Origin of the sequence: Serratia sp. ME47 (genome assembly GCF_903970925.1) — a bacterium.
In the GTDB taxonomy this organism is placed as follows: domain Bacteria; phylum Pseudomonadota; class Gammaproteobacteria; order Enterobacterales; family Enterobacteriaceae; genus Serratia; species Serratia ureilytica.
The window spans coordinates 170,656-224,532 of the sequence record NZ_CAJCKE010000006.1 but is presented as its reverse complement, the minus strand read 5'-3'; the positions used below and the strand labels follow the sequence as shown (position 1 = coordinate 224,532).

Below are 53,877 nucleotides of genomic sequence, written 5' to 3'. Positions count from 1 at the left end.
GGTTGACCCAGCACATACTGGCCGTTGTCCACGGTCATCATCGGCGGCTGGTGGTTCTTCGCGAAGTAATCATAGCCCGGCTTCAGCTGGCGCCAGAAGGCGATATAGCTGGATGACGCATGGCGCTTCAGGTTCTGTTCGGTCATGCGGAACGGGTAGATGCTGATGTCGACGCGGCTTTGGCCATAGGCGAAGGCGGCTTCGACGTAGCGATAGATCTCATCCATATAGGTGTTGGTCATCGCGTAACAGCCGATCGATTTACATTCGCCGTGGATCATCAGATAAGCGCCGGAATAGCCCTGCGACTTATCGTAATCATTAGGGAAACCGATATTGATCGCCCGATAATACTTGCTGTCGGGTTTCAGATGGCGCGCGTCAACGCTATAAAAGCCTTCCGGACTTTTAAAGTCGCCTTCACGACGTTTAGGACCCAGCCCGCCGGAGAAATTACAGATCGGGAACGTATTGACCAAGCGGAATTCATTGCCCATTTTGGCATACAATTCCAGCTTGCGTTCCTCTTTGAAGATCTGAATATAGACCGGCGACCCCAATAATTGCTGTTTAACTACCGGCGCTTCGGGTACCTGCTCGCTGGCGCTGCAGGCCGTGATCATCGGCATAGAAACAAGCATCGCAAACAACAGCGCGATTTTGCTCATTATTATTCCTGCTTATATTTATCTGCCGGCGCAATGAGATTGGCCAGCGTGCCACTGATTATTGTTTTTACTGCTGCAAAACACCGCCAGATTACCAGCGCGTTTATTTTTAGCAATACGTGATATGTATAAAAAAACGACAAAGCTCGATAAAAGTGAAATGACCGGCAGATTTTAACGATAAGTAGTGAAAAACAGGCGAAATTTAATTGCGTTTGCTTGACACAAGTCACGACGGAACGCAGAACAATGTTGCGAACAATGTTAATATTCTCTCTTCAATTTAACGCGCTGTGGCGATTGAAGCGGCAAGAGTTATGGCATATAACCCGGCCGTTTTGATGGTTATTTGGCTACATGCCGTTAACACATCGACTGTCGCGCAAACAACGGAAGGGGGATTCAAGGGAATGCGCGTTACCCCAGTTTTTCACTGCGAGAAAGTTCATGTTGGGCGTGCCGTTGTGCGCACTGCCCGGCAATCCTGGCATCGTCAGCACCCGCCTCTGGGGCCGGTCAGACGTGTAAACCAAACTACATCGTATAAATCCTATGATTAAGATCAGAAAAGGGTTAGATCTGCCGATAGCCGGAGCCCCGGTTCAGGCGATCCAAGATGGCCCGAACATTCAGCATGTCGCCCTGCTTGGGGAAGAGTATGTCGGAATGCGTCCCTCCATGCTGGTGCAGGAAGGCGATACCGTTAAGAAAGGCCAGGCGTTGTTCGAAGATAAGAAAAACCCCGGGGTTTTCTTCACGGCTCCCGCCAGCGGCCGCATCGTCGCGATTAACCGCGGCGAGCGGCGCGTCTTGCAATCGGTGGTGATTGCGCTGGAAAACGGCGGCGACGATCAGCTCGAGTTTGCGCATTATCCGTTGGGTGAACTCAGCCAACTGCCGCGCGAACAGGTCGAAAGCGAACTGATCGCCAGCGGCCTGTGGACCGCGCTGCGCACCCGCCCGTTCAGCAAAACGCCAAGCCCCGGCAGCGAACCGCGCGCCATTTTCGTCACCGCGATGGATACCCAACCGTTGGCCGCCGATCCGCAGGTGATCATCGCCGAACAGCAGGCGGCGTTTAACGCCGGGCTGGTGGTCTTGGCGCGTCTGACTGCGGGTAAGGTACACGTATGCCACGCCGCCGGCGCCTCGGTTGGCCAGCAGAGCGGCCCGCAGATCGCCTACAGCGAATTTGCCGGCCCGCATCCCGCCGGGCTGGTGGGCACCCACATTCACTTCCTTGAACCGGTCAGCCTGAAGAAAACCGTTTGGCACATCGGTTACCAGGACGCGATCGCCATCGGCACCCTGTTCACCACCGGTAAGCTCGATACCCAACGGGTCGTGGCGCTGGCCGGGCCGCAGGTGGCGCAGCCGACGCTGCTGCGCACCCGCCTGGGAGCCAGCCTCGATGAGCTGACCGCCGGCCGCCTGAAAGAGGGCGAGAACCGGGTGATCTCCGGTTCGGTGCTGAACGGTATGCAGGCCGCCGGGCCGAACGCCTGGCTGGGCCGTTTCCACTCGCAGGTGTCGGTGCTGGAAGAAGGGCGCGACAAAGAGCTGTTCGGCTGGATCGTGCCGTCGCCGAACAAGTTCTCCATTACCCGCACCACGCTGGGCCACTTCCTGAAAAACAAACTGTTCGCCTTCTCGACCACCACTAACGGCGGCGAACGCGCCATGGTGCCGATCGGCAACTATGAGCGGGTGATGCCGCTGGATATTTTGCCGACGCTGCTGCTGCGCGATTTGCTGGCGGGCGACAGCGACAGTGCGCAGGCGCTGGGCTGCCTGGAGCTGGACGAGGAAGATCTGGCGTTGTGCACCTTCGTTTGCCCCGGCAAGTATGAGTACGCGCCGGTGCTGCGCGAGGTGCTGACCAAGATTGAGCAGGAAGGATAACCGATGGGCCTGAAGAATTATTTTGAGAAGATAGAGCATCACTTCACGCCGGGCGGCAAACTGGAAAAGTGGTACCCGCTGTATGAAGCGACCACCACGGTGTTTTATACCCCCGGCACGGTGACGCGCGGCGCTTCGCACGTGCGCGACGCCATCGATTTGAAACGCATGATGATCCTGGTGTGGCTGGCGGTGTTCCCGGCGATGTTCTGGGGCATGTACAACGTCGGCCAGCAGGCGATCCCGGCGCTGCACCATCTGTACAGCGGCGACGCGCTGCAACAGGTGCTGGCGGGCGACTGGCATTATCGCCTGGCGCAGTGGCTCGGCGCCTCGCTGGCGGCCGACGCCGGCTGGGTCAGCAAGATGGTGCTGGGCGCCTGTTACTTCCTGCCGATCTACGCCGTGGTGTTCGTCGTCGGCGGCTTCTGGGAAGTGCTGTTCGCCATTATCCGCAAGCATGAGGTCAACGAAGGCTTCTTCGTCACTTCTATTCTGTTCGCGCTGATCGTGCCGCCGACCCTGCCGCTGTGGCAGGCCGCGCTGGGCATCACCTTCGGCGTGGTGGTGGCCAAAGAGATCTTCGGCGGCACCGGGCGCAACTTCCTCAACCCGGCGCTGGCCGGCCGCGCCTTCCTGTTCTTCGCCTATCCGGCGCAGATCTCCGGTGACTTGGTGTGGACCTCCGCGGACGGTTTCTCCGGCGCGACGCCGCTGGCGCAGTGGAGCGCTGGCGGGGCGCACAGCCTGAGCAACGTGGCCACCGGCCAGTCCATCAGTTGGCTGGACGCCTTCCTCGGCAACATTCCCGGCTCCATCGGTGAAGTCTCCACGCTGATGATCCTGATCGGCGGGGCGATTATCCTGTTCGGCCGCGTGGCCTCCTGGCGCATCGTCGCCGGCGTGATGCTCGGCATGGTGGCTTCCGCCCTGTTGTTCAACGCCATCGGTTCGGACACCAACCCGATGTTTGCCATGCCGTGGTACTGGCATCTGGTGCTGGGCGGCTTCGCCTTCGGCATGATCTTTATGGCGACCGACCCGGTTTCCGCCTCCTTCACCAACAAGGGGAAATGGTGGTACGGCATTCTGATCGGCGTGATGTGCGTGCTGATCCGGGTGGTCAACCCCGCCTATCCGGAAGGCATGATGCTGGCGATCCTGTTCGCCAACCTGTTCGCGCCGCTGTTCGATTATCTGGTGGTGCAGGCCAACATCAAGCGGAGAAAAGCCCGTGGCGAATGAAGCGAAAAACGACGGCATCGGTAAAACGCTGCTGGTAGTGCTGCTGCTGTGTCTGGTGTGTTCAGTGGTGGTGGCGGGCTCCGCCGTCGGCCTGAAGTCCAAACAGCAGGAGCAAAAGCTGCTCGACAAGCAGCGCAATATTCTCGACGTAGCCGGCCTGTTGCAGCCGAAAATGGAGAGCGAGCAGGTCAAGCGCCTGTACAGCGAGCGCATCGAACCGCGCCTGGTGGATCTGAACAGCGGCGAATTTGTCGCCGGCAAGGCGGCGGCGTTCGATCTGGGCGCCGCGCTGCGCGACGACGCCAAAAGCGTGGCGTTGCCCGCGGGCGACGATCCGGCCGGCATCAAGCGCCGCAGCAACCAGGCGGAAATCTACCTGGTGCGCGATGAAAGCGGCCAGGTGAACAAGATTGTGTTGCCGGTATACGGCACCGGTCTGTGGTCGATGATGTACGCCTTCGTGGCATTGGATAACGACGGCAACACGGTCAAGGGCATCACCTACTACGACCAGGGGGAAACGCCGGGGCTGGGCGGTGAGGTCGAGAACCCGTCCTGGCGCCAGCAGTGGGTCGGCAAGCAGCTGTTCGATGACAACGGCCAGCCGGCGATCCGCGTGGTGAAAGGCGGCGCGCGTCAGGGGGACGTACACGGGGTGGACGGCCTGTCCGGCGCCACGCTGACCTCCAACGGCGTACAGCATACGTTTGATTTCTGGTTGGGCGAGCACGGCTTCGGCCCGTTCCTGAAAAAAGTTCGTGAAGGAGCGCTGAAAAATGGCTGATTCCAAAGAGATAAAGCGGGTCCTGCTGGGGCCGCTGTTCGACAATAACCCGATCGCCCTGCAGGTGCTGGGCGTCTGTTCGGCGCTGGCGGTGACCACCAAGCTGGAAACGGCGGTGGTGATGACCATTGCGGTGACGCTGGTGACCGCGTTCTCCAGCTTCTTCATCTCGCTGATCCGTCATCATATTCCCAACAGCGTGCGCATCATCGTGCAAATGGCGATCATCGCCTCGCTGGTGATCGTGGTCGATCAGCTGTTGCGCGCCTATGCGTTCGAGATCTCCAAGCAGCTGTCGGTGTTCGTCGGCCTTATCATCACCAACTGCATCGTGATGGGGCGCGCCGAGGCCTACGCCATGAAGTCGCCGCCGATCGAGAGCTTTATGGACGGCATCGGCAACGGGCTGGGTTACGGGGTGATCCTGGTGCTGGTCGGTTTCCTGCGCGAGCTGATCGGCTCCGGCAAGCTGTTCGGCGTGCCGGTGCTGGAAACGGTGCAGAACGGCGGCTGGTATCAGCCGAACGGCCTGTTCCTGCTGGCGCCGAGCGCGTTCTTCATCATCGGCCTGCTGATCTGGGTGCTGCGCACCCTGAAGCCGGCGCAGATCGAAAAGGAGTAAAGGCCGATGGAACACTATATCAGCCTGTTTGTGCGCGCGGTGTTCGTTGAGAACATGGCGCTGGCGTTCTTCCTCGGGATGTGCACCTTCCTGGCGGTGTCGAAGAAGGTCTCGACCGCCTTTGGCCTGGGCATCGCGGTGACCATCGTGCTCGGCATTTCGGTGCCGGTGAACAACCTGGTCTACAACCTGATCCTGCGCGACGGCGCGCTGGTGGAAGGCGTCGATCTGAGCTTCCTCAACTTCATCACCTTCATCGGCGTGATTGCGGCGCTGGTGCAGATTCTGGAGATGATCCTCGATCGTTTCTTCCCGTCGCTGTATAACGCGCTCGGCATCTTCCTGCCGCTCATCACCGTGAACTGCGCCATCTTCGGTGGCGTGTCCTTCATGGTGCAGCGCGACTACAACTTCGCCGAATCGGTGGTGTACGGCTTTGGTTCCGGCACCGGCTGGATGCTGGCGATCGTCGCCATGGCGGGGATCCGCGAAAAACTCAAGTATGCCAACGTGCCGGCAGGGCTGCGCGGTCTGGGCATTACCTTTATCACCACCGGACTGATGGCGCTGGGCTTCATGTCCTTCTCCGGTGTTCAGTTGTAAAGGCGGGAAGAATTTATGGAAATTATTTTAGGCGTAGCGATGTTCACCGCCATCGTGATGGTGCTGGTGTTGCTGATCCTGTTCGCCAAATCGAAGCTGGTGAACACCGGCGACATCGCGGTGGAAATCAACGGCGATCTGGATAAGAGCTTCCATGCGCCGGCGGGCGACAAGCTGCTCAACGTGCTCTCCAGCCAGGGGATCTTCGTCTCCTCGGCCTGCGGCGGCGGCGGCTCCTGCGGCCAGTGCCGGGTGGTGATCAAAGAGGGCGGCGGCGATATCCTGCCGACCGAGCTCTCGCACATCAACAAGCGCGAAGCGAAAGAAGGGTGCCGCCTGGCGTGCCAGGTGAACGTGAAGCAGAACCTGAAGATCGAGCTGCCGGAAGAGATCTTCGGCGTGAAGAAATGGGAGTGCGAGGTTATCTCCAACGATAACAAAGCCACCTTTATCAAAGAGCTGAAGCTGAAGATCCCCGATGGCGAAGACGTGCCGTTCCGCGCGGGCGGTTTCATCCAGATCGAAGCGCCGGCGCACGACATCAGTTACGCCGACTTCGACGTGCCGCAGGAGTATCGCGGCGACTGGGACAAGTTCAACCTGTTCCGCTACCGTTCGACGGTGAACGACACCACGGTGCGCGCCTACTCGATGGCCAACTACCCGGAAGAGAAGGGCATCATCATGCTCAACGTGCGTATCGCCACGCCGCCGCCGAACAATCCGGACGTGCCGCCGGGCATCATGTCTTCCTATATCTGGTCGCTGAAGCCGGGCGACAAGGTGACCATCTCCGGGCCGTTCGGCGAGTTCTTCGCCAAGGACACCGACGCCGAAATGATCTTTATCGGCGGCGGCGCGGGCATGGCGCCGATGCGTTCGCACATCTTCGATCAGCTCAAGCGTTTGAACTCGAAACGCAAGATCACCTTCTGGTACGGCGCGCGTTCGCTGCGCGAGATGTTCTATGAAGACGACTTCAACCAGCTGCAGGCGGAGAACGAAAACTTCACCTGGCACGTGGCGCTGTCGGATCCGCAGCCGGAAGATAACTGGACCGGCTACACCGGCTTTATCCATAATGTTCTGCTGGAGAACTACCTGAAGAACCATCCGGCGCCGGAGGACTGCGAGTTTTACATGTGCGGGCCGCCGATGATGAACGCCGCGGTGATCAAGATGCTCAAAGATCTGGGCGTCGAAGACGAAAACATCATGCTGGATGACTTTGGTGGCTAAATGCGCGCATTGGCGATGAAGAACTGGCTGACGGGCGTGGCGCTGAGCGCCACCCTGCTGCTGACCGGCTGCGGGCCGGAACAGGTGGACCTGACGGGTAAAACCATGGGCACCTCGTATTCGATCCGTTACGTGACCGGCGAAGATACGCCGTCGGCGCGCGAGATGCAGGCGGAGATCGACAAACGGCTGGAGCAGGTGAACGATCAGATGTCCACCTACCGGCCGGATTCCGAGCTGAGCCGCTTCAACGCCAGCCGCGACATTGACCGGCCGTTCCCGGTTTCGCCGGCCACCGCCGAAGTGGTGCGCGAAGCGCTGCGCATCAACCGCGTCACCGATGGCGCGCTGGACGTGACCGTCGGGCCGCTGGTCAACCTGTGGGGCTTCGGCCCGGAAGGGCGGCCGGACAAAGTGCCGAGCGAGGCGGAGCTGGAGCATCGCCGCGCCTGGACCGGCGCCGACAAACTGTCGGTGCAGGGCAGCGCGCTGGTGAAAAGCATCCCTGAGCTGTACGTCGATCTGTCGTCGATCGCCAAAGGGTATGGCGTGGACGTGGTGGCGGAATATCTGCAGTCCCGGCATGTGAAGAACTACATGGTGGATATCGGCGGCGAGGTGCGCACGCGCGGGCATAACGGCGAACAAAAGCCGTGGCGCATCGCCATCGAGCGCCCGACCGCCGGTACGCAGCAGCAGGCGCAGCTGGTGATCCAACCCGGGGAGATGTCGATCGCCACCTCGGGTGACTATCGCAACTACTTCGAGCAAGACGGGGTGCGCTATTCGCACACCATCGATCCGATCACCGGGCGCCCAATCCATCATCGGTTGGTGTCGATCACCGTGCTGAGCCCGACCTGCATGACCGCCGACGGCCTATCCACCGGCCTGAACGTGATGGGGCCGGAGCGCGGCATGGCGCTGGCCAACCTGCTCGGCATCCCGGTGTTCATGATCGTGAAAACCGCCGACGGCTTTGAGGAGCGTTATTCAGACGCGTTCAAGCCCTATCTGAAAAAGCGTTCGTGAGGTTGCTATGTTGACGGTATTCGCCGCTACCTTCGTGTTGTTTCTGCTGATCGTCGGCGGCATGTCGCTGGGCTATGTGTTCAAACGCAAAAGCCTGCAGGGCAGCTGCGGCGGCATCACCGCGCTGGGCATGGAGAAAGTCTGCGACTGCCCGGAGCCGTGCGATGCGCGCAAAAAACGCGAAGCCAAAGCGGCGCAGCGGCGCGAGCAGTTGGAAAAGCACCGCATTCTGTAGCTGTAGCGAAAACCCGGCCTTGGCCGGGTTTTTTATTTGAGGCCTTGCCGAAAGGCGCATGAACGTTTGGCTGGGCGCGATTAACAATGGCGTGAATTTTCAGGGCGTAACGGATAAAACGATCGCCAGAAAATACGAATATACGCTTTCTCAGTTTCTTAAGCAGAGGTAACAGGATGAACCGCATTATTTTGGTTGGAACACTGGCTTTGCTGCTCGCCGGCTGCATGCACATGAACGATCCGAGGCCAAAAAACTACGCGGCCAACGTCACTGTCGTTGATAACCACGTTTGTGTGCGGGTTCAACCTGAAGGGGACGAGCGCTTGGCCGGCGTCATTATCGAAGAAATCGGCAACGCCAACGCTATCTTAGGCAAGCACTTCACGGATAACGAGATGCCTGCGGTCACCGCGGCTACGTGCATTCCCGACGATAATTATAAATTCGAAGACGGGAAGTCTTACGGGGTATCGGTGACGCTGTTGTCGCCGGATAAACGAAATAAAGGCCTTGAGCCTGCCGCCCGGCTATTCGGCGTTGGGTTTAGTGTTCGCAATGAAAATGGCATCATCCAGGTAGTTCCTGCTCGCTAACGGATGTTGAAAGCCATACGGGCATAAGGTGGGATGTCGAACCGCCTTATGCCGTAGCCGGTTATTTATTTCGCCTTGCGGAAGCTTTTCGCCTCGGCCGGGGAGTTAACCATCACGCCGTCGGCGCCCAGCGCCAGCGCCTGCTGATATTCCTGCGGCGAGTTGACCCCGAACAGGATGATGTGCGCCGGGCCCTGCGAGCGGAAACAGTCCATCGACTCTTTATCCCAGGTCAGAAATGCCTTCGAACGCCCTTCGCCGAGGGTATATTTCTCTACCACCTCCACCTCGCGTTTCAGCTCCAGCCCGTACCAGCGCGGCTGCCGGTTGTCCGGTTTGACGTCGCACTGGTGCGCCATGGTGACGTTGGCCAGCAGCGTGCGGGTCTCGTCGCGGCTTTCAAAGCGCGGGATGGCCGGCGGCAGCGCCTGCAGGTATTTGGCGTCGGTAGAGTAGACGCGGGTGCGGTTCAGGCTGTTGGTGCTTTGCAACGTCGCCAGCAGCGCCTGGCCAAACTGCGCCGGATCGGCGTCCGGGGATTTGATGTCCAGATAAAAGGTGACGTGCGGAAACGCCTTCAGCACGTCGTCGAGCCGCGGAATGCCGATGCCCTGGCCGCGGAACGGGTGGGCGTCACCCTTGGCGAAGGCCCAGCCGGCGTCGGTCTCGGCCAGCTGCGCGGCGGTATAGGCAGAGACCGGGCCCTGCCGGTTGGTCAACGCTTTCAGATCCGAGGGGCGGTACAGCACGATGACGCCGTCTTTGGATTCTTGCAGGGTGATCCAAATGGCGTCGGCGCCGTTTTTCAATGCCGTTTCGATAGCGATGCGGGTGTTTTCCGGCGCATCGGCGGTGCCGCCGCGGTGGGCGACGATCGCCGGCGCATGACCGGCGGCGGCGCTGGCCGCCAGCGCGCTCAGCGACAGCGCGGAAGCCAGCAGCAAATGAGAAAATCTGATCATGTAGGATACCTTGTCGTTATCGTTGTGGAGAGCCGAACGGGATGGCGGAAATCATACTATTGAAAAATTAAGCTTTTTTAACAACGCGGAAATATCTGGCGGAAACGCCGCTTTCCTCGAGCTCCGCGGCCTTGAGCTTTCGGTATCTGACTGTATACTTATACAGTGTTACTGGAGGGTGCGATGCGTAAAATCATTCATGTCGATATGGACTGCTTCTTCGCGGCGGTGGAAATGCGCGACGATCCCAGCCTGCGCGATATTCCGCTGGCGATTGGCGGCAGCGCCGATCGGCGCGGGGTGATCAGCACCGCCAACTACCCGGCGCGGCGCTATGGCGTACACAGCGCCATGTCCACGGCGATGGCGCTCAAGCTGTGCCCGCATCTCACCCTGCTGCCGGGGCGCATGGCAGCCTACAAAGAGGCCTCGCTGCACATCCGCGAAATCTTCGCCCGCTATACCCCGTTGATCGAGCCGCTGTCGCTCGATGAAGCCTATCTCGACGTGACAGACAGCCCGCAATGCAATGGTTCGGCGACGCTGATCGCCCAGGAGATCCGCCAGGCGATCGCCGACGAACTGAACCTCACCGCGTCGGCCGGCGTCGCGCCGATCAAGTTTCTCGCCAAAATCGCCTCTGAGATGAACAAGCCGAACGGGCAATACGTGATCACGCCAGCGCAGGTGCCGGCGTTTTTGCAGCAGCTGCCGCTCAGCAAGATCCCCGGCGTCGGCAAGGTGACTGCCAAGCGGCTGGAAGAGGTGGGGCTTATCACCTGCGCCGACGTGCAGCAATACGATTTGGCGCAGCTGCTCAAGCGCTTCGGCAAGTTTGGCCGGGTGTTGTGGGAGCGGTGTCAGGGCATCGATCGGCGCGAAATCTTAGCGGAGCGGCTGCGCAAATCGGTGGGGGTGGAGCGCACGCTGGCGGAAGACATTCACGACTGGGAAGACTGCGAAACGCTGATTATCGACAAACTCTATCCCGAGCTGGAGATGCGGCTGCGCAAGGTAAAGCCGGATCTGCACATCGCCCGGCAGGGCGTGAAGCTGAAGTTTCAGGATTTTCAGCAAACCACCCAGGAGCACGTCTTCCCGGTGTTGAACCGGCAGGATTTGCTGGAGGTGGCGCGGCAGGCGTGGCGCGAGCGGCGTGAAGGGCGCGGCGTGCGGCTGGTGGGGTTGCATGTGACGCTGCTCGATCCGCAGCTGGAGCGGCAGCTGGCGCTGCCTTGGGAATAAAAAAGCCGGCGAGTCGCCGGCTTTTTGCGTTAAGCGCGCAGATTACGCGCGCTCAGGGATCGCTTTCAGCAGCGAGGTCAGCAGCTTCCAGTACAGACCGACGCTTTCGATATGCACTTGCTCATCCGGCGAGTGCGGGCCGGTGATGGTTGGCCCGATCGATACCATATCCATGTTTGGATACGGCTTTTTGAACAGACCGCATTCCAGACCGGCGTGGATCACCATGATGTTCGGCGTCTTGTTGAACAGCTCCTGATACAGCTCGCGCACCAGGTGCATCACCGGTGAGTCGGCGTCCGGCTGCCAGCCCGGGTAGCCCCCCTTCGGCGCCACGTTGGCGCCGGCCAGTTGGCCCAGCGCGGTCAGCATCTCGACAACGTAATCTTTGCCGCTGTCGATCAGGGAGCGGATCAGGCAGATGATTTCCGCTTCGTTTTCGCTGGTGGTGACTACGCCGACGTTCAGAGAGGTTTCCACCACGCCTTTGACCGCGTCGCTCATGCGGATCACGCCGTTCGGCGTGCCGTTCAGCAGCGCCAGGAAGCGTTGCTGGCTGTCGGCGCTCAGCGCCTGCGAAGCGCTGGTGGTCGGCTCCAGCAGCACGGTGATGTTCTTCTCTTTGGCGGAGAGTTCGTTCTGTAGCACGGCCAGGAACTCTTGGCTCAGCGCTTTCAGCGCGTCGGCTTTTTCTGCCGGCACCGCTACCACCGCGGAGGCTTCACGCGGGATGGCGTTGCGCAGGGTGCCGCCGTTCAGGTCCAGCACGCGCAGGTTCAGCGCCTCCGCATGGGCGAACAGGAAGCGCGCCAGCAGTTTGTTGGCGTTGCCCAGCCCGACGTGGATCTCGGCGCCGGAATGGCCGCCTTTCAGGCCCTTGAGGGTCAGCTTCAGGGTTTGGTAACCGGCCGGCACCGCTTCGCGCTGCAGCGGCAGGGTAGTGATGAAGTCGATACCGCCGGCGCAACCCATGTAGATTTCGCCTTCTTCTTCGGAATCGGTATTGATCAGGATGTCCGCCTGCAGCCAGTTCGGCTGCAGCCCGAAGGCGCCGTCCATCCCCGCTTCTTCGGTCATGGTCAGCAGGACTTCCAGCGGGCCGTGCTCAACGCTGTCGTCGGCCAGCACCGCCAGGGCGGAGGCCATGCCGATGCCGTTGTCGGCGCCCAGCGTGGTGCCGCGCGCTTTCACCCACTCGCCGGCGATATAAGGCTGGATCGGATCCTTGGCGAAGTCGTGCACGGTGTCGTTATTCTTTTGCGGCACCATGTCCAGGTGCGCTTGCAGCGCCACCGGCTTGCGATTTTCCATGCCTTTGGTGGCCGGTTTGCGCAGCAGGATATTGCCGACCTGATCGCGCTCGGCGTGCAGGTTCTTTTCTTTGGCCCAGGTGAGGATGTGCTGCGCCAGCGCTTCTTCATGATAAGAAGGGTGCGGGATAGAACAGATCTTGGCGAAAATATCCCACAGCGGCTGTGGCGAAAGCTGAGACAATTCAGACACTATAAGTCTCCTGTGACGGCAAGCTCCGACAGGACGGGCGTGCCGCGCGGTTAAGGTGAGCGGGTATCTGTGCGTCGTGGCACGATCGTCAGAGAATATCACTTTATTTCCGGCGGTGCGCGCCCCGTATTGTGCGGTTTAAGCGCTTGATCACACGGCTTCGCTGCGGGAACGCTCGTTTTTTCAGCATCAATCACCGAAAAGCCGCCCGGCGGAAATCGCGAGGTTTTCCTCGGTACAGCTGGAATTCAACGCGGCCAGTCTCTATAATCTCGCGCAACCTTTTTTCCCCTGAACTATAAAGTAAGCCGCTTCACCAGCCGGCTGGGACACGATTCTATGAGCGAAAAATACGTTGTTACCTGGGATATGCTGCAAATACACGCACGCAAGCTGGCGCACCGCCTGCTGCCTGCCGACAAATGGACGGGCATCATTGCCGTCAGCCGCGGCGGCCTGGTGCCGGCGGGTCTGCTGGCGCGCGAGCTGGGCATCCGCTATGTGGATACCGTCTGCATTTCCAGCTATGACCATGACAACCAGCGCGAAATGAAAGTGCTCAAGCGCGCCGAAGGCGACGGTGAAGGCTTCATCGTGGTGGACGATCTGGTGGATACCGGCGGCACCGCGAAAGCGATCCGCGACATGTATCCGAAAGCGCATTTCGTCACCATCTTCGCCAAGCCGGCGGGCCGTCCGCTGGTGGACGACTACGAAGTCGACATCCCGCAGGATACCTGGATCGAACAGCCGTGGGACATGGGCGTCAGCTTCGTTCCCCCTATCGGCGGTCGCTAAGTCCAGCCAGTTCCAGCCCAACGCCCGGTTATGCCGGGCGTTTGCGTTATCTTGGTTTATCCCGCCAGAGTTAGGTACACTACCTCCAGTTAAGTAGGCCTTTTGCGGCCTATCGCCAGATTTACGGAGGCTGTTGTTACCATGGCACAGGCCAACCTTTCTGAAATTCTTTTCAAGCCCAAATTCAAACACCCTGAAACCTCGACGCTGGTGCTGCGCGCGCGCAACAAAGTGAGCGCCGCCATGCATTCCGCATTGGAAGGCGACACTACCGGCAGCTGGTATCGCATGCTGAACCCGCTGCTGTGGGCCTGGCGCGGCGTCAGCCCGATCGAAATCCACGAAGTGCTGGCGCGTATCGCCGCCTCGGACGCCGAGCGCAGCAATCCGCAGCGGCTGGATACCGTGGTGGGCTACCGCAATGGCAACTGGATCTACGAGTGGATCCATCAGGGCATGCAGTGGCAGCAGCGGGCGATGGAGCAGCAGGATCCGCTGGTCGGCGGCGAGTACTGGCTGAAGGCCGCGAGCCTGTACAGCATCGCCGGTTACCCGCACCTGAAGGGCGACGAGCTGGCTGAACAGGCGGAGATGCTCGCCAACCGCGCTTACGAAGAGGCGGCGCTGCTGTTGCCGTATCAGCTGAAAGAGCTGGAGTTCCGCATCGAAGGCGGCGGCTGCGTCACCGGTTTCCTGCACATGCCCGAGAAGGGCGAAGCGCCGTTCCCGACGGTGCTGATGTGCGGCAGCCTCGACACGTTGCAGACCGACTACCACCGCCTGTTCCGCGACTACCTGGCGCCGCACGGCATCGCCATGCTGACGCTCGATATGCCGTCGATCGGCTCCTCCTGCAAATGGAAGCTGACGCAGGACTCCAGCTACCTGCACCAGCAGGTGCTGATCCAGTTGGCCTCGGTGCCGTGGGTGGATCATCAGCGGGTGAGCGCCTTCGGCTTCCGTTTCGGCGCCAACGTGGCGGTGCGATTGGCCTACCTGGAGCCGCAGCGGCTGCGCGGCGTGGCCTGCCTGGGGCCGGTGGTGCATCGCCTGCTGTGTGACAGCAGCACCCAGCTGAACGTGCCGGACATGTATATGGACGTGCTGGCCAGCCGCATGGGCATGGCTAACGCCTCGGACAACGTGCTGAAGGTGGAACTGAACAGCTACTCGCTGAAAATGCAGGGGCTGCTGGGGCGCCGCTGCCCGACGCCGATGATCTCCGGCTACTGGGAGCGCGATACGCTCAGCCCGAAAGAGGAGTCGCAGCTGATCGTCACCTCTTCGGTGAGCGGCAAGCTGATCGCCATCCCGCGCACCCCGGTTTACGACAGCTTCCATCGGGCGTTGCTGCAGATGTCCGGTTGGCTGAAGGATAAAATGCGTTAATTAGTTGCTAAATTTTAACAGTTTGTTAAAAAGAGTGGTCTACATTGAGGAGGTTAGAGAATGACGTTACCGAGTGGTCACCCTAAAAGCCGACTAATGAAACGTTTTGCCAGCTTGGGGCCGTACCTGCGTGAAGGGCAATGTGAGAACGACCGGTTTTTCTTTGATTGTTTGGCCGTCTGCGTCAATGTAAAGCCCGCTCCGGAGAAGCGTGAGTTCTGGGGCTGGTGGATGGAGCTGCAGGCGGAAGAGGCGCGCTTCACCTATTCGTACCAATTCGGCCTGTTCGACAAAGAAGGCGACTGGACGGCGCAAAACATTAAGGATGATGAAGTGAGCGCCAAACTGGAAGACACCCTGCGCGACTTCCATCGCCGCCTGGGCGAGCTGCTGGCGACCATGGAACTGGGGCTGGAACCCGCCGACGATTTCAAAGAAAAACTGATCAAACTCTCCGCCTGACCCCGTTTGACCACGTATTGTGCTGATTTCGCGTTGTGCCTGTTGGCATAACGCGTCTCTCCTGTTACAAAGACCTTTGCACTCTTCTTCTCATCATTACACACGGCAGAAATACTATGAACGGCAGCCAGACATTGGTTGTGAAATTGGGCACCAGCGTGTTGACCGGCGGCTCGCTGCGTCTTAACCGCGCCCACATCGTCGAATTGGTGCGCCAGTGCGCGCAGCAACACGCCGCGGGCCACCGCATTGTCATCGTCACCTCCGGCGCCATCGCCGCCGGGCGCGAGCACCTGGGTTATCCCGAGCTGCCCGCCACCATCGCCTCCAAGCAGCTGCTGGCGGCGGTGGGGCAGAGCCGGCTGATCCAGCTGTGGGAACAGCTGTTCTCCATTTACGGCATTCACGTCGGGCAGATGCTGCTGACGCGCGCCGATCTGGAAGACCGCGAGCGCTTCCTCAACGCGCGCGACACCATGACGGCGCTGCTGGACAACCGCATCGTGCCGGTAATCAATGAGAACGACGCCGTCGCCACCGCCGAAATCAAGGTGGGCGACAACGATAACCTGTCGGCGCTGGCGGCCATTCTGGCCGGGGCCGACAAACTGCTGCTGCTGACCGATCAGCAGGGCCTCTACACCGCCGATCCGCGCAACAACCCGCAGGCCGAACTGATCCGTGAAGTGCACGGCATTGACGACGCGCTGCGCGCCATCGCCGGCGACAGCGTCTCCGGTCTGGGCACCGGCGGCATGGGCACCAAGCTGCAGGCGGCCGATGTGGCCTGCCGCGCCGGCATCGACGTGGTGATCGCCGCGGGCAGCAAGCCGGGCGTGGTGGCGGACGTGATTGAAGGCAAACCGGTGGGCACCCGTTTCCACGCGCTGGAAACCCCGCTGGAAAACCGCAAGCGCTGGATCTTCGGCGCGCCGCCGGCCGGTGAGATCACCGTCGACGACGGTGCGGTGGAAGCGATGATGGCGCGCGGCAGCTCGCTGCTGCCGAAAGGCATCCGCGAAGTGAAGGGCGACTTCTCGCGCGGCGAAGTGATCCGCATCCGCAACCAGGCGGGGCGCGATCTGGCGCACGGCGTCAGCCGCTACAACAGCGACGCGATGCGCATGATCGCCGGGCACCACTCGCAGGAAATCAGCGAAATCCTCGGTTATGAATACGGTCCGGTGGCAGTGCACCGCGACGATATGATTGTCAGTTAAGGAGTGAGCATGCTGGAGCAGATGGGGAAGGCCGCCAAGCAGGCCTCCTGGCAGCTGGCGGTGCTGAGCACGGCGAAGAAGAATCAGGTGCTGTCGGTGATGGCCGACAGGTTGGAAGCCAACAGTGAAGCGATCCTGCTGGCGAACGAACAAGACATGGCGCAGGCGCGCGCCACCGGTATGAGCGAAGCGCTGCTCGATCGCCTGTTGCTGACCCCGGCGCGGCTGGCGGCGATCGCCAACGACGTGCGCCAGGTGTGCCGCCTGAACGATCCGGTCGGCCACGTGCTGGACGGCAACCTGCTGGACAGCGGGCTGAAGCTGGAGCGCCGGCGGGTGCCGCTCGGCGTGATCGGCGTGATTTACGAGGCGCGGCCGAACGTCACCATCGACGTCGCCAGCCTGTGCCTGAAGACCGGCAACGCAGTGATCCTGCGCGGCGGTAAAGAGACACACAACACCAACCAGGCGACGGTGAAAGTGATCCAGCAGGCGTTGGAACAGTGTGGCCTGCCGGCGGCGGCGGTGCAGGCGATCGACAGCCCGGATCGCGCGCTGGTGAACGAACTGCTGCGCCTGGATCGCTACGTCGACATGCTGATCCCGCGCGGCGGCGCCGGCCTGCACAAGCTGTGCCGCGAGCAATCGACCATCCCGGTGATCACCGGCGGCATCGGCGTGTGCCACACCTACGTGGATGCCGACGTTGATTTCGACAAGGCGCTGACGGTGATTGAAAACGCCAAGATCCAGCGCCCGAGCGCCTGTAACTCGCTGGAGACGCTGCTGGTGAACCGCAGCATTGCCGGCGAGTTCCTGCCGGCGCTGAGCGCCAAAATGGCGGCGGCGGGCGTGACGCTGCACGCGGCGGAAAACGCGTTGCCGCTGCTGCAGGGCGGCCCGGCGACGGTGGTGCCGGTGAATGCGGAGGATTACGACGACGAATGGCTGTCTCTGGATCTGAACGTGTTGCTGGTGGACGATATCGATCAGGCCATCGACCACATCCGCACCCACGGCACCAACCACTCCGACGCGATCCTCACCCGCTCGCTGAGCAGCGCCGAGCACTTCGTGCGTGCGGTGGACTCCTCGGCGGTGTACGTCAACGCCAGCACCCGCTTCACCGACGGCGGCCAGTTCGGCCTGGGCGCGGAAGTGGCGGTGAGCACCCAGAAACTGCACGCCCGCGGCCCGATGGGCTTGGACGCGCTGACCACCTACAAGTGGATTGGCTACGGCGACGATCTGGTGCGCAGCTAAGGCCGCATTGCGGTCATAAAGAGGTCAGGGCGCACCATGCTGCGCCCTGATTGTTTTTGGAAAAGGGGGACTGCACGACAGTCTGGTTGCTTGCAAAACAACCAAACGCCCCGGCGGCTATTGACTCATTTCGCGCGCAGGTCTACCTTGTTCAACGCACTTCCGGCTTGCCCCGCAGGCCCGGCTCGATGCCGATATAGCTCAGTTGGTAGAGCAGCGCATTCGTAATGCGAAGGTCGTAGGTTCGACTCCTATTATCGGCACCATCCTCTCCATACTCCCTCTGCTTATCCTTTCGCTGGTTAAACAACCGTTTAATTAATCACTGTTATAATTACCCCTGTTGAGCCTTGATGGATGAATGTTTTCCTCCTCAAGCATTGCGATGCGGCGCTCTGTGGAGCGGCATCCGTTTTTATGCATGCCGGTGGTTCGGTGAGAAGTTAGGAGAAGTGAACTATGAGCAGAAAAGACAAGCTCGCGGCGGCCCTGTTGGCCATCTTCCTGGGCGGACTGGGCATTCACAAGTTTTACCTGGGGATGAAGTGGTGGGGGCTGTTCTACCTGCTGTTCTGCTGGACGGGGATCCCATCGATTGTCGGCTTTATCGAAGGCATTATTTATCTGTTCCAATCGGAAGAGAAGTTCAACCAGAAATACAATCCTGGTCTGATTTAAGGCTTTGCTGACGGCGCTTCCTGTTGCGGGAAGCGCCGTTTTTCATTCCGTTACTGTTTCTTCATCATCATCTTGCCGCGCATCTCTTTGCTCATCATTTTATTCGAGCTGGAGATCACGCAGTTATATTGCTTGCCTTGGTTAATGATCATAAAGGTGCTGACCGGATTTTTAAAATCCTTGTCGATGGTGAAATAAATATAGGCCTGCGGCAATGCGGCCGGTTTAAAGGCGCCGAAGGCATACACATCCGCCAGGCCCAGCGCGGAGAGATCGACCGTCAGCTCCATGGGTTTCATGGAATCCGGCGATGGGAACATCGACTTGGCCGACATCATCATGGTGCTGCTGTTGATGGTGTAATCGGTTTTGACCTTCATGCCGATATATTTCGATTCCGGCATGGAAAGTTCTTTTTGGCAGGCGGCGTCGTGCTGCGGCGCCGGGCTGCCGTTTTCCATCACGGCGTGCACGTGTTCCAGCATCACTTCCGCGTTGCCGGTGGTAGGTTGTGCATCGGCCGCGTAAGCCGCGCCGCTGAAGGCGGCTACAGAGGTAAGGATAATGCCCGTAACGATTTTCATTGTCGGTCTCCGGAATGCTAATAATGATATTAATTGCGGTGTGTAGCCTATTGGCCTGATAAAACGCAAAGTTACCCGTTCCGTGGAGATAAAATATCCTCGGAATATTGCTGGAAAAGAGTTTTTCTTCCTCGCGGTAAGCAAGGTTGTGTTAATTTTTTAAGCGCCTTTCTGATTTTTTATTCGGTATTTTTTCCTGCATATAAATAGTATGTCTAAACATAGTCAATGTTTAGAATATGTACAAATTATTGCGATTTTTTCTCTTTACGCTTTCTGTTTTTTTAATCGAGCAATAAATATTTATTGAGATACAGAGAGTTATGTTTTTACGCTGGGACCACTCGGTGAAGCGTTATTTATGTGATCTTCATAGTCACAGAAATAACGCTGAAATTATTACCTTTCTATTTAACGGCTAATTATTCATGGCATAGGCTTCAACCCCACTAACCGCCTGAGCTAGAATCAGGCGGTTTTCTCTTCGAAAAGGATATCGCCATGGCCGCCTGGGCGCTTTTGATCGTCGGTTGGTTATTGATTTGGCAGGATCACCCGGTTTGGGGTGTGCTGTGCATCGCGCTGTTTGCCGTGCTGCAATGGGCGAAGCACGCCGCTAAAAGCGGGCAAGAACCCGAAGAGGCGACAGAGTGGCGCAAGACCGACTGGCGTTCGCAGCCGATTGAGATGGCGCACGCCGGCGACAGCGACCGGCAGATTGGCGGCGTGGGGGAACTGGGCATGGGCGGCCCCAGCTTTTGGACGCTGCTGCTGCGCGACGGGGCGATTGTGCATGGCGCCTGTGCCGCGCCGCAGGACGTGGACGATGGCAAGCTGCGCCTGATACCGACCCGCAGCCGCGAGGGAGAGGAGCTGACGGTATACGAGCCCGCCGCCCGGGCGATGTATGCGCTGCCTGCGTTGACCGATCGCGAGCTGGGAGCCTTGGCCGCCGGTTCCGTTGAGGCGTTGGTGCGGCTGCGGGCGACGTGTCGGCAGGTGGAAGCCACGCCGTTGCACCTTGTGCGCGGTCTGTGGGTGCCGCAGTGGGTAGCGGATCCGGCGGATCGGCTGGAGATCACGTTGCCCAGCGGCCGCGTGCTGGCGGCGCGCTCGATGTTGCCGGCGGATCTGCGCCAGGCGGACGATCCTGCCGCGCTGCTGCACACGCCGCCTTATGAACTGTTGTTGGATAACAGGCCGACCGATCGCTTCGTGCGCGATCTCGAACGCGTGGCGGAATCCCCGTCGGGTGACGGTTTGAGCGTCGGCGGCTGCCAGTTCCGCGGCGAGCATATCGTCGATGGCCTATACCATCTCTACTTCGCCGGCGAGTGGTTCAGCCTGCTCTCTTATGCGCATAAACCGGCGGGCGGGCGCGGTTCGGACACCACCTTTTTCGTCGAGCGGGTCGAGCCGCAAGACGGCGGGGTGTTTGTGATTGAATGGGATGCCTACAGCGTGGGGCCAGGCGGGCGTGAGCCGCGCGTGCCGGCCCCGCCGGTATTGGTTATCGCGGTAAGTTGGCAGGAAACGCCGCTGCAGTTGCCAACGGCCAACAACCGCGTGACCGTGCGTTTGCCCAACGCCACGGCGTAAGGCTTAAGGCAGCACTCTGACTTCGCCGTTGTGCATGGTCAGCACCGCGATCGGGCTGCCGGAGAAGCACTCCCTAAAGATCCAGTCGCTGGGCCGAAACGCCGCCGCAGGCAGCCCGGCCTGCCACTCCTCCCACTGCGGGGTCGGCTTATCCGGCGGTAAAGAGAAAGAGACCAGCCAACCGGCTTCGCAGTGCACCGTTTGGCCGGTTGGACGGGTGAAGGTATGCGCACCTGCCAGCTCCATCACCGGCGGTAAAACCTCGAAGGCGATGATCGGCACGCCGGCCACGCTCTGCGGCTGAGGAAAGCGCACGGCGGTCACACCGTTCATCGTGATGGGGCTGTCTTCGGTGCCGGGCTGGCGCGGCTCCTGCCGGTTTACCCAGCTGCCTTTCGGCAGCGTGATTTCACCGAACGATTTTGCCTCGTCGAGCGTCAGGTAGCTGCGCCGATTCCAGTGTTCTTCCGCCCGCTGGCTCTTGATATCCTGGATGGCGATGCCGATAAGCATCAGTACGCACGCCACCGGATAGACCGCCAGCGCCGAGGCCAGCAGAAAGCCGAGCCAGGAGAGCGGCGGCCGCGGGCGGCCGCAGCGGGCGGCGGCGTAGCGCCAGCCCCACCAGGCGAGCAAGATGCCGGTGGGCAGCAGCGCCAACAACAGCGCCAGCAGGCCGGCGGCGCCGGCGCCATAGCCTAACAGCATGGCAGGTTCCTCATGTTCATGGCGTGGTGGATCGATAGCGAACGAAGTAGGGCAGCGCCGGGGTCTCCCCGTCATCGCCATAGTGGCTTTCCGGTTCGATCACGGTTTGGCGTGCGTCGTCCAACCCTTTGTACACATAGTCCAGCGGCTGCCGGTAGCGCACTTCGGATGAGCGCAGATCGAAAATCAGCGAGAGATGACCGTCGCCGTTATCCGTTTGGGCGACCAGCTTGTCGTTGCCCGCCCACAGCCGATACAGCGACTTGTAACCGGTCTCCAGCATCACTTTCAGCTGCCCGTCGGGTTGATGGCGCAGGATCTGATACAGCCCTCTGTCCAGCGTTTGGGCGATCAGGTAGATGCCGCCGTCCGGAGATTGCGCGCTTTCCTTCACGCGCACCGCCAGCCAATGCTGGCTCGTCACTTCACCGGTTTTGCCGTTAACGACGATGTGCAAAGCGCCGGAACCGGCGACAGGGTTCATCCAGAACAGCACGCGGTCGCCATCGACGGCGGTGAAAGTTTCGGGCATCGCCGCACGTGCGCTGGCGTAAGCGAGCGTTGAGGCATCACTCTCTTCGCGATCCTGTCCCAGCAGTTGCCGTTCTTCCAGCAGCGCCGGCAGATCCAGCGTCTGGTGCCAATGGGCGCCGAAGTCCGGGCTGTAGAAGATGCCCTCGGCGCCGACGAAATATAATCCGTCGCTGGAGCGCAGCGCCGCCAGCTTGCCGCTGACCAGAGTGGGGCGACTGTCGTTGTCAGCCTCTTGCCAGGGCAGCAGTTTACCGACGGAGCCCCGCTGCAAGTCGACCAGCCGCCGTCCTTCGGTGAGAAACAACACACAGCGTTGGCCGCTGCAGACCGCATCGTTCACCGATTCTTGCAGGCGGCCCAACATCCGCAGCCCCCGCGGGCCGGCGAACAGCAGTTGGCTGACATAGTCTCCTGACCAGTTGAAATAGCCGAGTCTGTTGTAGACCTCGACCCTTTTATTGGTCACCAACAACGCGCCGTCACCCGCCTGATAATTCTTGATGAAGTCATAATCGGCCACCGGCGGCAACGCTGCGTCGCCGCTGTTCCATTGCCAAGGCGCATAGCGCTGTTCGGGGCTGAGAAAATAGAAGCCCAGCGCGCTGAAAAGAAACAGCATCAGAATGATCAGGGGCCTTTTATAGAGCGGCAGCATCATGATTTCAGCTCCGTCACCTGAGCCTGCTGATACCGCCTGTGGCGCAGGTTTTTCAGATATCGATAAACCTGAAAAGCGCGGCGTTGGCCGGGGAGGAAGCGGCGGCAGCCCTGTCCGAACGCTTCAATCATCAATGCCAGCCCGCTGACCGACATCAGCAACAAGAACAGCAGCGGCGGCAGTTCACTGCCGATCTGTGCCAGGGCCCAGTGGTCCCAATAAAAGCCCTGTTGCTCGAGGTTGTCCCACAGAAACATGCCGAGCATGAAAGCGATCATGATCGCGCCACACGAGAAGATCACACGTGCGGACAGCGTGAGATCCGCTTCACTGCAGTAGCCGCTGCCGGCGACCAGGTAGGCCTGACGATCGCGGTGATTGATGATCCCTTGCACCAGACGCAGGGCCGGCAAGGCGTCATCCTGGCGGTACAAAATCTGCAGCGGGTCGCCCTGGGCGATAAAGAGCGGGTGCCGGCGGCGAAAAACGGGATGCAGCTTGGTGCTCCAGACGTTGACCGAACGAACGGCCAGCGCATAGTGCTCCCCCTGCAGTTGCAGCGCGTAGGTATCCACGGAATAAGTGCGTTGCCGATACTCTGTCTGGTAAAGCTCATAGTGCAGGGCGTTGACCGTCTCGATGCCGGAGGCCTCGATGCCGTCCGGAAGGGGAAGTGCGGTCTGCAGCGGTGCGGTCGTCGGCACGGCGTCTTTGCGGACGGCCCGGTATCTGATGCCGGGGATTTTCAGGCTGAGCGAATCGGGGGGCGTGACGTCTTGCCCCAGCAGCACGCGATCCAGTGCCCTGAGCAGACGCCTGCGGCCGCGATGCCCGATCAGCAAGAGCTCTGAACCGACGAACAGCACCATGCCGATGCCGATGAGGCCAGCGATGATGGCGATAAAGAACAGGACAATGGTCAGCCAGGAATCTTCCTGGTCCATGATGAAAAAGGCGGCCGGGAAGCCACCGGCCAGCGCCGCGCCCAGCACCAGCAGGGCGAAATATTTCAGCTTGTATTTAAGCGTTCTGTCGGGTTCCAGCCGGCCTTTCGTGCCGTGCAGCAGCCAGTGCAGCCAGTAGCTGCCGTCACGCAGGCGGTGAGCGCCAATCTTCACCCGATCGCCGGCGGCGAGCGTGGCCAGCAGATTTTCGCTGTCGCTGAAGTCATCACGGTAAAAAAAGAACGTCTGGCCGGAGGCGATGATCCTCACCAGGTTGTCGGGCGCCGTCTGCTGGCAGGCGCATTGTTCGACGGTCACATTAAAAAATTGGGTTTGCATGTCATTCCCTGTCGGCGGGCGTGGCCCGAAAATTCATCCCTGGCGCCGGGTAATCAGCGCTTTTTCAGCAACGGCAGCATGCGCACCAGCGCATTGTCCTTGACGATGTAGTGATGGAACAGCGCGGCGGCGGCATGCAGGCCGATCAGCCAGTAGCCGAATAAGGCCAGCGTTTTATGCCAGCCGATAATCATCCGCGCCTGCGGCCGATCGGCCACGTCGGTGAACGGCATCGACAGGCCGAACAGATACCACTCCTTGCCGCCCAGATAGCGCGAATACACCCCCAGCACTGGCAGCGTCAGCAGCAGCAGATAAATCAGGGTATGCGTCAGGTGCGCCATGCCGGTTTGCCACTTCGGCGGTTTGGGCACGATGGCGGGCGAGGCGTGGCGCCGACGCAGGAGCAGGCGGGCCAGCATCAGCACAAACACCGTCACGCCGCTGCTGAAGTGGGTGACAACCAGCGCGTACCACGGTGCGCTGCCCGGTTCGGCAAAGCCCCGCAGCTCGATGGTGACGCAGGTGATGACCAGCAGGATCGCCACCAGCCAGTGCAGGCGAATTTGCCACGGCATATAGGTGTTCTGCACCGGGTTACCTTTTGATGTTAAAGGGTCTGTGCGCCGATGGTAACGAAATGTTACATCGGAGGAAAGCGCGTGCGCGCAATTTAGGCAAAACGCCAGGCTCAACTCATTTATTAAGCGATTGGTTTAGTGGGTTATGCGCCTGACGGCAGGGGAGGCCGTGAGCGTCGTAAGGTATGAAGTTAACAGGCGGTAGATTCCGAGGCTGGCAGCTTATTAAGTGATGAAGCGGGTTGCGCCGCAGCCCTCGCTGCGGCGCCTGGGATCAGTTCAATTTGGCCTTGGCGAAATCGCTGCCGTTCACGTCCACCACGTAGCCGCTCAGGTTGCTGCGGGTGGCGTAGAACACTTTGCCGGTGGCCAGCGGTAGCCACGGCGCCTGTTTGGCGAAGATCACCTGCGCCTGTTGGTACAGCTTGGCGCGCGCCTGCGGCTGGTTCTCCTGGATCGCCTGCTGGATCAGCCGGTCGTAATCCTTATCGCACCAGCGCGCCACGTTGGCGCCGCTCTGCACCCCGGCGCAGCCGAGCAGGGTGGCGAAGTTGTCCGGATCGCCGTTGTCCGATACCCAGCCGTACAGCGCGCTCTGCTGCTCGCCTTTGCGCAGCCCGGCCAGATACTGGCCCCACTCCCAGGTGACGATCTTGGCCTTCACGCCCACCTTCGCCCAGTCGCTCTGGATCATCTCGGCGATGCGCTTCGAGTTCGGGTTGTAAGGGCGCTGTACCGGCATCGACCAGATGTCGGTTTCAAAGCCCTGCTCCAGCCCGGCCTGCTTCAGCAGCTCGCGCGCCTTCTGCGGATCGTAGGCGTATTCCGGCAGTTTGTCGTTGTAGCCCAGCATGCCCGGCGGCAGCAGCGAATTGGCCGGTGTGCCGCTGTCTTTGAACACCGCGGCGACGATCGCTTTCTTGTCTACCGCGTAGCTCAGCGCCTGACGCACCAGCAGGTTGTCGAACGGTTTTTTCTGGGTGTTGAACGCCAGATAGCCGACGTTCAGCCCGGTAATGTCGTGCAACTGCAGGTTGCCGTCGGCCTTGATGGCGGCGAACTGTTCCGGCAGCGGCGCGGGGATGATCTGGCATTCGTTGGTTTTCAGCTTGGCCAGCCGGGTCTGCGGATCCGGCGTGATGGAGAAGATGAGGTGCTTGCTGGCCACTTCGCCCTGCCAGTAGTGCGGGTTGGCGATGTAGCGGATCAGCGAATCCTGCTTGTACTGCTGCAGCGCAAACGGCCCGGTGCCGATCGGCCAGTTGTCGACGTATTCCGGCGTGCCCTTTTTCAGCATCGCGTCGGCGTACTCGGCGGACAGGATCGAGGCGAAATCCATCGCCCAGTCGGCGACGAACGCGGCGTTGGGCTGGCTCAGCGTGAAGCGCACGTGGTGTTCGTCCACCGCTTCCACCTTGGTGATCAGCTTATCCAGACCCATGTCGGTGAAGTATTCATAGTTGCCGCCGGAGACCTTGTGATACGGGTTGGCGGGATCCTTCTGCCGCATCACGGTGAACACCACGTCTTCGGCGTTAAAGTCGCGCGTTGGGGTGAAGTATTTGTTGCTGTTGAATTTCACGCCCTGGCGCAGGGTAAAGGTGTAGGTCTTGCCGTCCGGGCTGACGCTCCACTCGGTGGCCAGCGACGGGGCGGGCGTTTTATCGCTTTCGCGCAGCGTCACCAAGCGGTTGTACAGCACCTGCGAGGTGGCGATAAAGGTTGGCCCGGAGCTGGAGAGCTGCGGGTTGAACGATTCCGGCGAGGCAACGGTGCAGTACACCAGCGCATCGGAAGCGGCCAGCGCGCCGCCCGCCGACAGCAGGCCGCAGCCGGCCAGCACCAGCGCGGCGATTGGGTGTTTTAAAAACGTCAAGGCAAGATCCTCAGGTGGAGTGGGCCGTTACCGGCGAATTGAATTAACTATAGATAACGGATGGCGAGACCGGGAACAAGCGTCTCACCTGCGCATTCTGTGCGCCGCGCGTTGCTTGCCAAACCGCTTTACTGGGTCTCGCGCTTGCGCTCGGCATCATAGCGCTCGCGGGCGGCGTCCAGCTCGGGGAAATGGTATTCCGCCCACTTATCCAGCGCCGTCAGCGTCTCGACCAGCGAGCAGGCGACGGCGCTGAGCCGGTATTCCACATGCGCCTGATTCTTTTCACTTAAATCCAGCCGTTCGAGCAGCCCGTTGCGTTCCAGCTGGCGCAGCGTTTGCGTCAGCACCTTCTGCGAAATGCCGTCGATGCGGCGCAGCAGTTCGCCGTTGCGCATTGGCCGCTGCGCCAGCGCAGGCAGGATCAACATCACCCACTTGCCGGAAATCAGCGCCAGCGCATCGCGCGCGGAGCACTTGCTCGAATAGACGTCGCCGGGATAAGCCATTGGGGGTTACCTTCAGGTGCGTAATTGCCAAGGGTGCGATAAAGCCACAGCATAGCAGCACCACCTTACAACGGGAGAAACAGGATGAACGTGCTGATTGTGCTGGCTCACCCCGAGCCGCATTCCTTCAATGCCCATTTGGCCGAACAGGCGCGGCAGGCCTGCCTGGCGCAGGGGCATCAGGTGAAAACGGTCGATTTGTATCAGGAGGGATTTGATCCGCGCGAGAGCGCCGGCCATTACCCCAGCAGAAAGCAGGCGGACAGATTTGATGCGATGCAGGAGCAGCGCCATCACTGGACGACTCAGGCGCTGCCGGCGGAGATCCGGCGGCATATCGAGCTGCTGCACTGGGCGGATACGCTGGTGTTGCAGTTTCCTTTCTGGTGGTTCGGCGCGCCGGCCATCATCAAAGGCTGGATGGATCGGGTGTTCGTTTACGGCGGGATCTACGACAGCCGCCACCGCCATGAGAACGGCCTAATGCGCGGCAAACGGGCGCTGCTGACCGTCACCGCCGGCGCTTCCGCACAGGCCTGCGCGCCGAACGGGCGTGACGGCGATATGCGGCTGATGCTGTGGCCCATCATGCATGCGTTGCACTATATTGGCTTTAGCGTGCTGGAGCCGTTCCTGGTCTATGGCGTGCGCGGCGGGTTGGCGGGCGAGGCTCTGCAGGCGCAAAATGCCGCGTTGGCGAAGGTGACGCAGGCGTACCGGGACGGTTTGAACGCGTTTTCCGCCTGGCCGGTGGTGCCGTTCAACCGCAATGAAGATTTTGACGCCGATCTGGCGCTGAAGCCCGGCGCGCCGGTGTACAGCCCGTTCGTGCGGCACTGCGATCCGGCTTAGAACCCGGCCTTCAGCAGTTCCTCGCGCAAATCGTCGATAATCGCCGGTTCGATGTCGGGGAACTGCTGCTGAATATCGGCGATGGCTTCGGCCACGCTCGGGCCGGCGAAGGTGCCGGAGAAGGGCAGCAGCGGCAGGTTGGCGTCGCTGTCCGGCAGTTCGCCGCGGATGGTGCCGGTGATCATGCCCGCTTTTTTTTCCGCCGTGAGGTCGTACTCTCCCACGCTTTTGTCGATCGGTTTCATTGGCCGCCTCGCTGTCGGTGAGTGTTTATCCTGTCTGTTAAAGCATAGTGTTTCAGGCAATGAATACCAATCAATGTATATAATATTAATATAAAACAAGGTGATGCGCGTTTTGTCGTTTGACGTTCGCCGGGGGCCGGCGCTATGCTCTAGGCGCTAAAGGAACCTTCCTCACTGACAGGGACAGACGACATGAAAAGACTGAAAAGCGCGGCGCTGTTGTTGCCGCTGTTGGCGCTCAGCGCCTGCACCCATCACCTCAGCAGCGCCGAGCTGCATGCCAAGCACTACATTTATCAAACCCGCGACGATTTCGATCCGCAATTCCGCACCGATGTGAACGGCAGTATTAAGAACGCCGTGCCGATGTTCGAACAGTTCTACCAGCTGGGGAAAAAGGATCGCGCGGCAGGCGTGGCGCGCAGCGAGGCGCAGAAAAAGGCTGACTATCTGGCCAGCCCGGAATTCCAGCAGAACATGGAACACAAAACCATTTTCATCAACCGCACTTACAGCGGCTCCGACAACCCTAAACGCCGCCAGGTGTTCTCGCAGGAAGCGGTGGGCGCGTACTGGGACGGTTACGAAGGGCGCTGAACATAATCCCTCACAAATATACCCGTCATACTTGAAGCTGCATCTGTGTTGACTGCGAGCGCTCACCCCAGTCACTTACTTGAGTAAGTGACTGGGGATTCCCGCTCTTGCCGCCGTGATGCAACTCCAATTATTTAGGGTATAGAAGGTAATAAAAACTGGTCTTCTGGCGGTTATTTGATTATAAAAACCGCCGCTAAGGACGATGTTCATAGATGAAACCAGGAGTGTTTATGTTGGCAAAAGTTAAGCGTTCGTTCGCCGTCGCCGTCGTATTGATGTTGGCGCTGCCCGCGGTTCAGGCCGCGGATTACCGCGCGGGCGAGCAATACACCCGGCTGGATAAGCCGGTGGCCGCCGCGCCGGCGGTGGTGGAGTTCTTCTCCTTCTACTGCGGCCCTTGTTATCAGTTCGCCGAAACTTACCGTGTGGGCAGCACCGTGGCGCAGGCGCTGCCCGCGGGCGAGAAGGTCACCAAATATCACGTCAGCCTGATGGGAAAACTGGGCAATGCGCTGACCGAAGCCTGGGCGGTGGCGACGGTGCTGGGCGTGGAAGACAAGATTGAAGGGGCGATGTTCGACGCGGTGCAGAAACAGCGCGCCGTCAACAGCGCCGACGATATACAGCGGGTGTTCACGGCGGCCGGCATCGATGCCGCCACCTATGAAAACGCGCGCCACAGCCTGCTGGTCAAAGGGTTGATCGCCAAGCAGAATGAAGCGGTGAAAGCGTTTGACGTGCGCGGCACCCCGTCGTTCTACGTGGCCGGCCAATACAAGATAGACAATGCCGGCATGGCTGCCACCAGTGTTGAAGGTTACGCCAAAGAGTACGCGGCGGTGGTGCGTTACCTGTTGGACAAACAGCCTTAAGGTGGTTCTCCCTTCGGCACCCGATGATCTGTGATCGCGGCGCCAAATCCCCCGCTCGCCATTGATTGTGTGTTAACGGATTGTTATGGTGATTTTCTGTTCAACGGCGCAGCGCCGCCGGTGTTTGAAGGGAGAGATCATGACGGCATTGGCAACGCTCCGCGACGCCGGCTTCGAAGAGTGGCTGGGCAAAATCAACACCGCCTGCGGCAGGTTCTGCGCGAAAACGCTGGGGCCGGGTTTCAGCGGGGCGATGCAGGAGTTCCGCGCCCATGCGCTGCGTCTGAGCGTGGTCGACGTGGCCCAGGCCCGGCTGTATCGCACGCCGCGTGAAATCGCCCGCAGCGACGGCGCGCACTTTTTTACCGTCTTCCAGCTGCGCGGCAGCGCGTTGATGGAGCAGGGCGATCGCCAAACGATGCTCTCTCCCGGCGACATGACGCTGATCGATGCCTCACAGCCCAGCAGCTTCACCTTCCAGCGCGATTCGCGCCAAATCTCTTTGCTACTGCCGCGCGGCTGCCTGCCGCTGCCGCCGCCTTGCGCGCAGCGTCTGGGGGCGGAGCTGAGCGCGGTGCGCCTCAGCCGCCAGCTGGTGCTGAGCAGCATGCAGGATCCTCAGCTCGCCGCGGCGGAAAGCGAGGCGGTGCTGAATGCGCTGGCGGCGCTGCTGCGCCCGGCTCTGGCGCTCGAACAGGCGCGGCCGGAGGGGCAACACCCGGTCTTTGACAAGGCGCTGGCGCTGATCGACAGGCATATTCAGTCGGCGCAGCTGCGTCCTGAGTGGGTAGCGGCCGAGCTGGGGGTATCGTTACGCAGCCTGTATCGGCTGTTCGCCCGTCAGGGGCTGGTGGTGGCGCAGTACATCAGGAACCGCAGGCTGGATCTGTGCGCGCAGGCGCTGCGCAGCGCCGCCGGGCAGGAAAAGCTGGCCGGCATTGGCCTTGACTGGGGCTTCGCCGATCACAGCCATTTCTCGACCGCTTTCAAGCAGCGTTTCGGCATGTCGCCGAGCGAGTACCGTCGACAGTATCAATAAGTCAGGGCGCGGGCTAGGCCCGCGCCGCTGCACTCAATAGCGGATGCAGACCGATTTCGACTCGGTGTAGGCATCCAGCCAATCCGGGCCGAAATCACGGCCGCTGCCCGACTGTTTGAACCCGCCGAACGGCATGTTCGGGTCGATCAGCGTATGGGTGTTGACCCACACGGTGCCGGCCTGAATGCGCGGCGTCAGCGCCATCGCCTGCTGCAGGCTGGTGGTCCACAGGCTGGCGGTCAGCCCGAAGTCGGTGTCATTGGCCTTGCTCAGCGCCTCTTCGGCGCTCGCCACCCGGATCAGGTTGACCACCGGGCCGAACACTTCCTCGCGCGTCAGGTTCAGCCGATCGTCCGGGTTGATCACCAGCGTCGGCGGAATGTAGAAGCCGTTGGCGTCCGGCCCGGCCGCGCCGCCGATAAGCTCGGCGTTTTTCGCCCGGGCGTCGTCCAGGTAGGCCGCCACCTTGTTGCGGTGCGCGAGCGACACCAGCGGGTTGATTTGCGCGCCGGTATCCATCCCCGGCCCGACCGACAGCGATTTCACCGCCTGTTCGAATCCGGCCACCAGCCGATCATAAATCGGTGCTTCAATATAAATTCGCGAGCTGGCGGCGCACACCTGCCCTTGGTTGAGGAAACTGCCGAGCATCAGGCCTTCGATCACCTGCTGCGGATCGGCATCTTTCAGCACGATGGCCGGGTTTTTGCCGCCCAGCTCCAGCGTCACGCGGGTCAGGCGATCCGCCGCCGCGCGCGCGATGCTTTTGCCCACCGGCGTGGAGCCGGTAAAGCTGACTTTGGCGATCAGCGGATGTTCGGTCAGCGCCTTGCCGCACACGGTGCCGCGGCCGGTGACCACGTTGAACACGCCCGGCGGCACGCCGGCTTCGCTCGCCAGTTCGGCGATGCGCAGCAGGGTGAGCGGGGTGGTTTCCGACGGCTTGATGACGATGGAGCAGCCCGCCGCCAGCGCCGGCATCACTTTCCACATGCCGATCATCAGCGGGAAGTTCCAGGGCACGATGCCGGCGACCACGCCGATCGGCTCTTTGCGGGTATAAACCTGATATTTGGCGCCCGGCGGCATCGGAATGGAGACGTCCAGCGTCTGGCCGGTGATTTTGGTCGCCAGCCCGGCGGTGTAACGCATCCAGTTCAGGGTGCTGCCGACTTCGAAAGCGCGGGCGATGTTGATGGATTTGCCCTGCTCCAGGGTTTCGAGCTGCGCCAGCTCTTCGGCGTGCTGTTCCACCAGATCGGCGAAGCGCAGCAGGATGCGTTCGCGCTCTACCGGCAGACGCTGCGCCCAGACGCCTTCGCTGAAGGCTTTGTGGGCGGACTGCACCGCCAGCGCGACATCGTGTTCATTGGCGTCGGCGGTGGTGGCGATCTGCTGCCCATTGGCGGGATTATACACCGCCAGGCGGCCTTCCGCGGCGGACGCGCGCCACTGGCCGTCGATATACAGCCCATGCTGACGATCGAGAAAACGCGATACGCTATCCAGCACGGCTACGGTATTGTCAGACATACATCCTCCGATCAGGCTCATCAGGTTATCGTTAACCCTGAGAGTCTAGATCAGCGGTAAAGCGGCGGCTTTGCTCTGCCTGACATTCGATTTGTCCTGCGTGTCATTTTGCCGTGACGGAACAGTAAACTGCGGCCGGCGGGCGCCGGCCGGGAAGGATTACGAACTCAGGGTCGCCAGACGGGTGGCGAAACCGAGGAACAGCAGGCCGATCAGGCCGTTGCCGAGCTTCGCCAGGCCTTTCTTGTGGTTGAAGAAATGCGCCAGCATCGCGCCGGAGAAGATCAGCGTGCTCATGTAGATAAAGCTGACGGCTTCGAGGATCAGCGCCAGAATGGTGAACGACAGCCCGGTGTGCGCGTAGTTGAAATCGATGAACTGCACGAAGAACGACACATAAAACAGAATAGCTTTCGGGTTGGTCAGGCTCAGCGTCAGCGATTTGCGCAGAATGCTGTGGCCGCCTTCAATCTGTTGCTGTTGCGCCTGCGCCTTCTGCACGAAGGTGGCGTAGAGGATTTTTGCGCCAAGGAACAGCAGGTAAATCGCGCCGAGAAAACGCACCAGGGTAAACAGGAACGGCGTGGTGCGGATCAGCGAAGCCACGCCGATATAGGCGCAAAAGATCAGGATCGCATCGCCGATAAACACGCCCAGCGCCGCGGTATAGCCGGCGCGCACGCCGCGCGATATGCCGGTTTTCAGCACGTACAGCGTATTCGGCCCCGGCAGAATGATGATGAAGACCACCCCGGCCAAATAGGTCCATAAATTCAGGACGCCAAAACTCTCTAACACAATAACCTCTCCATGCGCGCAACTAACAGGCAGAAACACTGGCCACGCCCGTGGCCGGCCGCGATCCTAACGCCGTGCAACCGGGTTGGCAACGTAATAAACTTCATGTTGTTGGTTAAAAATTGTCGAAAGATTGTTGAAAACGTCGGCGCCGAATTAAAAAGCAAGAGTCGGCGTGTTTCGCCAACGGCCCGTCACTATGCTGGTTAACATCGAAACCGCAGTGAGGAACGGATGATGAAAAACGTAATCGACAGCGCCGATCCGCGCTGGCTGGCGATTGTCAGCCGCGACAAGCACGCCGACGGCCGCTTTATCTACGCGGTGAAAACCACCGGCGTGTATTGCTCGCCTTCCTGCCCGTCACGCCAACCGAATCGGCAAAACGTGGAGCTGTTTGACGACGCGGAGCAGGCGGAGGCGGCCGGCTATCGGCCCTGTAAACGCTGCCGGCAGGGGCTGACGCCGCTGACGGAACAGCATGCGCGGCAGATAGCTGAGGCCTGCCGCTATATCGAGCAGGCGGAAAAAGCGCCGTCGCTGCAGACGCTGGCGCGCCACGTCGGGTTGAGCCAATACCATTTCCACCGGCTGTTCAAAGCGATCACCGGCCTGACGCCGAAAGGCTACGCCGACGCGCAGCGCAGCCAACGCTTACGCGCCGGTCTTACGCAGCGGGAAACGGTGACCGACGCGATCTTCGACGCCGGTTATGGCGCCAACGGCCGCTTCTACCAGCAGGCCAACGCCGCGTTGGGCATGACGCCGAAGGCCTATCGGGCGGGCGGCAAAGGCATGCGCATCCATTTCGCCGTCGGGCGCTGTTCGCTGGGCGAGATCCTGGCGGCCCAGAGCGAGGTGGGCATCTGCGCCATTCTGCTGGGGGACGATGCGCAGCAGCTGGTGCAGGATCTGCAGGACAAATTCCCCAACGCCGAGCTGATCGGCGGCGACGCGCAGTATGAAGCGCTGATGGCGCAGGTGGTGGGCCTGATTGAAGCGCCGGAGAACGGGTTGGCGCTGCCGCTGGATATTCGCGGCACCGCGTTTCAACAGCGGGTTTGGCGGGCGCTGCAGGCGATACCGGTCGGCGAAACCGTCAGCTATGCCGATATCGCTCGGCGCATTGGGGCGCCCAAAGCGGTGCGCGCGGTAGCCGGCGCCTGCGCCGCCAACATGCTGGCGGTGGCGATCCCCTGCCACCGGGTGGTGCGCAACGACGGCACGTTGTCCGGCTACCGCTGGGGCGTCGATCGCAAGAAAGCGTTGCTGGAAAAAGAGGCGCAGCGATGAGCGGCGCGCTGGCGACCCGGCTGGCCGAATTGGACTGGGCGGCAATTGAACGTGAACTCGATGCGCAGGGCTGCGCGCGTCTGCCGGGCGTGCTCAGCCAAGAGCTGTGCCGCGAGCTTTCGGCGCTTTATCCGCAGGATGCGCATTTTCGCAGCCGCATCGTGATGGCGAAGCACGGTTTTGGCCGCGGCGAGTACCGCTATTTCGCCTATCCGCTGCCGCCGCCGGTGGCCGAAGCGCGCAGCCTGATGTATGCGCGGCTGGCGCCGGTGGCCAACCGTTGGAACGCCTTGTTGGGGCTGGAGAGGCGTTATCCCGTCGCACATGAAACCTACCTGGCGGAATGCCACCGGGCCGGCCAGCGGCGGCCGACGCCGCTGCTGTTGCGTTACGAAACGGGGGATTACAACTGTCTGCATCAGGACCTGTACGGCGAGCGAGTGTTTCCGCTGCAGGTGGCGTTTCTGCTCTCCGCCCCCGAGCAGGACTTCACCGGCGGCGAGTTCGTGCTGACCGAACAGCGGCCGCGGATGCAGAGCCGGGCGGAGGTGGTGCCGCTGCAACAGGGCGACGCGGTGGTGTTCGCCGTGCATCACCGGCCGGTGGCGGGGGCGAAAGGCTGTTATCGGGTCAATCTGCGCCACGGCGTCAGCCGAATACGCGCCGGCCAACGCCACTCGCTGGGGATTATCTTTCACGACGCGCTATAGCTTGCGCGCCAGCAGGGTGGCGAAGCGCAGCGAGATGCGGTTGCCGGCGGCGTCGGTCTTGTGCAGTTGCCCGACGTCTTCGTTGTATTTGAGGATCTCCCAGTCGCGATAATAATGCTTCAGCTCACCCGGCCGGAAGGTAAACGGGAACGGCAGCGGGCAGGGATAATCCTCGGTATCCATCGCCGCCACGATCAGGTTATGGCCGCCGCGCACGGTGCTGTCCTGCATGTCTTGCACGATATGCGGGATCTGTTGCCGCTCGAGGAACATCAAGACCACGGTGGACAGGATAAAGTCGTATTCGCCGCTGAAGCGGTGGGTGTTGAGATCCTGCACCCTGGCGCTCAGGCGGGTTAATTGCTCGGCGTCGACGATCTGATTGAGGCGGGCTATCGACGGCGCATGCTTGTCCCAGGCGGTGACATCGAAACCTTTCAGATTGAGATAGAGCGAATTGCGCCCGCCGCCGCAGCCCAGATCCAGCGCTTTGCCCGGCGCGATGCGCGCCGCCGCCTCGATCACTTCCGAGTGAGTGCGCGTCAGGTCGTATTTCTTGTGGTAGTAATCTTCCGGCGTGCAGTAAAACGCCAGCCGGCAGGTCATGTCGTCCGAAAAGGAAACGATGCGATGCCACTGTTGGGGGGCGATAAACGGCGGCTGGCTTTCAGGGCTGAACTGCCAGGTCTCGGTGGTGGCGCCGTCTTCGGTCATCATGGCGAACGTCAGGCTGCCGCTCAGCACGGTGAGCTTCGCCCAGGTGCCGCTCTGGGTGTTGTGGCGCTGACGAAAGGCTTCCGGCAGCGTGTCGCTGTTCCATTCCGGCAGGGTTTTATAGCAAAGCAACTGCTGCTCCATAGGGGGCTCCTCTGGCTGGGCAAGCAAAGTGATTTATATGATGCATATAAAATACATCTTTATAGTTCGTTTGAACATAGCAGCCTGAAGGAAAGGCGCGGCGAGATCTTTATACTGGATTGTGCGCGGCGGCTGGGCTAATTTCAGTGCTGTTCATGTCATCACGTTCAGGGAAAAGATGTCGATACGCCGTTTATGCCACCCGAAGCCCCTCCGTTTGCTGAGCCTGGCCGCGCTGCTGGCGCTGGCGGGCTGTACCAGCAAAACCACCACCACCTCGCCGGCGGCGCGCCCCGCCGACGTCAAAGCGCGACTGATGACGCTGATCCCGGCCAATGCCGGCGATCGTCAGGGTTGGGCCACCGATATCACCGCCGCGTTCGCCGCGCAGGGCATCGAGCCGAGCGATGAGAACCTGTGCTCGGTGCTGGCGGTCACCGAACAGGAGTCGACGTTCCAGGCTAACCCGCAGGTGCCGGGGCTGCCGAAGATCGCCTGGAAAGAGATCGACCGCCGCGCCGATCAGATGCATATCCCGAACTTTTTGGTGCATACCGCGTTGAAGATCTCGTCGTCGAACGGCCAGAGCTACAGCGAGCGCCTGGATAAGGTGCGCACCGAAAAGGATCTGAGCGATATCTTCGATGACATGATCGACCGCGTGCCGATGGGGCAGAAGCTGTTCGGCCATTTGAACCCGGTTCATACCGGCGGCCCGATGCAGGTGAGCGTCGCCTTCGCTGAGGCGCATGCCAAAGGGTATCCTTATCCGGTTGACGGTTCGATTCGGCGCGAAGTCTTCAGCCGACGCGGCGGCATGTACTTCGGCATTATGCATTTGCTGGGGTACCCGGCCGACTATAGCCGGCCAATTTACCGCTTTGCTGACTTCAACGCCGGCTGGTACGCCAGCCGCAACGCGGCGTTCCAAAACGCGGTCAGCCGGGCGAGCGCCATTCCGCTGGCGCTGGACGGCGATCTGATCGACTTTGGCAGCGACAAGCCCGGCTCCACCGAGCTGGCGGTGCGCACGCTCGGCAAGCGCCTGAACATGAGCGACAACGCCATTCGCCGGGCGCTGGAGAAAGGCGACACGGCCGACTTTGCCGATACCGACCTGTATAAGAAGGTCTATGCGCTGGCGGGCGGCAAGCTGCCGCGCGAGATGCTGCCGGGCATCCAACTGGAAAGCCCGAAAATCACCCGTAAGTTGACTACCGCCTGGTTCGCCAAGCGGGTGGATGAACGCCGCCAGCGCTGCATGGCGCGCGCCGGCGGTTAACCCTAAAGAAAACGCCGCAGGTGGCCTGAGTCACCGGCGGCGCGATCGCGCATCAGGCGCTGCGGCGCGGGTTGGTCAGGCCGAAGTTAAAGCTGTTGCAACGGTTGCAGAACTCTTTCATCACCGGCGGCGTGTCCATCATCGGCACTTTCACCTCGATAAACGCCAGCCGATCCTGCCGCGAGGCGTGTTCCAGGGCCATTTCCAGCTGTTGCGTGGTTTCCACCGCCACGCTGAACGGCTGCGATCGAGTATTCAGCACCGCCGGCAGTTTGGCGTAGTCCCACGGGCTGATGTCGTTGTAGGACGAGCTTTCGCCGAGGATATAGCGTTCGATGGTGTAGCCGTCGTTATTGATCAGGAAGATGATCGGCTTTTGCTCGCAGCGCAGCAGGGTGGACACTTCCTGCGCAGTCAACTGGAAAGAGCCGTCGCCGATGAACAGCAGGTGGCGGCGTTCAGGGGCCGCCATCAGGGTGCCGAGCAGCGCCGGCAGGGTATAGCCGATCGAGCCCCAAATCGGTTGGTTGACCACCTTGACGCCGTCCGGCATGCGCATGCCGCCGATGGCCGCGCCGGAGGTGCCGTTTTCCACCACCACCACGTCATCCGCCCGGATGAAGCGTTGGATGCGCCGCCACAGATAGGCCTGGTCGATAGGCGCGTCGCTCGGCGTCGCCAGCTTCTCATGCGGGCTGGCCAACGGCGCCAGGGGCTGCGCCGGCGCGTCTTCGCTCAGATCCAACAGCGCCTGCAGCAGATCCGCCGTCGACACCGCCGGGTAGGAGGTGTTGTCCAGCTTCATTGAGAACGGTTGGATGTCCACCTGAGCGGCGGCGGGAATGTGCTGGGAGAAATAGCCGGTGGTGGAATCCACCAAACGCACGCCGAAGCTCAGCACGCAGTCCGAGTGGGCCATGTGTTCATACAGTTCGGGGCGCGACAGATTGCCGCTGTAGCCGCCCATCCAACCGGCGGTGTTTTCCGGGATAATGCATTTGGCGGTGGGCATATTGGTCAGCGGAATGGCGAAGCGGTGAGCGACCGCGATGACCAACTGCTGCAACTGGTAGCGATCCACCATTTGATCGACCAACATGATTGGGCGCTGGGCGCGTTTGATTTTGGTTAACAGCGCCATCGCCGCTAATTGCACATTGTATTTATCGCTGGCCGGTAATTGCGGTGCCGTCGCCGCCGCGGCGATTTCAATTTCCACATCGCAAATATCCGACGGCAGCTGTAAATACACCGGCTTCTTCTCTATCCAGGCGCGGGAAATAACGCGTGGGATTTCTTGTGCGGCATTTTCCGGCGTAATCAAGGCTTGTGCAACGGTGAATTGTTTAAAGCAGTTCATGACGTTGTCGAAATTGCCATCGCCCAGGGTATGGTGCAAGAGCTGGTGATTTTTCATCGCATGCAGCGGCGGCGTGCCGGCGATGCAGATAACCGGCGAGGATTCGGCATAGGCCCCGGCGATGCCGGACAGCGCGGCCAGATCGCCGACGCCGTAGGTGACGATCAGCGCGCCGGCGCCTTTCATGCGGGCGTAACCGTCGGCGGCGTAGGAGGCGTTCAATTCATTGCAGTTGCCGACAAACGCCAGCCGCTCGTCGTTTTCCAGCAGCTCCAGCAGGCTGAGATTATAGTCGCCGGGCACGCCGTAAATACGATCGACGTTCAGGGCGTGAAGCTGTTGCAGAATGAATGACCCGATAGTTATTTTCATTGATTGCTCCGAATTATTTATCTTTATTTTGTCAGGCGAAAATCAGCAAAAATAAATTGCTGGCGATGTTGTGTCGTTAGCATTAACAGTTATTTAAAGTGTCGGCTTGTTCAAGACAGGCGTGGCAGCCGATGAATCGGCGGTTTGTATTCGGCGCTTTACGCGATTGAATAATGTATAAATAGTGTGGTTATTATGCAGGAGGACGGTGCGGTATTTTTCCCTGGCGGTATATCGACAGAAAAATGGCGGCGTATTGGCATTTATCATGATGCAGGGCGAATCATCCGGTACTTTTGACGCCGCGTTAAATCCCATCGGGTGGCGTAACGCTCTTTTGCTGGTAAATAAAGGCAGAAGCCGGCGCAAAGAGGCATTTTGGTGATCCGCCGCACGCTTATTTCATGAAACCATCGCGCAACCAATCAAAAACAAAAAATTAACAATGTCGCTTTTTTATTCGCGTCGTGTTGTCAGTTTTACTTTACGGGGCTGCAATGCGCGCCGCCTCGGGCCGGCGTAAAAAAGCGTCATTACGGGCGCTAATATAACGTGGCGACCATCACATTCCGTGGGGCCTATACGTAAACTTTTCTCTACGTGCGCCTGGATGGCGTATACCTACCAAAGGGCCTGCGTCCCAGCGGGGGTCGTCTGAGGGGGAAATAGCCATGAAAAGCTATCGACATGTGCTGGTGCTGATCCACGACGAGCGTGATGGGTTGCCGTTGCTGCGCGTCACCCTTCGGCGTTTTAAAATCGACTGTTCGGCCTTATTCTCTGGCGTTCGTGAACCGCCTCGATGTCGATGTGTTGGTCAAGCACCTGGCCCGCGAGTAGCGAACGACAAAGCGGACTTTTCCCACGGTTTTGCCGTCCGAAAGGCGCTAACATGCAGATGTCGGTGCAACCCGTTATAAACCAATGCGAATTTTCCGATGCTAAGCTTAACCAAGGCGAAACGGGCGTTGGATAAATTGGATACAGCTTGATCTTGCCTGGGCTATCGGTAAAAATCTTCGGCCGTATTTTTACAGGAGCTTTACCATGTTTCTCAAACGGACTCTGTTGGCATGTTCTCTGGCGTTGATATTTCCTGCACTGCCTTCTTACGCTGAGGTTAGTACAGAAAGTGGCAATACCGCGCAGGCCGAAAAACCGGGTCTATGGCAGCGCTTTACCCATAACGTGTCGGAGACCTGGAACAATTCGCCGAACCACGATCTCTATATTCCGGCCATCACCTGGCATAACCGTTGGACTTACGATGACGAACATATCGATAAGTACAACGAGCGCCCGTGGGGCGCCGGTTACGGCATCTCCCGCTACGACAGCGACGGTGACTGGCACGGCATCTACATCATGGCGTTCAAGGACTCCTTCAACAAGTGGGAGCCGATCGGCGGCTACGCCTACGAGAAGATCTGGCGTCCGTTGGATGACAAGGATTTCCGCCTGGGGCTGGGTTTCACCGCCAGCGTCACCGCGCGCGATAACTGGAAATATATCCCTATCCCGGCGCCGCTGCCGCTGGCTTCTATCGGCTATCAGCGGCTGACGTTCCAGGCGACCTATATTCCCGGCACCTATAACAACGGCAACGTGTTCTTCGCCTGGCTGCGCTGGCAGTTCTAAACTTCCTGAATTCCGAAAAACGGCGCGGCGGTGAGATAAAAGGAACTTGTCGCCGCAGGCGGCGTCGGAGAGGTATCCCGGCGCGCTGCGCCGATTGCATGCCGTTCTTACAGGAGTTTTATCACTATGATCACCAAACATCGTTTACTGCTGGCTTTGGCGCTGTCCGCGACCCTGGCCAGCGGCGCCACCCAGGCCGCCGGTCTGATGGATTCTCTCAACAGCGCGGCGGGCGAACTGAGCAAGTCTGGCGGCGAAAGCGGCGGCGGCATGTCGCTCTCCTCGTTGACCGGCCTGCTGAACGGCGGCGACAAGGCGTTAAGCTCCAGCAGCATGACCAACGCCGCCGGCATCCTGCAATACTGTGTGAAAAACAACGTGCTGTCGGCTAACGGCGCCGAAGGGGTGAAAGATCAGTTGCTCAGCAAACTGGGCATCACCAGCACTGAAAACGCCAAGAGCCAGGATTATCAGCAGGGCCTGGGCGGCTTGCTGCAGACCGGTGAAGGCAAGAGCCTGGATCTCAACAGCCTGGGCACCTCGCAGATCACCGAGAAGGTGAAACAAAAAGCCTGCGATCTGGTGCTGAAACAGGGCAAATCCTTTATTTCATGATCAACCCACGGCGGAGCGTTCCGCCGTGGGTATTTTGCATAAGCTGGAAAAATGAAAAAAACGTTGATGCTTTCCCTGCTGGCAGGGATGACGATGTTGCAGGGGTGTTCCGTGAAATCCAACGATGCGCCGCCACCGCCGCAGGTGAAACCGATCGGCATGGCGAACCCGGCCGACGTGTATTGCACCAAAATCGGCGGCAAGCTGAACGCCAAAGAAAACGCGGCGGGCCAGTATTCGACCTGTACGCTGCCGAATGGGCAGGAAATTGAAAGTTGGGAGCTGTTCCGCCGCGATCACCCGGTGAAAAAGTAACCTCTGCGGCGCCGGCGACTCTGCCCGGCGCCCGATCAGAATTGCCGATCGCCTATCGACTGCAGCTGCAGGCTGCCGTCCTTTTGCAGCGATAACGGTATGCGCCAATCGGTCCGTTTATCCAGGTTGAACGGCCGGGAGCGGAACATGCAGCCGGTCTTGATGTTCTTGATTTTCATCACGTGTTCCGCATCCGCATTCATTTTAACCTCGAAGCTGCCGGCGGCCGGAATAAAGACTTCCGCCAGCTGCTGCGGCGCGGCGGGCGTTTCCATTTTGACCAACACCGCGAAATCGTTGCCTTGATTGTCCAGCGTCAGCCGATGCAGGCCGGTTGCGGGCAGGCCGGTCGGCTGATGCAGATAGCCGGCTGACGCGGGCCAGGGTTGCCCGGCATTATCGTGCAGCGGCCCGCCGCATTGCTCACGCGCTTCGCGCTGCGGCATTTCGCGCTTGATGGCGCGGTTGTAATCGGTGGGGGCGGCGAGGCTGAATTCGTCGTCATACTGGTGGGTGAGCAGATAGCGCTTGACGCCGAGCACCCCGAGGGCGACCAGCATGAAGAACAGAAATACCCTCAGGCGATTTTTAAAAATCAGCCCAAACAGCTTCCCGGGTAATTGAAACAGCCACCTTGCGATCGTCAATAACATCGTTTTCCCTTTACGCCCAAGCTGTTACGTCTGCGGTAACTTCGCTTGCCTCAGTATAGCCAAAGCGTTGCCACCGGGCGGCATGCGCCATGAAATTCCTGTTTTTTTTATCCTAAACCTTCTTCCAACAGCAACAGCAGCAGGAAGCCGGCAAAGAACATCGCGGCGGCGAACGGGGTTTCCTTTCCGCCTTCATGCGCTTCGACCAGCAGCTCTTCGGTCACCAGGTAGAGCAGGGCGATCAGGCCAAAGGCCAGAAAGGCGGTCAGCCAAAATGCGCCCAGCATGGCCACCGGCGCCCCCAGCAGGCCGCCGATGGGCAACAGCAGCGCCAGGCCAACTATCGCCGCCATGACGCGCAGCCGCCTGCCGAGAAAGTCTTGCAAATCGCCGACGATCGACAATCCCAGGAACAGCACTTCCAGCGTTAACGCCAGCGTCAACAGCAGGCCGGCTTTGGCGCCGGCCGCGAAGGCAATGCCCAGCACCAGCCCATCGATAAAGATATCGACGCCGACCGCGGCGATAAAACCGACCGGCCCCTGCGCTTTTTCGCCCAGCCGCCGAACCAGCAACATTAACAGCACCCCCACAGCGCCGCCCAGCAACACCGCCAAAGGCGACTGCTGTTTGAGATCGGGCAAGATTTCGGTGGCGGCGGCGGCGAACACGATGCCGGCGGTAAAGTGATGGATGACGCGCATCGCGGCGTCGCCGGGGCGGCGATAGAGCGCCATCGCTGCGCCGACGACGGTGGCTGCGGCGGGAAACAGCGTATAAAGCACGGCGGAGGTCATCGCGTCATAATCCCTTATCTGTGATGTCACTTTCAGTCTAGACGAGCGCCGCCGCTTGAGTGTTGCCAAAAAAGTGTTTGTTCGATTGTGTGCGTTTGTGTACATTCATGATCACTTTAGCATCACCGGATTGATATGATGTCCAAACTGTTACCGAATGAGCGCCATCAGGCCATTCTCGACACGCTCCGCCAACAGGGGCGAGTGCTGGCTCTGGAGATGGCGCAGCGGCTGAATACCACCGAAGCGACCATCCGCCGCGACCTGCGTCAGCTGGCGGCACAGAATCTGTGCAAACGCATCTATGGCGGTGCGCTGGCGCCGACGCCGGCCGAAGGCCCCGTTGCGGCACGCATTGCCCTCAGCGGTGATGAGAAGCTGGCGCTGGCACAGACCGCGCTGGGGGTGATCGGCGAAGAACAGCTGATCTTCCTTGATGCCGGCAGCACCCACCTGTATTTGGCGGATCTGTTGCCGCGCGATCGGCGTTTGACGGTGGTAACCAATGCGTTGAGCATCGCCGGCAAAATGCTGGAACGGCCGGGGATCCGCACCATCCTGATCGGCGGCGAACTGGATGCGCAGGTCGGCGGCTGCGTGGACGCCAAGGCGGCGGAAGAGATCGACGGATTTCATTTCGATCTGGTGTTCACCGGCATTTGCGCCTACGACCCGGCCGGCGGCTTCTCCGCGTTGAGTTACCAGGACGCCACGTTCAAAAAGCGGTTGCTGACGCGCGCCGGCAGCGTGGCGGTGCTGTGCACCCGCGACAAACTCAATACCTACGCCCCTTACCCCTTCCTGCCCGCCGGGCGGGTGGATCATCTGGTGACGGCGCGCGGCGCGCACCCGCAGCTTGAGCAGCAGGTGGCGCAGGGCGGCGGCCAGATCTGGCACAGCGATTTATCGACCGGAGAATGATGATGAAAATAGCCCATGTTGCCCTGTGGACCCGTGACATCGACGCGCAGCTGGCGTTCTGGCAGCGCTATTTCAACGGTGAAGCGGGAGAGGAGTACGTCAGCCGCAATCGGCCGGGGTTCGTTTCCCGCTTCGTCAGCCTGGCGGCCGGGCCGACGCTGGAGATCATGCGCGTGCCGACGTTGCTGCCGGCGCAGGCGCAGGAGGAGCGGGTGGGCTGGGCGCACATCGCGCTGTCGCTGGGGGATGAGCGGCAGGTCGATCGGTTGGCGCAGCGCGCACGGCAGGAGGGCATCTTGCTGTCCGCGCCGCGCTGGACCGGCGACGGCTTCTACGAGGCCGTCATTCGCGATCCGGACGGCAACGCGATCGAAATCACCGCCTGATTACTCTTCTTCAATGCTGGCGAACTGCTCACCCAGATAGTCGAGCAGCAGCCGCACCGCCGGCAGCAGGCCGCGGCGCGACGGGTAGACCGCGTGCACCACGCCGCCCTGCGGCTGCCAGCCAGGCAACAGTTGCACCAGCTCGCCGCGCAGCATGTCGTCGCGCATCATCATCGCCGGCAGTTGTACGATGCCGGCGCCGGCGATGGCGGCGGTGCGCAGCATCAGCATGTCGTCGGTGACCAGCCGCGGCGTGTGCTCCCACTCCACCCGTTCACCCTGTGGGCCGGTCAGCCGCCATTGGTGCTGAGCGCGCGCCGGGCCGAGATCGAGCGTCGGGTATTTACGCAGGTCTTCCGGCGTTTGCGCCGGCCCGAGGGTGCGCACCAGCGCCGGGCTGGCGGCGACGCACCAGGTGCGCTGCGCCAGGATCTTCAGCACCAGATCGCTGTCCTCCAGCGGCGGCGGCCGCACGCGGATCGCCAGATCCAACCCTTCCCCCACCACGTCCACCCGGCGGTTGGTGGCCTCCAGATGCACCGTCACCTTGGGATAATCGGCCATAAAGGCTGCCACCATGCTGCCGACGCGAGTGTGCAGGATCGCCACCGGGCAGGACATGCGCACCGTGCCGCAGGGCTCGGCGCGCGTCTGTTCGATCGCCTGCTGCGCGGCTTCCGCTTCCACCAGCATCGCCTTGCAGTGCGCGTAATAGGTTTGGCCGACCTCGGTCACCGAGAAGCGCCGTGTCGAGCGCTGGATCAGGCGCACGCCCAGCCGCTCTTCCAGCAGCGCTACGCGGCGGCTGAGTTTGGATTTGGGAATGCCCAGCGCCCGGCCGGCGGGGGCGAATCCCTGGTGATCGACCACGCTGGCGAAGAAAAACAGGTCGTTCAGATCGGTCAGCATCGCATCCCTTATCGTTCTACCAGTAGAACGCTGAGTGTACATCTTGCCTACTACTGCAGCAAACCCCGGCGGATTAAACTTCTGACATCAACTTAAGGCCGTGAGGTCTGAAACCGGAGTTCAAGATGAAAAAAATCCTCGGTATTCACAACAGCCCGGAAGCACATTGGGTCGGTAACGGTTTCCTAGTGAATTCGCTGTTCTCTTATAACGATTTGGGGGCGGAAATGAGCCCGTTCCTGCTGCTGGATCACGCAGCGCCAACCAAATTCCGCTCCGCCTCCGGCACCCGTGGCGTGGGTCAGCACCCGCATCGCGGGTTTGAAACGGTGACCATCGTCTATCAGGGCGAAGTGGAACACCGCGACTCGACCGGCAGCGGCGGGGTGATTGGCCCCGGCGACGTCCAGTGGATGACCGCCGCCTCCGGCATTCTGCACGAAGAGTTCCATTCGCGGGACTTCTCGCGCAAGGGCGGCACCATGGAAATGGTACAGCTGTGGGTCAACCTGCCGGCCAAGGACAAAATGGCCGAGCCGGGCTATCAGACGCTGCTGAACGCCGATATTCCGGTGGTTCCTCTGGCGGACGGCGCAGGGCAGGTGCGGGTGATCGCCGGTGACTTTGGCGGCCACGCCGGCCCGGCGCGCACCTTCAGCCCGCTTAACGTGTGGGATATGAAGCTGAATGCCGGCCATACCACCACACTGACGGTGAAAGAAGGCCATACGCTGGCGCTGGTGATGCTGCACGGCGCGATCCTGGTTAACGGTGAAGACGTGGTGCGCGAAACCCAAATGGTGCGTTTCGACCGGGCGGGGGATTCGATCACCATCGAAGCCAACAACGACGTCGCGCTGTTGGTGCTGAGCGGCGAACCGATCGATGAGCCTATCGTCGGCTACGGCCCGTTCGTCATGAACAGCGACGCGGAAATCCAGCAGGCGTTCCGCGATTTCAACAGCGGCAAGTTCGGCAGCATGAACGCCGAAGCGAGCGCCGGTTGAACCTTGGCGCCTGGGGCGGACAGTGTTCCCCGGCTCAGGCGCTACACTTAAACCTCAACGCCCCGCCCTGCGGCGGGGCGTTTCATCCGCAACATCAACCCCACAGGAGTAAAACCATGACTGCAAATTACAAGCGCCTCGACAAAGACCAGGCCGCCGTATTGCTGGTGGATCATCAGGCAGGGCTGCTTTCGCTGGTGCGTGATATCGATCCCGATCGGTTTAAAAACAACGTGCTGGCGCTGGGTGATTTAGCGAAGTACTTCAACCTGCCGACCATTCTTACCACCAGTTTCGAAAACGGCCCCAACGGCCCGCTGGTGCCCGAACTGAAAGCCCAATTCCCCGATGCTCCCTTCATTCCTCGCCCTGGCCAGATCAACGCCTGGGACAACGACGACTTCGTCAAGGCGGTGAAAGCCACCGGCCGCAAGCAGCTGATCATCGCCGGCGTAGTGACCGAAGTGTGCGTGGCATTCCCGGCGCTGTCGGCGCTCAATGAAGGGTTCGAGGTCTTTGTGGTGACCGACGCCTCCGGCACCTTCAATGAGCTGACGCGTCAGTCAGCCTGGAGCCGCATGGAGGCCGCCGGCGCGCAGCTGATGACCTGGTTCGGCGTCGCCTGCGAGCTGCACCGCGACTGGCGCAACGACATCGAAGGCCTGGGCACGCTGTTCTCCAACCATATCCCGGACTACCGCAATCTGATGACCAGCTACAACACGCTGACGAACGGCAAGTAACGCGACGGCCCTTTACCCAACCTTTTGCCTCTCATCACGTTAAGCGCGTGTAAGCAAAGCGCAGCGGGGCGAAAAGGTAGCGAAAAGCGGCTTTCTCATGGGCCGGGGACGGGGTAGCGTAATCCCGAACCCGGCAAATGAGGCTAATTCAATGAAACAAGCAATCAAGATCCTGGCGCTGCCCTGCATGGGCATGGCGCTGTTGTTCAGTGCGAGCGCGATGTCTGCCCCCGAGGCGCCTGCGGCCAAAGCGTTGCCGCCTGTGGCGGATGAACCGATGCGCATGCCGCCTTTCCCGGGCGGGCACCCGCCCAAGCCGGGGTTCTGCCGCGGCGGTGAGCTGTTCTGCGCCACCTCGGCCAGCGACAATCCGGTGGAAACCATCAACAAACTGACGGCGGTGATCCCGGCGGGCAGCGCCAAACATTACGAAGTGCGCGTCGCGGTGGTGGCGGTGCCTGACGCACCGCCCGCGCCTTAACACGCCCCGTCATCCCGCTCTGGCCTGGGCGCACCAGGCGCGTTAGGCTAAGGCGAGCATTTTTCGGGAGGCGGGATGACCCCTTTATCACAGCTGCCTTATCTGCAGCCCGGCGATCGCGCGTTGTTGTTCGACGGCGAATGCAACCTGTGTCATGGGCTGGTGAGATACCTTGTTCGCGCCGATCGGCAGCGGCGCATTCTGTTGGCGACGGTGCAATCCGTCGAAGGGCAGGCAATCCTGCAGGCGCTGGGATTGCCGACCGATCGTTTCGATTCCGTGGTCTATGTGGAACAGGGGCGCTGTTGGCTGCGTTCGGCGGCGTTGTTTCGGGCGCTGCGCCAAGTGGGATGGCCGTACCGCGCGCTGGCGTTGGCGCGTTTCCTGCCGCCGCGACTGGCGGACAAGATCTACGATGCGGTCGCCGGCAATCGCTACCGGCTGTTTGGCCGCAACGACGGCAGCGGCCTGCCGGGTGCCGACCAGCCCGGGCGCTATCTGCCTCGGCGGCGGGAGCCGCCGGCCTGAGCTTTACGCTTCTTTACCATCCAACCGCTTGAAATATCAGCACTCCAGCTCCATATAATGGGTCATTCAGCCAACAAGGAGCGCGTATGGGAATCAGTGAAGAAGAGCACATCCGCCGTTTGACCCAAGAGAAAAACGACATGGGCAATACGGCGAAATGGGTGGCGATCGTTTCCGCCGTCTACTTTGCCTTGATGGTGTTTTATGGCCATCCAACCGGCGTATTGGCGATGTCGGGCGCGGTATTCATCGTCTCTACCGCCACCTGGTTGAAAAAGCGCCAGAAGGTCAAATCTTACCGCATGGCGTTGGCCAAAATCAGCGACGATCAGCCCTGATAGTCGCAGCGCTTTAGCGTATACACCAGGCTCGGCGCCGCGCCGGGCACGTCATCCAGCGTATCCACCCGCTGCATGCCGATCTTTTCCAGCACTCGCCACGAAGCCTGATTCTCCGCACGCACAATGGCGGAAATCTCCTCCAGCGCCAATCCGGCAAAACCGTATTGCAGCGACGCCCGCGCCATCTCGGTGGCCAATCCCATGCCCCAGACGCGAGTATCGAAGCGATAGCCGAGGTTCACGGTGCGCTGCGCCCCGAGCGGTTTCCGGGACAATCCGCCAAAGCCGATAATCCAATCCGGCCGTTCGCGCAGAGCGATCGCCCAGGAACCGTAACCGTGTTGTTGCCACCCGGAAATTCTCTCTTGCAGCGCCGATGCGGCCTGCGCTTCGCTGGTGAGTGGGCCGGCGGGATTGAAACGCTGCGTTTGCGGATCGCCGAAGATGGCGTAGAAACGCGCGAGATCCCCCATCACCGGTGGGCGCATCTGCAGGCGTTCGCTGAAGAAAGGAGTGGAAGGATTAAAGCTTGTCATCGTTTCTCTCTGCTGGATGAATGAACAGTGTTCACTGTAGACCAGAATGGCGAAACGGGAAATCCCCCTCTGCGGGTGAGAGGGGGCGAAGGGAATTACAGGAAGGAGTCGTCGTCGCTGTAATCGTCGTCGGCGTAGTCCGTGTCGTCCTGATAGTTGGCGTTCTGGAAGCCGTTGTCCTGGTTGAGGAAGCTGCCGCCATCGCCGTTGTTGAAGGTATCCAGGTTGTTGGAGGCGTCGAAATTGCGCATTGCGCTGTCGTCCAGCGGCGCCGGGGTTTCCTCGATAATATTTACGATTTCCTGTGGTTGCGAATGGCGGAACATGCCGGTCAGCATGTCGGCCAATACCACGCCGCCGGCGACGCCCGCCGCCGTTTGCAAGGCGCCTCCCAGGAAGCCGCCGGCGCGTGAAGGCGCCGCCTGCTGCGGTGGGGCATAGGCCGGTTGCTGCGGCTGCTGCTGCGCGTTGTTCCAGGCCGCCGTATTTTGCTGCTGCGCCTGATACTGTTCGCGCGGGCTTGGCGTACTGCGGCTGCCGCCGCCAAACAGGCCGGCCAGGAAGCCGCCGCTGCTCTGCTGGCCGTTGGCGGTTTGCTGCAGCTGCGCCACCTGGGCCTCCAGCTCTTTGACACGCTGATCCATCTGCTTGAGCGCCGCTTCCTGAATAATCATCGCCTGCGCCATGTAATAAGGGGCGGAAGGCTGCTCGCGAATATGCTGGTTGATTTGCTGCTCTGCCTGGAGATCCCGTGGGCCCGTCTTGGTCTCGGCTTCTTTCAGGCGGCCAAACAGACCATCGATAAGGCGTTGTTCTTCGGATTGCATAGGAGTACCTCAGGAGATAAATAACGGTGCTGGATGATCACTATCATCGGTATCAATTACCCTAGCGCGTTTACATGAACCAATAAATAAATGGCGGGTAAACCTGCCTATGAATTTGTTACCAATTGCGGCAGCGGGATCAGCATCACCAGCTTCAGACCGGCGTGCTCCACCGGATGGAAGGTGAGTTGGCGATAGCGCAGCGCGCCTTGCTGAGGATGCTCGAACGCTCTTTCGCCGCCTTCGCGCGCCATGACGTCATGTTGCTTCCACCAGTGATTAAAGTCCGCGCTGTTGTGCGTCATGTTGCGCACGAAGGCGCGCATCTCTTCGGTATTTTGATGATGGCTGGTCTCGGCGCGAAATTCGGCCACCACGCGGCGCGCGCGCTTTTCCCAATCGCTGACCAGCGTTTTCGCCAACGGGTGGAAGAACATGAAGTGCAGCAGGTTGGGGCTGTTGGCCACATCCAGCCAGCCGCTGAACAGCGCCGCCGCCTGCGGGTTCCAGGCGACGACGTTCCAGCTCACGTCCAGCAGATAGCAGGGCACCGTCATCTGATGTACGCTTTGCAGCACCGCGTCATTGGCGGTTTCGCGGTGCGCTTCCTGCTCGGGGTCGGCGATACGCGCCAGGGTAAACAGGTAGTGGCGTTCGGCCGGGCCGAGCCGCAGCGCTTTGGCGATGCGCGCCAGCGTGAAAGGGGAAATGGACACCTCGCGGCCCTGTTCGATCCAGGTATACCAGGTGGCGCTGATGCCGCTGATTTGCGCCAGCTCTTCGCGGCGCAGGCCGCTGGTGCGGCGGCGCGAAGAGCTGGGCAGGCCGATCATTTCCGGCGTGATGCGTTCGCGGTGCGCGCGCAGAAACGCGCCGAGGGCTTTTGGCCCGGATAAGGCTTCTGATGACATAGCATGGTACCTATTTATACCAGGATAACTGCTCATATTGTACCCGTATAGTAGCCTAATTATAGTAGCCGAAAGCCTTCAGGCACAGGCGCAAGCCGGATAATAACAGGAGCAAACATGAGCAACAGCAACAGCCATAACAATGCGGTAGACCGGCAGTTCGGCGAGCAGGCCAATGCCTATTTAACCAGCGCGGTGCATGCGCAGGGCAAGGATTTGCAACGTCTGGCGCGGTTACTGGCGCCGCACGCCGAAGCGCGCTTGCTCGATCTGGGCTGCGGCGCCGGGCACGCCAGCTTCACGGCGGCGGCCAGGGTGGCGCAGGTGGTGGCCTACGATCTGTCGGCGCAAATGTTGGCGGTGGTGGAGCAGGCGGCGGCGGAAAAAGGCTTGAGTAACATTCAGCTGCAGCAGGGCGTGGCGGAGTCTTTACCGTTTGAGGACGCCAGCTTCGATCTGGTCATCAGCCGCTATTCGGCGCACCACTGGCACGACGTCGGCCAGGCGCTGCGTGAGGTCAAGCGGGTACTCAAGCCGGGCGGCAGAGCGATTTTTATGGACGTGGTCTCGCCGGGGCATCCGCTGCTGGATATCTACCTGCAAACCGTGGAAGTGCTGCGTGACACCTCACACGTGCGCAACTATGCGCCGGGCGAGTGGCTGGCGTTATTGACCGAGGCCGGGCTGGTGGTGCGTGAGGTGACGTCGGATCGATTGATGCTGGAGTTCGGCAGTTGGGTGGCGCGCATGCGCACGCCGGCGCATTTCGTCACCGCGATCCGCGCGCTGCAGCAAAGCGTATCGCAGGAGGTGGCGGCGCATTTCGCCATTCAGCCGGACGGCTCCTTCACCAGCGATATCATGATGTTTGACGTGACGAAGGGCTGAAAGCAACGGGGCAGCCGATGAAGGCTGCCCCGTGAAACGCTATCGGCTGCGATGCGCTTATTTTTTGTCTTCCAGCAGGCAGCGGTAGATCAGGCCGCCGATAATGCCGCCGACCAGCGGCACCAGCCAGAACACCCACAGCTGCTGCAGCGCCCAGGTGCCCTGGAAGATCGCTACACCGGTGCTGCGCGCCGGGTTGACGGAGGTGTTGGTCACCGGGATGCTGATCAGGTGGATCAGGGTCAGCGTCAGGCCGATCGCCAACGGGGCAAAGCCTGCCGGCGCGCGTTTGTCGGTCACGCCATGAATAACGATCAGGAAGAAGGCGGTCAGCACCAGCTCAATCACGATGGCTGATTGCAGAGAATAACCGCCCGGAGAGTGTTCGCCGTAACCGTTGGAGGCGAAACCGCCTGCCGTGGCGTCGAAACCGGCTTTGCCGCTGGCGATCAAATACAGCACCGCCGCTGCGGCGATACCGCCGATCACCTGTGCGATAACGTAAGGAATCACGTCTTTCGCCGCGAAACGGCCGCCGGCGAATAAGCCAACGGTGATTGCCGGGTTAAAGTGCCCGCCGGAAATATGGCCGACGGCATAGGCCATCGTCACCACGGTCAGGCCGAAAGCGAGCGCGACGCCGAGGAAACCAATACCCAGCTGTGGGAATGCCGCGGCTAATACTGCGCTACCACAACCACCAAACACCAACCAAAATGTGCCAAAAAATTCAGCAAAAAGTCGCTTTGACATAGATTCCATCCTGCGGAATAGACTAACGGGCGTTAGCACTAAAAACTATAGAACAGCTTTTTAAGTTCATGCAGATATTCTATAGAATTTTCTTAATGCACCTTGAATAACGGCGGTATTAAATCCCTGACATTTTATTTTGTCTATGAGAAAAACACCGTTTTTCGCCATGTTGACGCGCGTTTGCCGATTTTTTTATCTTTGTTATAAGAATTTACCCTAAGCAAAACGACGGGCTATTTCCGGGCGGTTTTTTCCAGCGGTTTTCTCCATTCAATACGCTCAGGTTAATTGCTAATTTCTATTTGCCAGCCAACCTTATTGCCTGATGTGCATTTGACGAATTGCCTATTGTCATCTAAGTGTCATGCTAAATTAATATCGTCTTCTGCCTGACAACGCTTCATTTAACCTCGGGTAAAAAATATGAAAATAAAATCGCTCTCCCTGCTGTTGGCTTCACTGTTTCCGGTATTGGCTCACGCTGCCGACATTGAGGTGGCGCGTTATGTGGTCGGTTTCCCCGGCGGGGAACGCGTCGCCTATCAGGGGGCGTTCGCCGAGCATTTCCCGCAGGGATTGCCGGTAGGGATCGGCTCCGGATTGATGTTCAACAAGAAGCAGGGCGACGATTTGGTGCTGACGACGCTGACCGATCGCGGCCCGAATGCCGATGCTCCTGCGGTAGGCAAGCAAGAGGCCAAGATTTTCGCCAATCCGCAATTCACGCCTCTGTTGATGGACATTCGTATCGGCGGCGGCAAGGCCGTAGCCGAGAATGCGCGGCCCTTGCACGACGAAAAAGGGCCGATCGGCGGGCTGCCGTTGCCGGGCGAGCTGATTGGTTCTACAAACGAAGTGGCGTTGAACGACGCGTTGCAGCCGCTGTCCGGCGATCGCCGCGGGTTGGATACCGAAGGGGTGACCGGTGACGGCAACGGCGGCTATTGGCTGTGCGATGAGTACGGCCCGTTTCTGATCCATATCGACGGCAAAGGTAAAATCCTCGCCAAATATGGCCCAACGCCGCAGGCCGGCGAACAGGCGGTGGCGGGCGGTTTGCCGAACATCCTGAAATGGCGTCAGCCCAACCGCGGTTTTGAAGGATTGACCCGGATGCCGGACGGGCGAATTCTGGCGGCGGTGCAGAGCACGCTGGATGTCGATGGCAAAAGCAAAAACAAGGCGCAGTTTACCCGGCTGGTGAGCTTCGATCCGCGCAGTGGCAAAACCGCCATGTACGGCTATCCCATCGATATCGACAGCTATAAAAAAGCCAAAGACGCCAAAATTGGCGATGTCGTGGCGTTGGACAACCAGCGCATCCTGTTGATTGAACAGGGAACCGGTAAAGATAAGTCAATGATCAACAAGATCTATCTGGTGGATCTCGCGCAGGCCAGCGATCTGAGCGCGTTTGACGGCCAGGGTAAAGCGCTGGAGTTCGACGATGCGAAAGATCTCGCCAAACGCGGCGTGAAGCTGGCGCAGAAACGGGAAGTGGCGGATCTGCGTCAGTTGGGCTGGCGCCAGGAGAAAGCGGAAGGGTTGGCGCTGATCGACGATCGCACGCTGGCGGTGATCAATGACAACGATTTCGGCTTGCAGGCCACGCTGGTGGATGCGTCACCAAAGAGCAAGAAAATCGGCGACTATCAGTTGGAGAAAGGAGGGCGGTTGAGCCTCGACGGTGACAAAACCGACGCCCGCATCGAATTGCGCCCTCTGGAGCAGCCGGAATCGCTGAGTGAGCTCTGGGTGCTCACCTTGCCGCAATCCTTGAAGTGACCGACATCGGGGGCGATTGCGCCCCCGTCAGACCGTTGACAAAGGAGGAAAAAACGTGGTTTTTCCTCCTTTGTGGCCATCAGCCGAAAATCAATAAATTGATTTTCCTTGTTTTTTTATCCGCTGCTCTCTGCAAACCCGGTAATGGCATGAGGTTTGTCATCAATCTCACAGCGGGGGCGGTGACGTCCCCGTTTGCTTCAGGCTTGCGCGTGCCGCTGCGGCGCTTTGCCGCGCGAGATGCTCTC

The 53,877-nt window shown here is 60.4% G+C and carries 59 protein-coding genes and 1 tRNA gene (2 of these 60 cut by a window edge); 37 read left to right on the top strand and 23 right to left on the bottom strand.

All coding sequences use genetic code 11. The features are described 5' to 3' along the window. Positions 1–668 carry the 5' portion of a peptidoglycan meso-diaminopimelic acid protein amidase gene (gene dpaA / locus H7A77_RS09640; protein ID WP_033641973.1) on the bottom strand. 100 nt of this gene lie to the left of the window's left edge, so the window shows 668 of its 768 coding nt (coding positions 1–668); the start codon lies at positions 666–668; the stop codon falls past the left edge of the window. 552 nt (positions 669–1,220) lie between these two features. On the opposite strand from dpaA, the gene H7A77_RS09635 reads away from it, so the two are divergent. The 9 genes from H7A77_RS09635 (at position 1,221) to H7A77_RS09595 (ending at position 8,926) form a co-directional block, all read left to right on the top strand. Next, a complete protein-coding gene (locus H7A77_RS09635; RefSeq protein WP_033651017.1) occupies positions 1,221–2,570 on the top strand; it encodes a Na(+)-translocating NADH-quinone reductase subunit A in 1,350 nt (449 codons plus the stop codon). A gap of 3 nt (positions 2,571–2,573) precedes the next feature. Beyond that, entirely contained in the window at positions 2,574–3,815 is a 1,242-nt protein-coding gene (locus H7A77_RS09630) for an NADH:ubiquinone reductase (Na(+)-transporting) subunit B (RefSeq protein ID WP_016928991.1), read from the top strand. Continuing rightward, positions 3,805–4,599, top strand: a complete 795-nt coding sequence (locus H7A77_RS09625) for a Na(+)-translocating NADH-quinone reductase subunit C (RefSeq protein ID WP_033641975.1) — start codon at positions 3,805–3,807, stop codon at positions 4,597–4,599. The genes H7A77_RS09630 and H7A77_RS09625 overlap by 11 nt, the downstream gene beginning before the upstream one ends. Beyond that, the gene (locus H7A77_RS09620) at positions 4,592–5,221 is read left to right on the top strand and encodes an NADH:ubiquinone reductase (Na(+)-transporting) subunit D (protein ID WP_004930232.1); all 630 of its coding nucleotides are present in this window, start codon (positions 4,592–4,594) and stop codon (positions 5,219–5,221) included. The genes H7A77_RS09625 and H7A77_RS09620 overlap by 8 nt, the downstream gene beginning before the upstream one ends. 6 nt (positions 5,222–5,227) lie before the next feature. Beyond that, a complete protein-coding gene (nqrE, locus tag H7A77_RS09615; RefSeq protein WP_004930235.1) occupies positions 5,228–5,824 on the top strand; it encodes an NADH:ubiquinone reductase (Na(+)-transporting) subunit E in 597 nt (198 codons plus the stop codon). A gap of 15 nt (positions 5,825–5,839) precedes the next feature. Then, positions 5,840–7,063 (top strand): NADH:ubiquinone reductase (Na(+)-transporting) subunit F, encoded by a 1,224-nt coding sequence (gene nqrF, locus H7A77_RS09610; RefSeq protein ID WP_033634097.1) that lies wholly within the window; start codon positions 5,840–5,842, stop codon positions 7,061–7,063. Continuing rightward, entirely contained in the window at positions 7,064–8,095 is a 1,032-nt protein-coding gene (locus tag H7A77_RS09605; protein ID WP_033651019.1) for an FAD:protein FMN transferase, read from the top strand. It abuts the gene before it with no gap. Positions 8,096–8,102: 7 nt separating this feature from the next. Continuing rightward, a complete protein-coding gene (gene nqrM, locus H7A77_RS09600; RefSeq protein ID WP_016928987.1) occupies positions 8,103–8,330 on the top strand; it encodes a (Na+)-NQR maturation NqrM in 228 nt (75 codons plus the stop codon). Positions 8,331–8,506: 176 nt separating this feature from the next. Next, positions 8,507–8,926, top strand: coding sequence for a putative T6SS immunity periplasmic lipoprotein (locus tag H7A77_RS09595; RefSeq protein ID WP_182074096.1), 420 nt, complete (start codon positions 8,507–8,509; stop codon positions 8,924–8,926). A gap of 65 nt (positions 8,927–8,991) precedes the next feature. On the opposite strand, the gene H7A77_RS09590 is transcribed toward H7A77_RS09595, so the two are convergent. Further along, positions 8,992–9,888 carry a glycerophosphodiester phosphodiesterase family protein gene (locus H7A77_RS09590; protein ID WP_072628326.1) on the bottom strand — a complete coding sequence of 299 codons (897 nt, stop codon included), beginning with the start codon at positions 9,886–9,888 and terminating at the stop codon, positions 8,992–8,994. A gap of 183 nt (positions 9,889–10,071) precedes the next feature. Between H7A77_RS09590 and dinB the strand changes: the two genes are divergently transcribed. After that, complete coding sequence (gene dinB, locus H7A77_RS09585; RefSeq protein ID WP_042783740.1) at positions 10,072–11,133, top strand: DNA polymerase IV; 1,062 nt, start codon at positions 10,072–10,074, stop codon at positions 11,131–11,133. 42 nt (positions 11,134–11,175) lie between these two features. Here the strand turns inward: dinB and pepD are convergent, their stop codons facing one another. Next, complete coding sequence (pepD, locus tag H7A77_RS09580; RefSeq protein ID WP_046688291.1) at positions 11,176–12,636, bottom strand: beta-Ala-His dipeptidase; 1,461 nt, start codon at positions 12,634–12,636, stop codon at positions 11,176–11,178. A 339-nt stretch (positions 12,637–12,975) separates the two neighbouring features. Here pepD and gpt point away from each other — a divergent pair, with 339 nt between their 5' ends. The 7 genes from gpt (at position 12,976) to H7A77_RS09545 (ending at position 18,446) form a co-directional block, all read left to right on the top strand. Further along, entirely contained in the window at positions 12,976–13,434 is a 459-nt protein-coding gene (gene gpt, locus H7A77_RS09575) for a xanthine phosphoribosyltransferase (RefSeq protein WP_033651025.1), read from the top strand. A 141-nt stretch (positions 13,435–13,575) separates the two neighbouring features. Beyond that, on the top strand, positions 13,576–14,823 hold the full coding sequence (frsA, locus tag H7A77_RS09570; RefSeq protein WP_089191218.1) for an esterase FrsA: 1,248 nt from the start codon (positions 13,576–13,578) through the stop codon (positions 14,821–14,823). A gap of 60 nt (positions 14,824–14,883) precedes the next feature. Beyond that, complete coding sequence (gene crl, locus H7A77_RS09565) at positions 14,884–15,285, top strand: sigma factor-binding protein Crl (protein ID WP_033641981.1); 402 nt, start codon at positions 14,884–14,886, stop codon at positions 15,283–15,285. Between the two features lie 116 nt (positions 15,286–15,401). Then, positions 15,402–16,505, top strand: a complete 1,104-nt coding sequence (gene proB / locus H7A77_RS09560) for a glutamate 5-kinase (protein WP_033651028.1) — start codon at positions 15,402–15,404, stop codon at positions 16,503–16,505. A 9-nt stretch (positions 16,506–16,514) separates the two neighbouring features. Next, on the top strand, positions 16,515–17,768 hold the full coding sequence (gene proA / locus H7A77_RS09555) for a glutamate-5-semialdehyde dehydrogenase (protein ID WP_182074095.1): 1,254 nt from the start codon (positions 16,515–16,517) through the stop codon (positions 17,766–17,768). Positions 17,769–17,958: 190 nt separating this feature from the next. Next, positions 17,959–18,034, top strand: a tRNA-Thr gene (locus H7A77_RS09550). 193 nt (positions 18,035–18,227) lie between these two features. Further along, positions 18,228–18,446 (top strand): TM2 domain-containing protein, encoded by a 219-nt coding sequence (locus H7A77_RS09545; RefSeq protein ID WP_033641985.1) that lies wholly within the window; start codon positions 18,228–18,230, stop codon positions 18,444–18,446. Between the two features lie 50 nt (positions 18,447–18,496). Here the strand turns inward: H7A77_RS09545 and H7A77_RS09540 are convergent, their stop codons facing one another. Then, positions 18,497–19,030 (bottom strand): hypothetical protein, encoded by a 534-nt coding sequence (locus H7A77_RS09540; protein ID WP_033651031.1) that lies wholly within the window; start codon positions 19,028–19,030, stop codon positions 18,497–18,499. Between the two features lie 501 nt (positions 19,031–19,531). Here H7A77_RS09540 and H7A77_RS09535 point away from each other — a divergent pair. Next, on the top strand, positions 19,532–20,629 hold the full coding sequence (locus H7A77_RS09535) for a hypothetical protein (protein WP_072628324.1): 1,098 nt from the start codon (positions 19,532–19,534) through the stop codon (positions 20,627–20,629). 3 nt (positions 20,630–20,632) lie between these two features. Here the strand turns inward: H7A77_RS09535 and H7A77_RS09530 are convergent, their stop codons facing one another. From H7A77_RS09530 to H7A77_RS09505, 6 genes are all read right to left on the bottom strand, one after another. Next, positions 20,633–21,337 carry a hypothetical protein gene (locus H7A77_RS09530; RefSeq protein WP_182074094.1) on the bottom strand — a complete coding sequence of 235 codons (705 nt, stop codon included), beginning with the start codon at positions 21,335–21,337 and terminating at the stop codon, positions 20,633–20,635. A gap of 16 nt (positions 21,338–21,353) precedes the next feature. Continuing rightward, positions 21,354–22,529: a hypothetical protein gene (locus H7A77_RS09525; protein WP_255443857.1), complete on the bottom strand. Its 1,176-nt coding sequence runs from the start codon at positions 22,527–22,529 to the stop codon at positions 21,354–21,356. Beyond that, entirely contained in the window at positions 22,526–23,812 is a 1,287-nt protein-coding gene (locus tag H7A77_RS09520; protein WP_182074093.1) for a hypothetical protein, read from the bottom strand. Before H7A77_RS09520 ends, H7A77_RS09525 begins: the two co-directional genes overlap by 4 nt. A 53-nt stretch (positions 23,813–23,865) precedes the next feature. Further along, positions 23,866–24,390, bottom strand: a complete 525-nt coding sequence (cybB, locus tag H7A77_RS09515; RefSeq protein WP_072628346.1) for a cytochrome b561 — start codon at positions 24,388–24,390, stop codon at positions 23,866–23,868. 277 nt (positions 24,391–24,667) lie between these two features. Then, positions 24,668–26,269: an ABC transporter substrate-binding protein gene (locus H7A77_RS09510; RefSeq protein ID WP_033641991.1), complete on the bottom strand. Its 1,602-nt coding sequence runs from the start codon at positions 26,267–26,269 to the stop codon at positions 24,668–24,670. Positions 26,270–26,397: 128 nt separating this feature from the next. Next, complete coding sequence (locus tag H7A77_RS09505) at positions 26,398–26,778, bottom strand: helix-turn-helix domain-containing protein (RefSeq protein WP_072628319.1); 381 nt, start codon at positions 26,776–26,778, stop codon at positions 26,398–26,400. Positions 26,779–26,862: 84 nt separating this feature from the next. Between H7A77_RS09505 and H7A77_RS09500 the strand changes: the two genes are divergently transcribed. Further along, the gene (locus tag H7A77_RS09500) at positions 26,863–27,630 is read left to right on the top strand and encodes an NAD(P)H-dependent oxidoreductase (RefSeq protein WP_182074092.1); all 768 of its coding nucleotides are present in this window, start codon (positions 26,863–26,865) and stop codon (positions 27,628–27,630) included. Here H7A77_RS09500 and H7A77_RS09495 read toward each other — a convergent pair. Continuing rightward, positions 27,627–27,875, bottom strand: a complete 249-nt coding sequence (locus tag H7A77_RS09495) for a hypothetical protein (RefSeq protein WP_004940639.1) — start codon at positions 27,873–27,875, stop codon at positions 27,627–27,629. The two genes, H7A77_RS09500 and H7A77_RS09495, sit on opposite strands and share 4 nt — an antisense overlap. Before the next feature lie 192 nt (positions 27,876–28,067). Here H7A77_RS09495 and H7A77_RS09490 point away from each other — a divergent pair, with 192 nt between their 5' ends. From H7A77_RS09490 to feaR, 3 genes are all read left to right on the top strand, one after another. Then, positions 28,068–28,472: an Exc2 family lipoprotein gene (locus H7A77_RS09490; protein ID WP_033651039.1), complete on the top strand. Its 405-nt coding sequence runs from the start codon at positions 28,068–28,070 to the stop codon at positions 28,470–28,472. Positions 28,473–28,705: 233 nt separating this feature from the next. Next, positions 28,706–29,347, top strand: coding sequence for a DsbA family protein (locus H7A77_RS09485; protein ID WP_182074091.1), 642 nt, complete (start codon positions 28,706–28,708; stop codon positions 29,345–29,347). A 139-nt stretch (positions 29,348–29,486) separates the two neighbouring features. After that, entirely contained in the window at positions 29,487–30,386 is a 900-nt protein-coding gene (feaR, locus tag H7A77_RS09480; RefSeq protein WP_033644202.1) for a transcriptional regulator FeaR, read from the top strand. A 33-nt stretch (positions 30,387–30,419) separates the two neighbouring features. Here the strand turns inward: feaR and H7A77_RS09475 are convergent, their stop codons facing one another. After that, entirely contained in the window at positions 30,420–31,919 is a 1,500-nt protein-coding gene (locus tag H7A77_RS09475) for an aldehyde dehydrogenase family protein (protein ID WP_016928934.1), read from the bottom strand. Positions 31,920–32,078: 159 nt separating this feature from the next. Continuing rightward, positions 32,079–32,717, bottom strand: a complete 639-nt coding sequence (gene leuE / locus H7A77_RS09470; protein WP_004940625.1) for a leucine efflux protein LeuE — start codon at positions 32,715–32,717, stop codon at positions 32,079–32,081. A gap of 237 nt (positions 32,718–32,954) precedes the next feature. Here leuE and ada point away from each other — a divergent pair, with 237 nt between their 5' ends. Then, positions 32,955–34,010 (top strand): bifunctional DNA-binding transcriptional regulator/O6-methylguanine-DNA methyltransferase Ada, encoded by a 1,056-nt coding sequence (gene ada, locus H7A77_RS09465; RefSeq protein ID WP_042783753.1) that lies wholly within the window; start codon positions 32,955–32,957, stop codon positions 34,008–34,010. After that, the gene (locus H7A77_RS09460) at positions 34,007–34,720 is read left to right on the top strand and encodes a 2OG-Fe(II) oxygenase (RefSeq protein WP_147838745.1); all 714 of its coding nucleotides are present in this window, start codon (positions 34,007–34,009) and stop codon (positions 34,718–34,720) included. Before ada ends, H7A77_RS09460 begins: the two co-directional genes overlap by 4 nt. On the opposite strand, the gene tehB is transcribed toward H7A77_RS09460, so the two are convergent. Then, entirely contained in the window at positions 34,715–35,578 is an 864-nt protein-coding gene (gene tehB, locus H7A77_RS09455; protein WP_147838744.1) for an SAM-dependent methyltransferase TehB, read from the bottom strand. The genes H7A77_RS09460 and tehB overlap by 6 nt on opposite strands. A 178-nt stretch (positions 35,579–35,756) precedes the next feature. Between tehB and H7A77_RS09450 the strand changes: the two genes are divergently transcribed. Next, entirely contained in the window at positions 35,757–36,860 is a 1,104-nt protein-coding gene (locus tag H7A77_RS09450; RefSeq protein ID WP_182074090.1) for a DUF1615 domain-containing protein, read from the top strand. Between the two features lie 52 nt (positions 36,861–36,912). Here the strand turns inward: H7A77_RS09450 and H7A77_RS09445 are convergent, their stop codons facing one another. Next, positions 36,913–38,592, bottom strand: coding sequence for an alpha-keto acid decarboxylase family protein (locus H7A77_RS09445; protein WP_033642005.1), 1,680 nt, complete (start codon positions 38,590–38,592; stop codon positions 36,913–36,915). 1,047 nt (positions 38,593–39,639) lie between these two features. Between H7A77_RS09445 and pagP the strand changes: the two genes are divergently transcribed. The 3 genes from pagP to H7A77_RS09430 all read left to right on the top strand — a co-directional run bounded on the left by pagP (position 39,640) and on the right by H7A77_RS09430 (position 41,160). Continuing rightward, positions 39,640–40,230, top strand: coding sequence for a lipid IV(A) palmitoyltransferase PagP (gene pagP, locus H7A77_RS09440; protein ID WP_033642007.1), 591 nt, complete (start codon positions 39,640–39,642; stop codon positions 40,228–40,230). 126 nt (positions 40,231–40,356) lie between these two features. Continuing rightward, positions 40,357–40,845, top strand: coding sequence for a DUF2501 domain-containing protein (locus H7A77_RS09435; protein WP_033651046.1), 489 nt, complete (start codon positions 40,357–40,359; stop codon positions 40,843–40,845). Between the two features lie 51 nt (positions 40,846–40,896). Continuing rightward, on the top strand, positions 40,897–41,160 hold the full coding sequence (locus tag H7A77_RS09430) for a DUF333 domain-containing protein (protein WP_019454261.1): 264 nt from the start codon (positions 40,897–40,899) through the stop codon (positions 41,158–41,160). 35 nt (positions 41,161–41,195) lie between these two features. Here H7A77_RS09430 and H7A77_RS09425 read toward each other — a convergent pair whose 3' ends face one another. Then, positions 41,196–41,813, bottom strand: coding sequence for a hypothetical protein (locus H7A77_RS09425; RefSeq protein WP_182074089.1), 618 nt, complete (start codon positions 41,811–41,813; stop codon positions 41,196–41,198). Positions 41,814–41,920: 107 nt separating this feature from the next. Further along, on the bottom strand, positions 41,921–42,610 hold the full coding sequence (locus H7A77_RS09420; protein WP_164107212.1) for a transporter: 690 nt from the start codon (positions 42,608–42,610) through the stop codon (positions 41,921–41,923). A gap of 138 nt (positions 42,611–42,748) precedes the next feature. On the opposite strand from H7A77_RS09420, the gene H7A77_RS09415 reads away from it, so the two are divergent. Next, positions 42,749–43,531, top strand: a complete 783-nt coding sequence (locus H7A77_RS09415; protein WP_033642011.1) for a DeoR/GlpR family DNA-binding transcription regulator — start codon at positions 42,749–42,751, stop codon at positions 43,529–43,531. A 2-nt stretch (positions 43,532–43,533) separates the two neighbouring features. Then, positions 43,534–43,917, top strand: coding sequence for a VOC family protein (locus H7A77_RS09410; RefSeq protein WP_033642012.1), 384 nt, complete (start codon positions 43,534–43,536; stop codon positions 43,915–43,917). Here the strand turns inward: H7A77_RS09410 and H7A77_RS09405 are convergent, their stop codons facing one another. Continuing rightward, a complete protein-coding gene (locus H7A77_RS09405; RefSeq protein ID WP_004940584.1) occupies positions 43,918–44,826 on the bottom strand; it encodes a LysR family transcriptional regulator in 909 nt (302 codons plus the stop codon). 125 nt (positions 44,827–44,951) lie between these two features. Between H7A77_RS09405 and H7A77_RS09400 the strand changes: the two genes are divergently transcribed. The 5 genes from H7A77_RS09400 (at position 44,952) to H7A77_RS09380 (ending at position 47,923) form a co-directional block, all read left to right on the top strand. Continuing rightward, positions 44,952–45,833, top strand: coding sequence for a pirin family protein (locus H7A77_RS09400; RefSeq protein ID WP_016928920.1), 882 nt, complete (start codon positions 44,952–44,954; stop codon positions 45,831–45,833). 116 nt (positions 45,834–45,949) lie between these two features. Continuing rightward, positions 45,950–46,576, top strand: coding sequence for an isochorismate family cysteine hydrolase YcaC (gene ycaC / locus H7A77_RS09395; protein WP_004928476.1), 627 nt, complete (start codon positions 45,950–45,952; stop codon positions 46,574–46,576). 151 nt (positions 46,577–46,727) lie between these two features. Beyond that, a complete protein-coding gene (locus tag H7A77_RS09390) occupies positions 46,728–47,057 on the top strand; it encodes a hypothetical protein (RefSeq protein ID WP_033651052.1) in 330 nt (109 codons plus the stop codon). A gap of 75 nt (positions 47,058–47,132) precedes the next feature. After that, positions 47,133–47,585 carry a thiol-disulfide oxidoreductase DCC family protein gene (locus tag H7A77_RS09385; protein ID WP_042783761.1) on the top strand — a complete coding sequence of 151 codons (453 nt, stop codon included), beginning with the start codon at positions 47,133–47,135 and terminating at the stop codon, positions 47,583–47,585. 86 nt (positions 47,586–47,671) lie between these two features. Beyond that, positions 47,672–47,923: a hypothetical protein gene (locus H7A77_RS09380; RefSeq protein WP_033642017.1), complete on the top strand. Its 252-nt coding sequence runs from the start codon at positions 47,672–47,674 to the stop codon at positions 47,921–47,923. On the opposite strand, the gene H7A77_RS09375 is transcribed toward H7A77_RS09380, so the two are convergent. From H7A77_RS09375 to H7A77_RS09365, 3 genes are all read right to left on the bottom strand, one after another. Next, complete coding sequence (locus tag H7A77_RS09375; protein ID WP_182074088.1) at positions 47,914–48,462, bottom strand: GNAT family N-acetyltransferase; 549 nt, start codon at positions 48,460–48,462, stop codon at positions 47,914–47,916. The two genes, H7A77_RS09380 and H7A77_RS09375, sit on opposite strands and share 10 nt — an antisense overlap. A gap of 95 nt (positions 48,463–48,557) precedes the next feature. Next, positions 48,558–49,289, bottom strand: coding sequence for a DUF2076 domain-containing protein (locus H7A77_RS09370; protein ID WP_182074087.1), 732 nt, complete (start codon positions 49,287–49,289; stop codon positions 48,558–48,560). A gap of 107 nt (positions 49,290–49,396) precedes the next feature. Next, a complete protein-coding gene (locus H7A77_RS09365) occupies positions 49,397–50,200 on the bottom strand; it encodes a helix-turn-helix transcriptional regulator (protein WP_182074086.1) in 804 nt (267 codons plus the stop codon). A 117-nt stretch (positions 50,201–50,317) separates the two neighbouring features. Here H7A77_RS09365 and H7A77_RS09360 point away from each other — a divergent pair, with 117 nt between their 5' ends. After that, on the top strand, positions 50,318–51,088 hold the full coding sequence (locus tag H7A77_RS09360; protein WP_072628305.1) for a class I SAM-dependent methyltransferase: 771 nt from the start codon (positions 50,318–50,320) through the stop codon (positions 51,086–51,088). A 57-nt stretch (positions 51,089–51,145) separates the two neighbouring features. Here the strand turns inward: H7A77_RS09360 and aqpZ are convergent, their stop codons facing one another. After that, positions 51,146–51,841, bottom strand: coding sequence for an aquaporin Z (gene aqpZ / locus H7A77_RS09355; RefSeq protein WP_025301712.1), 696 nt, complete (start codon positions 51,839–51,841; stop codon positions 51,146–51,148). Positions 51,842–52,267: 426 nt separating this feature from the next. On the opposite strand from aqpZ, the gene H7A77_RS09350 reads away from it, so the two are divergent. Next, positions 52,268–53,629 (top strand): esterase-like activity of phytase family protein, encoded by a 1,362-nt coding sequence (locus tag H7A77_RS09350; protein WP_072628304.1) that lies wholly within the window; start codon positions 52,268–52,270, stop codon positions 53,627–53,629. Between the two features lie 200 nt (positions 53,630–53,829). Here the strand turns inward: H7A77_RS09350 and H7A77_RS09345 are convergent, their stop codons facing one another. After that, positions 53,830–53,877: the 3' portion of a low temperature requirement protein A gene (locus H7A77_RS09345; protein ID WP_182074085.1), read on the bottom strand. The gene runs 1,128 nt beyond the window's last position; 48 of the gene's 1,176 nt are visible here — the last part of the coding sequence; its start codon lies off the right edge, out of view; the stop codon is at positions 53,830–53,832.

Excerpts from the sequence above, each read along its gene's own strand:
- H7A77_RS09635 (WP_033651017.1), top strand. The coding sequence starts at position 1,221 with ATGATTAAGATCAGAAAAGGGTTAGATCTGCCGATAGCCGGAGCCCCG.
- H7A77_RS09630 (WP_016928991.1), top strand. The coding sequence starts at position 2,574 with ATGGGCCTGAAGAATTATTTTGAGAAGATAGAGCATCACTTCACGCCG.
- H7A77_RS09620 (WP_004930232.1), top strand. The coding sequence starts at position 4,592 with ATGGCTGATTCCAAAGAGATAAAGCGGGTCCTGCTGGGGCCGCTGTTC.
- nqrE (WP_004930235.1), top strand. The coding sequence starts at position 5,228 with ATGGAACACTATATCAGCCTGTTTGTGCGCGCGGTGTTCGTTGAGAAC.
- nqrF (WP_033634097.1), top strand. The coding sequence starts at position 5,840 with ATGGAAATTATTTTAGGCGTAGCGATGTTCACCGCCATCGTGATGGTG.
- H7A77_RS09605 (WP_033651019.1), top strand. The coding sequence starts at position 7,064 with ATGCGCGCATTGGCGATGAAGAACTGGCTGACGGGCGTGGCGCTGAGC.
- nqrM (WP_016928987.1), top strand. The coding sequence starts at position 8,103 with ATGTTGACGGTATTCGCCGCTACCTTCGTGTTGTTTCTGCTGATCGTC.
- H7A77_RS09595 (WP_182074096.1), top strand. The coding sequence starts at position 8,507 with ATGAACCGCATTATTTTGGTTGGAACACTGGCTTTGCTGCTCGCCGGC.
- H7A77_RS09590 (WP_072628326.1), bottom strand. The coding sequence starts at position 9,888 with ATGATCAGATTTTCTCATTTGCTGCTGGCTTCCGCGCTGTCGCTGAGC.
- dinB (WP_042783740.1), top strand. The coding sequence starts at position 10,072 with ATGCGTAAAATCATTCATGTCGATATGGACTGCTTCTTCGCGGCGGTG.
- gpt (WP_033651025.1), top strand. The coding sequence starts at position 12,976 with ATGAGCGAAAAATACGTTGTTACCTGGGATATGCTGCAAATACACGCA.
- frsA (WP_089191218.1), top strand. The coding sequence starts at position 13,576 with ATGGCACAGGCCAACCTTTCTGAAATTCTTTTCAAGCCCAAATTCAAA.
- crl (WP_033641981.1), top strand. The coding sequence starts at position 14,884 with ATGACGTTACCGAGTGGTCACCCTAAAAGCCGACTAATGAAACGTTTT.
- proB (WP_033651028.1), top strand. The coding sequence starts at position 15,402 with ATGAACGGCAGCCAGACATTGGTTGTGAAATTGGGCACCAGCGTGTTG.
- proA (WP_182074095.1), top strand. The coding sequence starts at position 16,515 with ATGCTGGAGCAGATGGGGAAGGCCGCCAAGCAGGCCTCCTGGCAGCTG.
- H7A77_RS09545 (WP_033641985.1), top strand. The coding sequence starts at position 18,228 with ATGAGCAGAAAAGACAAGCTCGCGGCGGCCCTGTTGGCCATCTTCCTG.
- H7A77_RS09540 (WP_033651031.1), bottom strand. The coding sequence starts at position 19,030 with ATGAAAATCGTTACGGGCATTATCCTTACCTCTGTAGCCGCCTTCAGC.
- H7A77_RS09535 (WP_072628324.1), top strand. The coding sequence starts at position 19,532 with ATGGCCGCCTGGGCGCTTTTGATCGTCGGTTGGTTATTGATTTGGCAG.
- H7A77_RS09530 (WP_182074094.1), bottom strand. The coding sequence starts at position 21,337 with ATGCTGTTAGGCTATGGCGCCGGCGCCGCCGGCCTGCTGGCGCTGTTG.
- H7A77_RS09525 (WP_255443857.1), bottom strand. The coding sequence starts at position 22,529 with ATGATGCTGCCGCTCTATAAAAGGCCCCTGATCATTCTGATGCTGTTT.
- H7A77_RS09520 (WP_182074093.1), bottom strand. The coding sequence starts at position 23,812 with ATGCAAACCCAATTTTTTAATGTGACCGTCGAACAATGCGCCTGCCAG.
- cybB (WP_072628346.1), bottom strand. The coding sequence starts at position 24,390 with ATGCCGTGGCAAATTCGCCTGCACTGGCTGGTGGCGATCCTGCTGGTC.
- H7A77_RS09505 (WP_072628319.1), bottom strand. The coding sequence starts at position 26,778 with ATGGCTTATCCCGGCGACGTCTATTCGAGCAAGTGCTCCGCGCGCGAT.
- H7A77_RS09500 (WP_182074092.1), top strand. The coding sequence starts at position 26,863 with ATGAACGTGCTGATTGTGCTGGCTCACCCCGAGCCGCATTCCTTCAAT.
- H7A77_RS09495 (WP_004940639.1), bottom strand. The coding sequence starts at position 27,875 with ATGAAACCGATCGACAAAAGCGTGGGAGAGTACGACCTCACGGCGGAA.
- H7A77_RS09490 (WP_033651039.1), top strand. The coding sequence starts at position 28,068 with ATGAAAAGACTGAAAAGCGCGGCGCTGTTGTTGCCGCTGTTGGCGCTC.
- H7A77_RS09485 (WP_182074091.1), top strand. The coding sequence starts at position 28,706 with ATGTTGGCAAAAGTTAAGCGTTCGTTCGCCGTCGCCGTCGTATTGATG.
- feaR (WP_033644202.1), top strand. The coding sequence starts at position 29,487 with ATGACGGCATTGGCAACGCTCCGCGACGCCGGCTTCGAAGAGTGGCTG.
- H7A77_RS09475 (WP_016928934.1), bottom strand. The coding sequence starts at position 31,919 with ATGTCTGACAATACCGTAGCCGTGCTGGATAGCGTATCGCGTTTTCTC.
- ada (WP_042783753.1), top strand. The coding sequence starts at position 32,955 with ATGAAAAACGTAATCGACAGCGCCGATCCGCGCTGGCTGGCGATTGTC.
- H7A77_RS09460 (WP_147838745.1), top strand. The coding sequence starts at position 34,007 with ATGAGCGGCGCGCTGGCGACCCGGCTGGCCGAATTGGACTGGGCGGCA.
- tehB (WP_147838744.1), bottom strand. The coding sequence starts at position 35,578 with ATGGAGCAGCAGTTGCTTTGCTATAAAACCCTGCCGGAATGGAACAGC.
- H7A77_RS09450 (WP_182074090.1), top strand. The coding sequence starts at position 35,757 with ATGTCGATACGCCGTTTATGCCACCCGAAGCCCCTCCGTTTGCTGAGC.
- H7A77_RS09445 (WP_033642005.1), bottom strand. The coding sequence starts at position 38,592 with ATGAAAATAACTATCGGGTCATTCATTCTGCAACAGCTTCACGCCCTG.
- pagP (WP_033642007.1), top strand. The coding sequence starts at position 39,640 with ATGTTTCTCAAACGGACTCTGTTGGCATGTTCTCTGGCGTTGATATTT.
- H7A77_RS09435 (WP_033651046.1), top strand. The coding sequence starts at position 40,357 with ATGATCACCAAACATCGTTTACTGCTGGCTTTGGCGCTGTCCGCGACC.
- H7A77_RS09430 (WP_019454261.1), top strand. The coding sequence starts at position 40,897 with ATGAAAAAAACGTTGATGCTTTCCCTGCTGGCAGGGATGACGATGTTG.
- H7A77_RS09425 (WP_182074089.1), bottom strand. The coding sequence starts at position 41,813 with ATGTTATTGACGATCGCAAGGTGGCTGTTTCAATTACCCGGGAAGCTG.
- H7A77_RS09420 (WP_164107212.1), bottom strand. The coding sequence starts at position 42,610 with ATGACCTCCGCCGTGCTTTATACGCTGTTTCCCGCCGCAGCCACCGTC.
- H7A77_RS09415 (WP_033642011.1), top strand. The coding sequence starts at position 42,749 with ATGTCCAAACTGTTACCGAATGAGCGCCATCAGGCCATTCTCGACACG.
- H7A77_RS09410 (WP_033642012.1), top strand. The coding sequence starts at position 43,534 with ATGAAAATAGCCCATGTTGCCCTGTGGACCCGTGACATCGACGCGCAG.
- H7A77_RS09405 (WP_004940584.1), bottom strand. The coding sequence starts at position 44,826 with ATGCTGACCGATCTGAACGACCTGTTTTTCTTCGCCAGCGTGGTCGAT.
- H7A77_RS09400 (WP_016928920.1), top strand. The coding sequence starts at position 44,952 with ATGAAAAAAATCCTCGGTATTCACAACAGCCCGGAAGCACATTGGGTC.
- ycaC (WP_004928476.1), top strand. The coding sequence starts at position 45,950 with ATGACTGCAAATTACAAGCGCCTCGACAAAGACCAGGCCGCCGTATTG.
- H7A77_RS09390 (WP_033651052.1), top strand. The coding sequence starts at position 46,728 with ATGAAACAAGCAATCAAGATCCTGGCGCTGCCCTGCATGGGCATGGCG.
- H7A77_RS09385 (WP_042783761.1), top strand. The coding sequence starts at position 47,133 with ATGACCCCTTTATCACAGCTGCCTTATCTGCAGCCCGGCGATCGCGCG.
- H7A77_RS09380 (WP_033642017.1), top strand. The coding sequence starts at position 47,672 with ATGGGAATCAGTGAAGAAGAGCACATCCGCCGTTTGACCCAAGAGAAA.
- H7A77_RS09375 (WP_182074088.1), bottom strand. The coding sequence starts at position 48,462 with ATGACAAGCTTTAATCCTTCCACTCCTTTCTTCAGCGAACGCCTGCAG.
- H7A77_RS09370 (WP_182074087.1), bottom strand. The coding sequence starts at position 49,289 with ATGCAATCCGAAGAACAACGCCTTATCGATGGTCTGTTTGGCCGCCTG.
- H7A77_RS09365 (WP_182074086.1), bottom strand. The coding sequence starts at position 50,200 with ATGTCATCAGAAGCCTTATCCGGGCCAAAAGCCCTCGGCGCGTTTCTG.
- H7A77_RS09360 (WP_072628305.1), top strand. The coding sequence starts at position 50,318 with ATGAGCAACAGCAACAGCCATAACAATGCGGTAGACCGGCAGTTCGGC.
- aqpZ (WP_025301712.1), bottom strand. The coding sequence starts at position 51,841 with ATGTCAAAGCGACTTTTTGCTGAATTTTTTGGCACATTTTGGTTGGTG.
- H7A77_RS09350 (WP_072628304.1), top strand. The coding sequence starts at position 52,268 with ATGAAAATAAAATCGCTCTCCCTGCTGTTGGCTTCACTGTTTCCGGTA.